The sequence below is a fragment of the Shewanella putrefaciens genome (assembly GCF_016406305.1).
GTDB classification, from domain to species: Bacteria; Pseudomonadota; Gammaproteobacteria; order Enterobacterales; family Shewanellaceae; genus Shewanella; species Shewanella putrefaciens_C.
Genome location: NZ_CP066369.1, coordinates 3278401 through 3336071, shown reverse-complemented (window position 1 = coordinate 3336071; position 57671 = coordinate 3278401). Strand labels below are relative to the sequence as shown.

Below are 57671 nucleotides of genomic sequence, written 5' to 3'. Positions count from 1 at the left end.
TCTTTATCTAAACTTATTTAGAATGCTGGGCAGTGAGTTTATATAAAGGTTTGTGTTTTTCTCGCGCTAAAACGGATTTTTCGCGGAAAAGTAGGAACAAGGTCTTACTCGTATCCTCTCTTCCGGTCTTCAAGGATTCAAGTCGTGATCACTTATAGTCAATTTAAGTGTCAGGATGCGTATGTGTTATGCATAGGCAAGATTGAATACCTAATAACAAAGTAATTTACCTAAGTAAGTTACTCGGCATCGCCTGAAGGCCCGGCCATATAAAAATAATCAAAAATAATGCCACCTCTAAGCCTTGCTTTTAAGAGACTGATTTATATTTATTTAATTTTTCTTTTGGAGAGCTATTATGACTGATTTAAAAAAAGCAGCACAACGCGCCATCGAGTTAATGGACTTAACCACATTGAATGATGACGACACAGATCAGAAAGTGATCGATCTGTGCCATAAGGCGAAAACCGCCGCAGGTAATACCGCCGCTATCTGTATTTATCCGCGTTTTATCCCTATCGCACGTAAAACCTTAGATGAAATTGGCGCCGAAGATATTCAAATCGCTACTGTGACTAACTTCCCCCACGGCAATGATGATATTGCGATTGCTGTGCTCGAAACCCGCGCCGCAGTCGCCTATGGCGCCGATGAAGTTGATGTAGTTTTCCCATACAGAGCTCTGATGGAAGGTAACGAAACCATAGGTTTTGAATTAGTTAAAGCCTGTAAAGAGGCCTGTGGTGAAGTCTTACTGAAGGTGATTATCGAATCTGGCGTGTTAGCCGATCCTGCACTGATTCGCCGTGCATCTGAACTTTCAATCGATGCTGGTGCTGATTTTATCAAAACCTCTACGGGTAAAGTGCCTGTTAACGCCACCCTAGAAGCCGCCGAAATTATGCTGACTGTGATCAGCGAGAAGAATCCTAAGGTCGGCTTTAAGCCTGCTGGCGGTGTGCGTGATGCTGCCCAAGCCGCAGAGTTCTTAGGGGTTGCCGAACGTATTCTGGGTGCTGACTGGGTGTCTCCACGTACCTTTAGATTTGGGGCTTCAAGCTTACTCAACAGCTTGTTACACACCTTAGAATTAGCCGATGCGCCTAAGCCTACTCAAGGCTATTAATCACAGATTAATACAAAAATGGTATATCGAATCTAATTAAGTGTGACCTAAATCTAGTTGAAAACATCAGAACTTCGATAGCATGTGTTTGTAATATTGCTACAGTTTTGATGTTTCATTGCAAAGATAACTGCCAGACTTTGGATTTGGCTTTTATCTTGGAGGCAGTATCATGTTTCTAGCTCAAGAAATTATTCGTAAGAAACGTAATGGTTTAGCGTTAAGTTCCGAAGAGATACAGTTCTTTGTTAAGGGCATAACCACCAATGCCGTGTCTGAAGGTCAGATTGCCGCATTAGGCATGGCTGTGTACTTTAATGACATGAATATGGATGAAAGAATCGCGTTAACGATTGCAATGCGCGACTCGGGCACTGTGCTTAACTGGCAATCTTTAGGCCTTAACGGACCCGTAATCGACAAGCACAGTACGGGCGGTGTCGGTGATGTTATCAGCCTGATGCTTGGCCCTATGGCCGCCGCCTGTGGTGGTTACGTGCCGATGATTTCAGGCCGTGGCCTAGGCCATACCGGCGGAACCTTAGATAAGTTTGATGCCATTCCGGGTTATCAAACTGAGCCTTCAAGCGAACTGTTCCGTAAAGTCGTTAAAGATGTCGGTGTGGCCATTATCGGTCAAACGGGCGATCTGGTTCCCGCCGATAAACGTTTCTATTCCATCCGTGACAATACCGCGACCGTCGAATCCATCTCCCTTATAACCGCCTCTATTCTTTCTAAGAAATTAGCTTGTAGCTTAGATGCGCTGGCGATGGACGTAAAAGTCGGTAGCGGCGCCTTTATGCCAACCTATGAAGCCTCCGAAGAATTAGCTCGCAGTATCGCGGCGGTGGCTAATGGTGCTGGCACTAAAACCACAGCCTTGCTCACCGATATGAACCAAGTGCTCGCATCCTGTGCGGGTAACGCGGTTGAGGTGAAAGAAGCCATCGATTTCTTAACCGGTGCTTACCGTAATCCTCGCCTCTACGCAGTGACTATGGGGCTATGTGCCGAGATGTTGCTCCTAGGTGGTCTGGCGACCGATGAAGCCGATGCCCGTGCGAAATTGAACCGCGTGCTAGACAACGGCCGTGCTGCCGAGATCTTTGGCAAGATGGTTTCTGGCCTAGGTGGTCCTGTCGATTTTGTTGAAAACTACAGTAAATATCTGCCGCAGTCGCAAATTATTCGTCCAGTGTTTGCCGATACGCAAGGGTTTGCCCACAGCATGGATACACGTGAGCTAGGTTTAGCCGTGGTGACATTAGGTGGCGGCCGCCGTAAGCCCGGCGATGCACTAGACTATAGTGTTGGCCTGACTCAAGTATGCGCCCTGGGCGACAAAATTGACTCATCAACACCGATTGCCGTGATCCATGCGCAATCTGAAGCTGCCTTTGCGGAAGCGGAAAATGCCGTTAAAAAAGCGATTCACATTGGTGAAACCGCCCCTGAAAAAACACCTGAGATCTATGCTTACATTCGTGCATCGGATCTTTAAGGAAGTATTATGAAACGTACAATTATTATGATGTTGGACTCCTTTGGTATTGGCGCAGCAGCCGATGCCGCCAAGTTTGGGGATACAGGATCTGACACTTTTGGTCATATCGCGAAGGCTTGCGCCGAAGGCAAAGCCGACATCGGCCGTGAAGGCCCACTTAAGTTACCTAATTTAGCTCGTCTCGGCCTAGGCCATGCGGCGATGGAAAGCACGGGTGCCTTTGCACCGGGGTTTGGTGAAAACGTTCAACTGATTGGCGCCTATGGTCATGCCCAAGAATTAAGTTCGGGTAAAGATACCCCGAGCGGTCACTGGGAAATGGCGGGTGTGCCCGTATTATTCGAATGGGGCTATTTCAGCGAGCATCAGAATTCATTCCCTAAAGAATTGACGGATAAGATTTTAGCCCGTGCGGGACTCGATGGCTTTTTAGGGAATTGTCATGCCTCTGGCACTACGATTCTGGAGGAATTGGGCGAAGAACATATGCGTTCTGGCAAGCCTATTTTCTATACCTCGGCTGACTCAGTGTTTCAAATCGCCTGCCACGAAGGCACTTTTGGTTTAGAAAACCTCTATCGTCTTTGCGAAATTGCCCGTGAAGAGTTAGAGCCTTACAACATAGGTCGGGTGATTGCCCGTCCATTTGATGGTACAGGCCCAAGTGACTTTGCCCGTACTGGCAACCGTAAGGATTACTCCCTTGAGCCGCCAGCAAAAACCGTGTTAGATAAGCTGAAGGAAGCCGGTGGCGAAGTGGTGAGTGTAGGTAAGATTGCCGACATTTACGCTTACTGCGGTATCACTAAAAAAGTGAAGGCGAACGGCCTTGAAGCCTTATTCGATGCGACCTTAGCCGAAGTTAAATCCGCTGGCGATAACACTATAGTGTTTACTAACTTCGTCGATTTTGACTCCCACTATGGCCACCGCCGTGACGTGGCGGGCTATGCTAAGGGGCTGGAGTATTTTGATGCCCGCTTGCCTGAAATGCTGGCCTTACTGGGTGAAGACGATCTGCTGATTTTAACCGCGGATCACGGCTGTGACCCAACGTGGCAAGGCACAGATCATACCCGTGAGTATGTGCCTGTACTTGCCTATGGCGCAGGCTTAAAAGCCGGAACGCTTGGCCGCCGCAATAGTTTTGCCGATATAGGTCAATCAATTGCGAGCCACTTTAAGCTCGAGCCAATGGCCTATGGCGAGTCGTTTATTTAATTAAACGCGCTGGATATCAATTTGGCGGCTGAAATTGGGCCGCCAGTAAACAAAGACTTAAGTCTTAATAAAATAAACAGGGGTTATTTCGATGGCAACACCACACATTAATGCTGTAGAGGGCGCATTCGCTGAGACGGTTCTGTTTCCTGGCGATCCATTACGTGCAAAATATATTGCTGAAACATTCTTAGAAAATGTTGAGCAAGTGACTGATGTTCGAAACATGCTAGGTTTTACCGGTACTTATAAAGGTAAACGTATTTCTGTGATGGGTTCAGGCATGGGTATTCCTTCATGCTCAATCTATGCAACTGAATTAATTAAAGATTACGGCGTTAAGAACCTGATCCGTGTAGGTACTTGCGGCGCGATCAGCACAGACGTTAAAGTGCGCGATGTGATCATCGGCATGGGCGCTTGTACCGATTCTCAAGTAAACCGTTTACGTTTTAAAGGCCAAGATTTCGCTGCAATCGCGAACTATGAGCTGATGAATGCCGTGATTGAATCTGCCAAAGTTAAAGGCACTAAGATCCGCGTGGGTAACGTATTCTCTGCCGATTTATTCTACACTCCCGATCCACAAATGTTTGACGTGATGGAAAAAATGGGTGTGTTAGGGGTAGAAATGGAAGCCGCCGGTTTATACGGTGTTGCCCATGAGTTTGGTGCCCGCGCCCTGTGCGTTGTGACCGTATCTGATCATATCCGCACCGGTGAAAAAACCACTGCTGAAGAACGTCAAACGACCTTCAATGACATGATTATTATGACATTAGAAGCGGCGATTACCCTGTAATTCATTGTAATTGTTGCTTGGGTTAAAAAGGGTTCGCACTGCGAACCCTTTTTTATGGGTCATGTCCCGTCGCCGAGATTGCGAAGCTTGATGGATTTAGCCCGTGGAGTCCGTATCGAGATCGCTGGGTTGGGCAGGGCTTTTCTCTGCACTGGTTTTTGCTTGATTTTTAACGCGGCGGATCGTTTTTACTTTGGGTTTTAATTCTGATTTAGTGGGCTTAATAGCGTTTTTAGAAAGATTAATCTCTTGTTCTGGCTTTATTTTGTCGCCACTCTTTTCCTCTGGCTTGGGTTGATCTTCAGTCTTAGGTTGAGGATTATTCAAGTTTATCTCTGTATTAGTCTTAGCACCCTCTGCGACTTTGTCCTCTATATTTTTAGAGGCATCTAATACGGTTAATTCTGCCTCGGCCGCTTCACTCTGTTTGGTCTGGTTATTTTTCTTGGGATTTTGACGTAATTTAACCCGGGTACGACGGCGGTCAAAATCGGCACGTTTAAAGGAAAGGGCTCGGGATAACAGCATGCCAATTAAGCCCGCGACCAGCAGCATGATTTGCTGTTGCTCCATATTCAGGTTGTGGGCTTCTTTAATTTCATTAAAAAACAGTTTGGTATCGAGTCTGACCTCAACATAACCTAGGTTCTTACCCTCTTGGATAACAGGTTCAACATAGGGCGGATATTTGCTGAGTAGCAGGTTCATTTCTTCGGAGTCGGGATCTGCTCCTTCTTTGGAAATACTTTGGGCAAATGAGAGTCGAATACCTTGATCACTGAATATGGCCGCTGATATCACCTTAGGATCTTCGACTAGCGCACTGGCTAACCATTGCAACTGCTCATCGTTTTGCAACTGCAGCGCGGGCGCCGCACTATAGGCGGTTTGCTGTACCAGTAATCTTGCCATCTTTTGCGTTTGGGACTTTAGAAGCAGTTGACCTTGTAGTAGGCTTGTTTCCCACAATTGCACTAAGCCCACCATCAAGGTCAAAGCGATGGCGATTTGGAGCAGTCTACTGATTTTATGGCTTTTCTTAAGCCCTTTAAGATATAACACTTCGACCCTTAACATTTAACACGCTTGCCTAATCATAATTGATTATGCGTGAGCCCGATAGTTGGAGAACACTCGTCCTATGGAAAGCTTGAACCAAGATGCCTTATTTGTATGGTTAGCTGCTAGCCCCACGCCACGGTTTGAATACCAAGGGCATGCCTTTGAAGCTTACCAAGAGTCAGCGGGTATGCCTGCGGGTTCTCTCTTTCGTATGCGACTCATTTATGACGATCTTAGGGTTGAAAGTGCACTCTCGGCTTGGATGTTTTCCCTCGCTAAAACACTTGGGCTGGACGTCATTTATATCGCGCCCATTCGCCGCCAAGTGGCCTTGCACTGCATCGAGCTGGCCCTGCCACTTGAGCCTAGCCGTGAGCTGCTAGCGACTTTCCCCAGTGATTTAGCCGAGTGTCATCTGATTAGGCAGGCATTGCCTAAGCTGAGTGAACCTGGGTTATTGGTCATGGATATGGATTCAACCGCGATTCAAATTGAATGTATTGATGAATTAGCGGCGATGGCGGGGGTTGGTGAGCAGGTGGCTGCGATTACTGAGCGTGCCATGTTGGGGGAGTTGGATTTTGAGCAGAGTTTACGCCAACGCGTTGCCCAACTTAAGGGGGCCGACGCCGGTATTATCGAGAACCTATGTGAGCGCCTGCCTTTGATGTCTGGCCTTGAGCCTATGCTTGCCGAGCTTAAGTCGCACCAGTGGCGCTTAGTGGTTGCTTCGGGTGGCTTCACGCCTTTTGTCGGCCATTTGAAGCAGTTATTAAACTTAGATGCGGCCTTTGCCAATGAGTTAGTGATTACTGACGGACGCCTCGTCGGTGAGGTCACGGGAAAGGTTGTCGATGCCCAATTTAAGGCCGATGTGATAGCAGCCTGTAGTGCCGATTGGCAAATTCCACCGGGACAAAGAGTGGCCATTGGCGATGGTGCCAATGATATTCCTATGGTTCAAGTGGCGGATTTTGGCATTGCCTTTCATGCTAAACCTAAGTTAGCCGCTGCGGCTGATGCGAATATTCGTCGACTCGATTTACGGGTCCTGCCTTATTTACTGCAGTATTAGACGGTTTTTCAAGGTGATAAACCGCTTAGACGAAAACCAGAGTTAGAGTAATGGCTCTTGTTTTTTGAATCCGAGCTGGTAGTTTAGTCTTACTTGATGAACTACCAGTGACTTATTTTGACTCAGCAGGCCTCGGTTTCGACCATTTCACAGTCTTCGCTTTACTTACCCTACCGTGACGGGCATTTGCACCTGCGTCAGCTACTGCCTGCTAACCCAGATTTTTCTAAAACGCCGATATTGATGCTCCACGGCGCTATGTCTAACGGACGGGTGTTTTATAGTCAAAGCGGGCGGGGCCTTGGCTGCTTCCTCGCTCGGGCTGGGTTTATTGTTTATGTGCTCGATACCGCAGGCCGTGGCTTGAGCCTGCCTAAGATCACCCGGGATTTCACCCTAGGGCAGGGAGAAGTTATTCGTGAGCAGCTCCCCTTAGTGCAGCAATTTATTCTGGATTTACATCAACAAACTTGCCAAGTGACTAACACCGTCGCACCGTCTCAGGTGCATTGGTGTGCCCATTCCTGGGGCGGCGTGCTCATGGCGAGCAGCCTAGCGCGCTATCCTCAATTGCAGCAGAGTGTTCGCTCACTATTGACCTTCGGCAGTAAGCGCACTATCCGAGTTAAATCCTTCAAAAAGTGGCTGATGGTCGATCTATTTTGGAATCGACTCGCGCCTGGTTTAGCCATAGGGCAAGGATATCTCGCTGCCGATAAATTGCGCTTAGGTATGGATAACGAGAGCCGCGCGTCCTTGAACCAAAGCATAGATTGGGTGCGGGGTGAGTGGCGCGATCACGACGACGGGTTCGATTATGCAAAGGCGGCTAAAACGGCTCAATGGCCAGCGGCTTGGTTTTTTGCTGGTCAAAACGATACAGTGCTCGGCCATCCCGAAGATGTCGCCGATATGGTGCACGAATGTGGATTCGAGCAAGTGAAATTGACTTTACTCTCTAAGGCTAATGGCTTTAAACACGATTATGGACATGGAGATATGCTGACCCACTTGGATGCGGCAGCTGATCATTTTTTGCAGATCCTTGACTGGTATTTAGCCTTTGATCTGTGCGTGCTCAGGGATTAGGCCTGCGGATTTTCAGCTGTGCTGGCTAGGCCTGTATTGGATGTAATGCGGGATACCTAAGTTCCACTTCTTGGGTGATATCGAGTAGCTCACCGACACCTATGATCCGCCAAAGCTGCTCTTCTAACTGCTTTGCTCTATGGTTGGCGTGGACATTAATGTATTCAAGTTCGCGGCGCAGATAACTGATATCGGGTTTTTCCGTTGCCCCGCGGTAAATGCGCAGGGCGATAAAACGGCCCGCCATTTTACTCTGAGTAATAAATGCCACTTGGGCTTTTGCATTTCCAATATCACTCGCGGGGACACACTTCAAATGGATCTGCCCACGGGATTGACGGGTCAGCTGAATAAAGACCTCGATAAAATCCATATCCTGCTGGGGTTTCATTTGGCGTATGGGCTCAAGGATCTCCCGTTTGAAGAAACCATCCTTAAGTAGCGGCGCTAAATTGTATTGCAGCGCATCAGAGGTGCCTGCCGCAAAAATATCACTGATATCATCCCGTTGGGTGCCGACGCCAAGGCAGGCAACCTGGGCTGATTTTGCTGTTTTCTCGACAAAGTAGGGCACAGAATGGAGATCCCGCAGCAAAATATTTTTTAAGCCGTCGGCAAGCTCTTTGACTTCACTATTATTTTCAGTCAATTGCTCTAACTTTTCTTTATTATGGGCAATCAGTTTATTTAAAAACTCGACCCCAACATGGGGGGTATGACCCATCACAGCGGTTAAGTGTAAGGTCACGCCATTTTTCCGGGTGCGCACTAGACGATAGGGTAGATGGTCGAGTTGCGTTTTACCTGCGATGGTTTGTAGCTTTGGCAAACTGAGCATTAAAGGCTTGTTGGATGAAAATGCCGTTGGATTATCTAAGGTTAACTGCATCCCTCGGCTAGAAATATCTAAGGTGATTCCGCTGGCTTTCAGTTCGCACTGGGAGAGATTTACTAAGGTTTTAAAGGCGAAACGCGCCTCTTGTCTGCGCTCACTAAACTGCATTGAAACGGGTTTAATTTTATGTGCCGTCAGCCGTTGTTGACCAAAGGCTTTCAGGGCGTTTGCATTGCTGTTATCCTGCCAAGCTTTGTAGGTTAGTCTCGCATCTTCATTTGTTATATCAATCAGTTGCATTACATGGCTAAACTGAGACAATTGCTGCTCGACCAGTGGGCTGTATTTAGTTTCATCCCCCGGTAACGTGGCGCGGCGGTATCCCTTTTCATGATAGATTTTATCTTGGATAAGTTTGAAAATGCGCCAGCTGGGTTTAGTGGATGCAAAACCTAAAAATAACGGCATTAACCCTTTCGCTTTGAGCTCGGCTAAGGTGGCGGAGTAAAAATACAAACAGCCCTGCGCGTTATAGGTAAAACTAAAAAAAAGTCCATGGTCTGGATTGTTTGGTTGGGCGAGCAGCGCCGATAAACGTGCCTGAGTGAGCATAGCGGGAAGCTGGCTGACATCATTTTCATCCTGAAAATAATGCACTATTTGCTGATTATCGCGGCTCAGCAGCATATGGCTTACCGTCTGCGTCTGCTGGTTTAGATATAAGGGCAAGTGTGGCAAATGTGGTAGATAGTGGCGCTCAAATCCTAGGCCCGATGCTGTGACTAACACATCGTTGACATCTAACTTGTAACGTAATTTGTAGCCACGAATTAAATTGCCAAGCATATCGCCTAGGGCATCGGTGCCACTAATGCGTTTAAGTCTTAGCCAAATATATTCCCCATTGAGTTGGCTATCGACGATTTCGTAGTCGACCCCCTGTTGAAGATCCGGGTAATAATATTCTTCACTGAGCTCAAGGAGCTTCACTTTGAGCGGTTTATCGAGGTCGAAGGGATGATTAGCCGCGAGTCGAATGCGGGCGCCGCCAATGGACATATCGACCGTGATCCCAGGGGTTTCCCCTCGGCCCATTTGTGAAGCCGTAATACGGATGCTGTAATTCATCCTTTCTTCGGCGCGATTAAAATAACTGCCAAGGACGACTCCCGGCACCATAAAAGGTTCGGATTCGATACTGTCGGCCTGTGGCGTTCCTTGGCGTAATTTTTGTCTACGCTGTTGATGGGCTGTAAGCACGTATTCATACACGCCTAAAGTGTACTGATTACGGTATAAGGACATAGCCTCAAACAAGCTGCGTTTAGCGGGCTCATCTAAAAAGTGGCGCTGTTGGCCGAGCATGACTTCAGTGCAGGGGAGTTCAGATTTATCCCTAAGATCGATAACCCGCGTGCAGGGCGAGGCCAAGCGATTCAATTCCATTTTCAGTAGAAAACGGGTCGAATTGCTTTCATCAATCGTCAGCTGCTGGAAAATCTCTTGGAAGTTAGGTTCCATGAGCAGCGGCTTGAGCTGTTCTATGAGTGCACTGTGGTTATCTAAACTCATGCAGGGCTCTTTTTAATGCTTATTTTGTTTTGGACTGTTAGTCTAATGTCGGCAGTATTCACAGTTACTTAAACGAGTTACTTAAATTTATTTTATACAGATTTTAATGAGTTATGGCAAAGAATAAAACCGCGTACGTATGTAATGAGTGTGGGCAAGACTTTCCCCGGTGGCAAGGGCAGTGTAGTGCTTGTCAGGAGTGGAATACGATAACTGAGGTCAGGCTCGGTGCGGCTTCTCCTGGGCGCAGCGCTAAGTTCGTCGGCTATGCTGGCGCAGGTAGCAGTGAAGTTAAAACCTTAGATCAAATTGATCTCAATGCGCTGCCGCGGATCTTGAGCCATTTTGGTGAGCTAGACCGCGTGCTCGGTGGCGGTATTGTGCCGGGTTCTGCCATTCTGATTGGCGGTCACCCTGGCGCGGGTAAGAGTACGCTTTTATTGCAAACCCTATGTCATCTGGCGGAGCAAATGCCTGCGCTGTATGTCACGGGGGAGGAGTCGTTGCAGCAGGTGGCTATGCGTGCCCATCGCCTTGGTTTGCCGACTAATAAACTGCGCATGTTATCAGAAACCAGCGTTGAACAAATCTGCGAAGTGGCCCTTAAAGAATTACCTAAGGTGATAGTGGTCGATTCGATTCAAGTGATGCATATGAGCGATGTCGCCTCGAGCCCTGGCAGTGTGTCACAGGTGCGTGAATCCGCCTCTTATCTAACCCGTTTTGCCAAAGAAAATGGCATTGCCGTGATTATGGTCGGCCATGTGACTAAGGATGGTAGCCTCGCCGGACCTAAGGTGCTGGAGCATTGCATCGACTGCTCGGTGATGTTTGAAGGAGATAGCGATAGCCGCTACCGTACCTTGCGCTCCCATAAGAACCGTTTCGGCGCGATCAATGAGTTAGGTGTCTTCGCCATGACCGAACGCGGCCTTAAAGAAGTCGCCAATCCCTCTGCCATTTTTTTATCCCGCGGTGAAGAGGAGTCTTCAGGCTCCTTGGTGATGGTGGTGTGGGAGGGCACTCGGCCATTACTGGTTGAATTGCAAGTGCTGGTGGATAACTCGGCCATGTCTAACCCGCGCCGCGTGGCTGTAGGTATGGATGCTAACCGTTTAGCCATGTTGCTTGCGGTTATGCATCGCCACGGCGGCTTACAGATGTCGGACCAAGATGTGTTTGTTAACGTCGTGGGGGGCGTAAAAGTCACTGAGACCAGCGCCGACCTCACCCTATTGCTGGCGATGGTGTCGAGTTTCCGTGGTGATATCTTACCCAGCGATTTAGTCGCCTTTGGGGAAGTGGGTTTATCCGGTGAAATTCGCCCTGTGCCCAATGGCCAAGAGCGATTAGTCGAAGCCGCTAAACATGGCTTTAAGCGGGCAATCGTACCTAAAGCAAACGTCCCGAAAAAGCCACCCTTGGGCATGGAAGTCATTGGCGTGTCAAAATTATCCGAAGCCCTAGAGGCGATTTAGCTTAGAGGTGATTTAGTTTGTAGGCGCTAGCAAAAATTAGACGCTAATAAGCGGGATGAACGCCATAAATCAAAACAGCGCCATTAGGCGCTGTTTGTGTTTGTGAGCGAGTGTTTTAATCAGCGGTGTTATGTTTTTCGATAAACAACATGAGCTCGCGATTCAGCAGGGAAGCATCACCTAAGTTAAGCTCCACCATACGTTTTAGGTGGCTGATGCTGTCAACATCGATAAAGCTGCATTTTAGGCCTAATTGGCCATTCCTATGGTGGACTAACTCAGTTTCCATTTTTAGCTCGATATCGGATCCTGGGAGAATACAACTCAGGGTAATAGGTTGATCTGTGCTGGTGAAATGCTCAGGTTCTTCAACTAATGCGCCATTAAGACTGAGGTCGAGGATGGTTGTTTGCCACTGCTCGTTACCTTGTTGCAAAGATGCGCTAGCAGCGAATAAAATCCGCGAAAACTTGCGTCTCTCGTCCATAACCGATCCTTTTTCTTTCATAGTCTGCCAACATGAGCCTCATTCGTAGTGGTAAGCATAAGTCATATTCATATGTCTGTAAAAGCTCGGCAAATTTATCTGTGATGCTGTGTATCATTGCACTGCATGGAGGGCGTTTTTTGAACAACTGATTTCGCGTTTTTTTGCTAATGATTTATCAAAGTGTTGGTGATGTCTTAGCTATCTTGGGGCGTTTACAGTATTATCCGCGGCCAACAACGGCTGCGTTTGCATGGTTGAAGATAGTTTAACTAGGCAAAGCATCACTGCTTGCAGATCATGGATTTTTCCCGCAGTAGGAAAATGATGTGGATCTCTCACCTAAATCCCGTGGATTTGGGGCTCTAATCTGCCGCAGCCAGCGTCGCCATTCTGCTTAGTGTGGATGGTATCGACCCTATTTTAAGAGATCACAAGGTATAACAATATTATGTCTGAGCAATTGAGTTCAACTGCCGTACCCTCAGGTTCATTTCTGGACCAGTATTTTTCAATAAAGCAACGTGGTAGCACGGTTCGCCAAGAAGTGATTGCGGGATTAACCACCTTCCTCGCTATGGTGTATTCGGTGATTGTGGTGCCCAATATGTTAGGTCAGGCGGGATTCGACCCCGCAGCCGTATTTATCGCGACCTGTTTAATTGCCGCTTTTGGGTCTTTGCTTATGGGTTTGTGGGCAAACTTACCTATGGCAATTGGCTGCGCCATTTCACTCACCGCCTTTACGGCCTTTAGCTTAGTGCTAGGTCAAGGCATGTCGATTCCTGTCACGTTAGGCGCCATCTTCCTGATGGGCGTGACCTTTACACTCGTGAGTGTGACGGGTATTCGTCAATGGGTGCTGGCTAATTTACCTAAGGGGATTGCCCACGGTACTGGCATTGGTATTGGCTTGTTTTTACTCTTGATTGCGACTAACAGCGTGCAGTTGATTGTGGCGAATGATGCCGGTCTACCGGTGAAGTTGGGCGACATTAACAGCTTACCCGTTATCGCAACTGTTATCGGTTTAGCGGCGACAATCGGTTTAGAGCGCCGTGGTGTTCCTGGTGGGATTTTGCTGGTGATTATCGCGCTATCGGTATTTGGTTTAGTGTTCGATCCGAGTGTGAAATATCAAGGTTTGTTTGCCTTCCCCGATTTGACTTCAGAGCATTCGCTCATAGGCCAACTCGATATTATGGGCGCCTTAAATCCCGTGGTATTGCCTATCGTTTTAGCCCTCGTTATGACGGCGATTTTCGATGCGACCGGCACCATCCGTGCCGTGGCTGGTCAGGCTAATCTGCTCGATAAGGATGACAATATTGTTGGCGGCGGTAAAGCCTTAACCTCAGACTCTGTCAGCAGCATGTTTGCAGGTTTAGTGGGCGGCGCTCCTGCGGCGGTATATATCGAATCGGCGGCGGGCACAGCGGCGGGCGGTAAGACAGGGTTAACGGCGACTATCGTTGGCGTACTGTTTTTATTGATGATGTTCCTCGCGCCGCTGAGTTATTTAGTGCCAGCCTATGCCACTGCACCAGCATTAATGTATGTCGGCCTATTGATGCTAAGCAATGTGGCAAAACTCGATTTTAACGATAAAGTCGATGCCATGGCGGGCCTAACCTGCGCCGTATTTATTATCTTAAGTTGTAATATTGTCACAGGTATTATGCTCGGCTTTGTGACTCTGGTCGTTGGCCGTATTTGCAGCGGCGAATGGCGTAAACTTAAGGTTGGCGTGCTGGCCATTACCTTAGGTTTAGTGGTGTTTTATATGGGCGGCTGGGCGATCTAGTTCCAAGCCTTCTGGTATAAAAAGCAAAAGCGAGTGCAAACTTAAGGTTAGCACTCGCTGTCTTCTATCGCGCGGTGTTCGCAGTAGGCGCGCAATAGATCCTTCCAAGTCACTATACCGACTAATTCCCCCTGTTCTAAAACGGGTAAACAGCCAATATTATGCTCGAGCAAAATACGGGTCGCCGTATCTAAATTGATGTGGGACGCTATGGTGACGGGATTACGCGTCATCACTTGATGCACACGTTTTTGCAGGGTTTCGAGATCTTTTACCGTTTCAGCACTGCTGCCGAGGTTAGGGCTGATGGCGCGCAGTAAATCTCGCTCCGATAGCACGCCTTCTAGCTTGCGTTCATCCACGACAAGTAAGTGGTGAAAGTTCGCCTGCTCAAAGATTTCCTTAGCGACAGAGAGGCGATCGTCCATTTCGACAGTGACCACACGGGTACTCATAATATCGGCGATAATGATCGTCATGATACTCTCCCTGTTATTGCAACATGTTCTGTTAATACGCTGTATTACAGTTACTTATAACAGAGTGATGTTTAATTAGCCAATTCATTATCATAAAGTATTAGCTTAAACGGGTTTAAGGTCGAGCCGAAGGGTTTTTGGTTAATCCGGTTCGTTGTCATCCTCTTCCTGCGCTATTGGTCTGCACTCATCGGGTAAGTGTGTGCCAATATAACGTTGGTACTTTTTCCCTTTCAATTTGTGGGTATCGACTAAGACTAAGCCATCGATACAATCGCCAAAATCGGCGTCGATACCAAAGGCGAGAAACTTCACTCCATCTGTTTTACAGAGTTCTCCATATTGCTTGTAGAGCGTGGGTACTGCCGCCCCCATACTGGCAAGCATTTGTTTTAGCTGCTTGAAATTACTCTGATAATCCTCACTCGAATAGAGGTCATTGAGCTGCTTGGTGCGCTGTGGTGATAACCCAAAGGGGGACATAGAAACCGCCATGCTTCGCTCGGGGGCAAATTCCTTCGCGTAAAAATGCACTAGCATTTCCCGTGCGCTGCCGGGGAGTTGATTACTGATGGACACAGGGCCAAAGAGGTAGCGGTATTCAGGGTGTTTGGCGAGAAAGGCACCTATGCCAAACCAGAGGTAATCTAAGCTGCGTTTACCCCAATATTTGGGCTGGACAAAACTGCGGCCGAGTTCTAAGCCTTGTTTCACAAAGGGCATAAAGCTGTCGGTGTATTGAAACAGCGATTGGCTGTAGAGGGCGTTATCGCCGTATTTCGCTAACACTTGGTCGCCACTGGCAAATCGATAGGCGCCAACAATTTCAAACTGCGCTTTATCCCACAAGACTAAATGCTGGTAGTAGGAATCGTATTTGTCGATATCGCGGCGTTTGCCAGTGCCTTCGCCGACGGCGCGAAAGGCGATTTCCCGCAGGCGACCAATTTCCCGCATGATGGGGTTACTGTCGTGGTGCTGATATAGGTAAATCAACTTGTTATCTTGTGTTTCCCCCAGGAGTTCACACTGCTGAAGTGCGGCCTGCAGTTCACGGCGCGACTCGGGATGGGCGATGGCACTCTGGGTGATAAACAGCGGTTCTTTATCTTTCCCTATGCGATATAAATGATTTTTAAGCAGTTTAATCTTGGTCTTGAGGGGGAAATCCATCGAGCGCACGGCTTCGTTCGGGATCAGCTCGCCAATACGGATTGGCATATTGCGTTTGGCCTGTTTGAACATTTCCTTCACTAACAGTAGCGTGGCGAGTGGCTTGTAAATCATAGAGGCGCCGTAGAAGGCCGCGGAGTTTTTGGCATCTAAAAATATCGGTAAGAGTGGCGCATTGCAGGATATCGCCATCTTTAAAAAACCCGAGTGCCACTGGGTATCGCGCACGCCATTAGGGCGCAGGCGCGAGACTTCCCCCGAGGGGAAAATTAGCACTGCGCCTTCATTACGCAGGTGCTGGTGGATTTTCTCTAAATGCTGTTTTGGTGTGCCGCCGGTCATATTGCGCACCGGCAGTAGGATAGAATGCAGCGGTTCCAGTGCCATTAAGAGTTCATTGGCGACGACTTTGATATCGGGGCGAATTTCGCTGATAAGTTTGATGAGCGCTAACCCATCGAGTGAACCTATGGGATGGTTGGCGAATATCACCACTCGGCCCTCGCAGGGAATATTTTCTATCTCGTTGGCGGGCACGGTAAAGCTAAAGTCAAAACTCGCCAGCACTTGCTCGACAAAGTCCACGCCCTGTAAATAGGCATATTGATTGGCGATATCATTGCATTGTTTTTCATTGAGTAGATAACGCAGCATGGCCTTGGCGGGTTTTGCGAGCCAAGGTTTGTCATTGATGGCAGGCAGATTTTGTTCAACCACATTGTCGACGGTAAAAATCATGGAATTCACCTTAATCGCAGGTGGCTGCGCGGTATGGGTGTTATCACTAAGGTGGCTTAGCATCTGTTCATTGTGCTTTATAGCGTTATCTATCTTATTCATAGCGTTATCTAATTGATTCATAGTGTTAGGCAACATCCCTTGGGCGAGTTTCGCCGCTATTTGTGTTTGGCATTGGCTGCGCTGCCGCCGCTGGTCGTTTGTTTTCATGTGTCTCAGGTTTCTGTTGCACTAACGCTATGCTGCTGAGAATGTCGAGCTTGAGCGTCTGTTCGTTCCAGCGGCACAGTTGTAATTCACCGCTTAAGGTTTCTGTGATTAAGCTGCAGTTTTCGACCCAATCACCGTCGTTGGCGTAGATGATCTGCCGCTGCTCAGGACTACTCTGGGGCGTGCAGTATTGTGCTGCTTTGGGGTGGGTTGAGAGTTCAGGCTGATGGATATGGCCGCAGATCACGCCGTCAACATCGAAATGCTGGGCATAGTTGAGCACCGCTTGGCGATAATGCCCGATAGCGGCTTGAGCCTTGCCCACTTTAGATTTGACGAAACTTGCCAGTGACCAATAGGGATAACCTAAGCGCTCCCGCAGGCTATGGAGATTACGATTGAGGAACAGCAGTAAATCATATAAATGATCGCCCAAAAGGGCGTAGAAGCGGCCGACACAGACATCGGCATCAAACTGATCCCCATGGAGCATCAAGAGTTTATGGCCGCCAACACCTTGATGAATATGTTGGCGGGCAATTTTGATGTTCCACAGACTAAGCTCGGCATAGGGTTTTAACAGTTCGTCGTGGTTACCCGGCAGATAAATCACTTGGGTGCCGTTTTGTGCTAGTTCTATAATCTTTTGCAGCACCTTATTGTGGCTATCGGGCCAGTGCAGCTTACGTTTCAATGCCCATAAATCGATGATATCACCAACTAAATACAGATACTGGCAGCGCACAGTGTCAAGCAGACTGAGCAGATAATCGGCCTTGCAATCCTTGCAACCTAAATGGATATCTGACAACCAGAGGGCGTTAACTGTGGTGGTTTGGCTATTAGCCACATTGATTAAGCTGGAAATGGTTGGCGTTGAGAAGGAAGTAGCGTTAACACTGGATGGAGCATTGTCTGAAGAGTTGTAAGGAGAGTTGCGGGGATGGTTGAGTGCGTCGATAAGCGTGCGCTCAAGCCCTCTGTAGTTGGCTCCAGTCATCTGATATTCACCCTATGCGGCTGTTGACTGCCTTAGAGAGTAGCCACGTGCTTTGACTGAATGATGAAGCTTAAGTGACATGCAGATGACAACAAGGTGGGGGACTTAGCTTACTTCAGCCCGAAAGCTAGATAAGTTTGTCGTCAGGTGTGCAGGATGAATTGTCATTGTTGCCCCTGTGACACGCCATAAACTCGTCCCTGAGGGCTCGACGGCGGCATCCATGCCGCCAACGGTCACAGTTGCAACAATGCCAATCTTAATTAACACTTCTGCTGTTCGTTTAGCTAAAAAGCTATTGCCCCAATGCAAGACTGTTGAGTTATGCGTATTACGCATTAATTGTCATTGCTTCCCCAGTGACACGCCGCCTATTTATTTCACAAGAAGTGTCCATATAGGCTCGACGGCGACATCTGCTGTATATTGCTCTTGATTACAAGAATCGAATGTTGCGATCACATAGTCAATAATGTTCCAGACATCATAGTGACATTCCCCATATCCCTATGGGTCAGATGTGAATGAGCAACCATGCCGCCAACGGTCACTGGTGCAACAATGCCAATCTTAACTAACCCCCTCGCTGCTCGTTTAGCTAAAAAGATATTGCCCCAAAGTGTGTTTCGTAGTTTGAATGCTTTAATCAAAATCAAAGTCGTGGTGCTTCACCCCACACCCGACCAAGGAGAACTGCTCGTCCTATCAAAAACGTCCATGTTAAATAGCCAGCTCGATATCCCTATCTCGCGCTCAAAGCGGCCGTGGACCTTCGCCCTTGGATGCTCCAAGACGCCCCAACGGAGTTGAAAGCCTCTTGTGCTCATTGCTCATTAGTTTTATTGGGTGGGTTAGCAGGTCTTAAATACACCATTTTTAATGAGTTAGCTCATTTTTATACATCAGCTTTAACCCTTCAACTTTTGATGACTCTCATTTAAGCAATTTTAGCTCGTACAAGTTGTAGACAAACCGAAAGTGCATTATGTTGTTGATCTAAAATGGATGGCCAGATTTTTTGCTCGGAGATTTATGGACAACTTAGGCCTATACAGTAAAGATAAAACTGAATATCGAGCTTTTAAGGTTTCTTATACTGAAATTACAAAGAGTTTAGAGCTCAAAAATATTTTGAGTAAAGCACTAGATTTAGAAATTATTTATGACCAAATAATTGAAGCTTACTGGGACTACAAGAACAAAGTGAGTTATTGGAATTTGAGGTCTTTTTCATCTCTAGATGTAGACTATATTCTAAATCATGAAATTCGTAGTTCATTGAATAGGCTGGCTTTTAATTTATTTAATTTGAGCAAACTATATCTTGACTGGCACTACAATCAAAATAAGAAGCGTTGCTTTTCTTTCGAATTAACAAACGAAGAAAGCTCAAGGGAAGCAGTAATAGCTCAGCGCAGTGAAATTTATACTACGAACTTGAATTATGTAGTCGGCTGTAATCTACGTGGCCATAGCCAGCACAGTACATTACCAGTCAGAAGTTTCACTACAGGTGTACGCCACGATAAAGGTAATTCGAATCCGACGGCTCATTTTAGTATCTATTATTATTACGAAGATTTGGAAAAGGCTGGTGTACCTAAAGAGATGCTAACCCAAGACATTAAGCTTGATCTTACCGATATAATAGATGGCTTTGTGTATGCTATTTCTCAAAAGCATATGTTAAATCGTAAACTAACAGCGGCGATGATTAATGACGCTCGAACCTCGATAACAACAATGTGGCAAAGCTATGCAACTATTGCAGGTTTCGAAAATTATAGCGTTGAATTAATATTAAAAAATAAAAAAAGAGTAGGCTTATGTCTGGACTGGTTTGAAGTTTTCGACCACTTGAAAGCAAAGCATTTCTGTGCAATTAACTATTCGAATATAACTTTTGAGAAGTAATACATACCCTTTAAGAGTAATTCACAACGCTTGCCATTTTCGCTTGGCTGAAGTTTAGGCAAGCGCCGCTCATACCTTAACGCGACATTACCGCATATCCAGTGCCATACCTTCCCTAATGGCAATCATTATTCCAGAACTTTGACCCTAACAAGCTTTTGTCCAAAGGTATGTTGCATATGTCTTTTAAATCTACAGGTTACGTGAATGCACGAAAGGTGAGCCATGGGGATTTGCGAGACGACCGTCCGCCCCATGGACGGGGCGGTCGAGCATCCAGGGATGATGAGATGGACACCTCTTGTAAAGTAGGCGTCATTAACGCCATATTGAATCTGCAAGCTCAATATCAACAAAGGTGTCCACTATGAAAATTACTCTAATTGGTATCGATTTGGCAAAAAATGTTCTCCAGGTTTGTGGTGTTAATCAAGCAGGGAAAGCCGTATTTAATCGCACAATTAAACGCACCCAACTATTAAAAACGCTTGTTCAATATCCCGATGCTGTCATTGCTATGGAAGCCTGCAGTGGCTCAAATTATTGGGGCAGAGAACTTATCTCTCAGGGTTTTGAGGTCAGATTAATTCCACCACAACATGTGAAACCATTCGTGAAAGGGAATAAAAATGACCGCAATGATGCTTTTGCTATATGTGAAGCGGCTCAACGTCCTAACATCATCTTTGTTAAACCAAGATCTTTAGAGCAGGTCGATGTGATCATAAGCCATCGGATCCGAGAGCGCCGTATTAGGGTCAGAACGGCATTAACTAATCAGATCCGTGGTTTATTAAGTGAATATGGCATCGTTATCCCTAAAGGTCGTGATCCACTTAACCTAGCACTTCCTGAGTTACTCGAAGATGCAAGTAACTCGCTTACCACTATCGCTCGTCGGTACATCAGGGAATTGCTCGATGAGCTTTATGCCGTAAATGCTTCGATTAAGTCATTAGAAAAAGATATTCGGATACAAGCAATGAATCATCCAGATACCAAACGGTTAACCGCAATACGAGGTGTCGCTGAGATTATTGCCACAGCAGCGGTATCCTTTGCTGGAGATGGCTCCAGTTATCAAAATGGTCGACATTTTTCTGCCAATTTAGGGCTCGTTCCAAAAGAGTTTTCAAGTGGTGGAAAACAGAAATTAGGTGGCATAACCAAGCGTGGTAACAGCTATCTAAGGCGTCAGTTAATTCAAGGTGCATGGTCTGTCATACGCTACGCAACAAACAACGATGATAGGCTGTCTGTATGGGCGAGAAATATCATTGAACGAAGAGGCAAGCAAAAAGCAGCCGTGGCAGTTGCAAATAAACTGGCGAGGATAATTTGGGCGATGCTCTACTATAAAACAGAGTACAGACCCTGTTAACTAAATGAAGCAATAACATACCCTAAAAAACCGAACGCAATTAATGAAGTAACAGGTAATACCGGCCTTTGCAAATGCTGAGAGAGTATAAGGAGTTATAACTCCGAAGGGACGATAAGCAGCAAAGGCGCGGTTCTCATTAAGGCCAGAGAGCAAAGATTCTCACGAACAGGTCGGATATACGTACGCAGTATTACTTTCTGTTACTCAAAAAGTGGTTGATCTATTCGAGGTGTCCATATAGGGACTTGCTGCGTGTCGGTGAGCGAGCACCATGGCAAGCCTGCGTTAGTGGATATCAGCCAACGTGCGGGATCAGTGTAAACTAATCTGGTTGCCATAACTTTGCTAATGCTATTACTCACCTTTAGCGCATTAAATCTAGCGCGCTTCTGTCCCAAAACGAGTCAGATCTCTGCTTTAAAACAAACAGGCTACACCGATGCTAAACAGGTGAGCCATGGTGATTAGCGAGACGACCGTCCGCCCCATGGACGGGGCGGTCGAGCATCCAAGGATGGACTTGCTGCGTGTCGGTGAGTGAGCATCATGGCAAGCCTGTGTGAGTGGATATCAGCAAACGTTAAACTGCTAACAACTAAAATTACAGGTCCCCAAAAACTAGTCTACAGCACATATATGTCCCTAAACGTGAGTTGTGTGGTTACGAGTGGAGTTTGTACGCTTAAGCCACACTAAATAATCAAAACTACCTGTTCGTGTATGAGCGCGTGTATGAGTTAGTACAAAAAAGGGGAGCCAGTTAACCTGACTCCCCTTTATATTTCAAAGGTTTTTGCGTTTAGAATAGCAAGTGAGCAACACCCGCAATCACTGGCAAAGTCACTAAGGTACGCAGGATAAACACCACAAAGAGCTCAACAAAGTTCACCGGAATTTTACTGCCAATCAGCAGTGCACCTACTTCACTCATATAAATTAGCTGAGTCACAGACAATGCCGCAATCACAAAACGGGTCATATCTGACTCAATTGAGCTAGCTAAAATCGACGGAATAAACATATCGGCAAACCCCACCACGATAGTTTTAGAAGCTTCGGTGGCTTCGGGGATATGCAGCAATTCGAGTAACGGGATAAACGGCATCCCCAGATAATTAAAGATAGGCGTATGTTCGGCAATGATCAGTGCCGTGGTACCAATTGCCATCACCACTGGGATAATGCCAAATACCATATCGATCACGTTTTTAACGCCTTCATTCAATACGGCTTTTATGCCTCCGGCGCTGGCGGCTTTTTCTAGGGCCTTATCAAAACCCCAGGAGAAAGCGCCGTGTCCCGCGGGAATGATTTCATCATCGGGTAAACGTGGCGTATCGTCGATATAGTTGTCTTTCTTCCATGATAAGGGTGGCAACTTAGGCACAATCACCGCGGCGGCAAAGCCCGCAAGGCATACTGTCAAATAGAAGGGCACAAACATATGCTCTAACTTCACCTGCGAGATCACCACTAAGCTAAAAGTGATGGATACCGCAGAGAACGTCGTGCCGATAACAGCCGCTTCTCTTTGGGTATAAAAACGCGCTTCGTATTGTTTGCTGGTCAGTAAAATACCGACGCTACCATCGCCCAACCAAGAGGCCATACAGTCGATAGCACTGCGACCCGGTAAGTTGAACACTGGGCGCATGATCTTAGTTAAAAGTGTGCCAAAGAGTTCGAGTAGGCCGAAGTTCAGCAGCAGTGGCAATAACATGCCCGCGAAAATAAACACCGAGAACAACACAGGCAGTAAGTCGTTTAAGACTAAGGCGCCCGTACTGGAGGAGTGAATCGCTTCGGGGCCAACGGCAAAATAGGTCAGCACAATAAAGACTGCGCCGACAACCCGAGTCGTTAACCACATGGGGCTGATATTGAGTAAGCCATTGAGAAAGTGGTTATTGAGAACAAACTTAGGCTTGAGCATTTTGGTGAGCAGTGAGGCGAGTGCCATAGCCACCACAATCGCCGTGACGATTAAGGTGAGAACTCCACTCAACGCACTTTGCAGCGCCTTAGAGATGATTGCGATGGGAATAGTGATCGCATCGTTATAGCTGATCGGGGTCATAAACAGCAGCAGACCTATCAGCGAAGGGACGATAAAGGTGAGTATCGTCTTTATGTTGCGGTTTTTATGTTCAGTAGCCAATGGTGTACACCTTAAAGTACGAGTCGCACAAAATAAACTTGAATAAGCAGCCATCCAAAACCGTTTTTTAGGGCCAGTTAAGGTGCATTTTCATTCAGCTCAAAATCGAGAAGGGGGAAGATTACTCGCTTAGTCCCGCTATGTAAAACGATTCGCTAGTTAGTTTGATATAAGCAACAAAACAGCATAGTTATTTCGGCGCCAGTATCAAGGGGTTGTTGCAGTGTCTAACGGAGTACTTTAAGGTTAGTTCTTTTTAAATCAATTGTTTACAATTTTATATTGCGTCAACCTTACTAAGGTGCGCAGTTTTATCATTTATGGTGGTTCGTATTTGTATTCGACTAAAAAATACCAGCCACAGAGGATTTAGCCATGTTTAGCCAACTTTTAACCCCAATCGAGTATGACTAAAAAGTCGATAAAGATGCGGAAAGTAAAAATTTTCCGATAAAGCGGATGTGCGCCGCTTTAAATCTTTTTATTTCCATGTAAGGTATTACTACCTCTATTTGGCTAAATTACTCATGACTGTTACACGATCAAGTATCACGATAAAGAAGGGGTCAGTGCTCGCCACTAAATTTGGCTTTCTTGGTCTCTTTGGGTTATTGCTAGGGATTGTTGTGTCTATCGTCGGATTTAACTATTCCGAGCGAGAAACCTTTAACTTTTTAAACTACACCCTAAGTGAACTCGGTACTTATGGGCATTCAGCCTATGCAGTGGTCCTCAATGGCGGATTATTTTTTGGCAGTTTAAGCATTGTTTTTTATTGCTTATCCTCGCTGCAAAACGTGACTTCCTTCTGGGAGTATCCTTTTTTTATCTGCCTAGCCTTCACTTTTTTAGCCTTAGCCTGTGTTGGGCTGTTTCCGGTCAATGTGTACCATTTACACATTTTAGGCCTGAAATGGTTTTTCTATTTTGGCAGCCTTAGCGCAATATTTTATTTGGTTTTAGTGGTAGTGAGCCGCGCGGCCTTTGGCCGTTTAACGGTATTACTGGCGCTGATGGTATTCGCCAGCATGATGACATTCCTCTATGCCCCGCAGTTATCCTTGGGGCTCACCGAAGGGGGCAGGCCTTTTTATCAGGAAATGGTTCTGCAGTTTCCACGCCCAAGCTTATGGTGGCCAGCCCTATTAGAGTGGCTAGGGCTGGGGAGCTTATTGGGGTGGGTGGGCACACTGTTACTGAGCCAGCTCAGTTTTACCAAAGTGCCAGTGACTGAAAAACTGCCTAGCTAATATGAATGGCGACACCCGCCTCACCAAACCAGTAGCCATTGCATTGCTCTGCACTCATAGGGAAATTGGGCAACGATTCAGGGGCGTTGAGCGTATCGACTAAGGCATCGGCCATAGTTATGCATTCCATACTGCTGGGGGATACCCTAAAAATATCGACTCCCATCTTAGCCATAATGGCCATTTCACCGCGTAAATCTAAACAATGGGCCGACTGGGTTTGAATACCATTAAGCCTAAGCAGGGGTTGCTGTTCCTGGGTTTGGGCGAGCAGCCCTTTGCTGTACTGCCGGCAAACCGTTTCGCAGCTGTCCTTAGTGAGTTGTTTGTGCCTTGCGGTAAAGCAGCGCGCCGAATGGGCGAGTGGCAAATAGCCATGGCCTAACACTTCAACTTCAAATGCGGGTTTTTCTTGGATCACTTGGCTAAGCCAGGCCTTAGATAACTCCACTGGCATCACAAACCTTTTCATACCAATGCGTTGCAGGATATCTAAACTGGCGCGGTTGTAGTTATTGATACTCGCCCCGCAGACAAAGGGCAGTTTATGTTCTTGGGCAAGATACACTGCCGCCATATCGTTCGCTTCGACGATAAATTCACCATTATCAACTTGGCGTTTTAGCTCCGCATATTCTGAGGGCGCCTCGATTAATGCCAGCGTTGATATCACCACCTCTTTACCCGCCTGTTTGAGCATCTGCGCTAGAGCCAGATAATCGCCCCATTTGAGTTCGCGTCTACGGCTGCAAACGGCTTCGCCTAAATACACTAAGGGAATGCGACTGGTAGAAACTTGTTGGTAAAAATCAATGACCTGTTGTTTTTGCCAGCAATATAGCAACGGCCCTAGGGAAATATTCATCACTCCTCCTTTATTCATTTTTGTTATCTGTTATTGACCGTTTATTGCCAATTGCGCTCATAGGCACCCAGAGTGGTAATTTGCCCTTCGGACACCTTTGCAAGTGCCTGTTCCCAATGGGATTGGCTTTGGAATTGTTCGGGATTATTGAGGTAGGTATCTATGGCTTGCCGCCATACCTTAGTCACTTGCTCAACATAGGCAGGGCTGCGTTGGCGGCCTTCAATTTTGAGCGACACTATGCCGGCTTTGGCGAGTTCAGGCAGTAAGCTTAGGGTGTTTAAACTGGTCGGGGACTCGAGTAAATACTGTGGCGAGTCCTGATCTTCGGTGAGATAACGGCCTTTACACACCACGGGATAACCCATTTGCTCATCGAGCCCCGACTTGTCAATCAGCACCTCATTGAGGCGAGTGAGTCTGTCCTGACCTTGTTCTTCCCAGCGCACATGCTTAGCGGGCGAGCAGGAGCCCCCAGTATTGGGCGATTGACCAGTCACATAGGAGGATAAATGGCAACGCCCCTCGGCCATAATGCACAGGCTGCCGAAGGCGAACACTTCTAAATCCACTGGGCTGACCTTGGCCAAGTCGCGCACTTGCTTCATGGATAACACCCGCGGCAGCACGACTCGGGCGATATTGAAGGTTTCCTTATAAAAATTGAGCGCCCCTAGGTTAGTGGCACTGGCCTGCACCGATAAATGCAGCGGCAGCTTGGGATAGTGCCTATGGGCATAGTCGAGTAAAGAAAGATCGGCAACGATTAGGGCATCCATATCAAGCTTTGCTGCTAAATCAATAGCTTGATACCAACGGTGTTCTTCACCTGGCTTAGGGAAGGTATTTAAGGTTAAAAAGATTTTTTTACCTTGCTTGTGCGTAAGTTCCGCCGCTTCCTGTAATTTTGCTGGGGTGAAGTTTAACCCTGCAAATGAACGTGCATTGGTATCATCTTTTAGTCCTAGGTATACCGCGTCGGCTCCGGCCTGCAGTGCCGCCTTTAACGAGGCCAGATTTCCCGCTGGACACAATAACTCCATAATGGTGCTCCCGATAAAATAATAGCCGCAGAGTGTAGGCAAGATTGAATGACGGTGAATTGATTTAAAACAGGTTTAAGATCATAAAATCTCGGTAAACTGAGATATATCGTGTTTTTTTCCGTAGGAATTTGCGTATGTCCGCTGTTTTTTCAGCAAATGTTGCTAAGCAACTGTTAACCTTTACCCCTAAATTAATGCGTTTTCCCCTTGGGAAAGTCCCCTTCAGCTTGAAAGCAAAAGCCATTAGTCAATTATTAGGGCTGCTGTTAGCCCAACAAATGGCGGACGATGAGCTAACATTTTTAGTCGATAAATGGGTGGCTATCCGGGTTGAGGACTTAGACCTCGACTTCGAGGTGAGTTTTAATGGCCAATGGCAAGTGAGAAAGTTGACCGACGCTCAGGTGACCTTTAGTGCCAATTCGGCAGAACTCCTGTTAGTGGCGGCGGCAAAGGAAGATCCCGATACGTTATTCTTCCAGCGTAAGCTGAGTATTCAAGGCGATACAGAACTTGGGCTCGAAGTGAAAAACCTGCTACTCAGTATCGAATTTGCCAGTATGCCGACCCCGATTCGCCTCAGCGTTGAAAAACTCGCCGCAATGATTGAGCGTCTGCAAATTGCCGCTAAACCGACGGTTATCCTTGGTAAGACCCCAAGCCTTAGCTAAATATGAAAGCTAAATGCAAAAGTTAAATACGTATTTTTGAACTTTATAAAAAAGCCCCGGAGATGTCTCTCCGGGGCTTTTTTATCATTTTAATGCTGAATGAGTACTACAACGGCTTTTGTGTTAGCAGGGCAAATTTCACTAACAATTCATCGTTGGACTCGATACGGTTTGGATCGGGGTCGATACAATCAATAGGGCAGACGGACACGCAGGTCGGTTTATCGTAATGCCCCACGCATTCGGTGCAGCGGTCTGGGTCGATTTCATAGATCTCCTCGCCCATAGTGATCGCCTGATTAGGACACTCAGGCTCACACATGTCGCAGTTGATGCAGCTATCGTCGATCAGTAATGCCATACCTTAACCTAGTTCATGTGGGTTGCGGGTGTCCTGACCTTGGGGCAGGTTACGCAGCAAAATACCGTGGCTTAAATCGACTTCCTGAGGCACGGGCAGATACACAGTGTGCCCCGAACCTAGGCCCGCTTCAACCGCTTCAGCTTTGCGATTTTCGAGGTGCTCAATCGTCAGGTTCATATTACCCTGCGGCGTCATCAGCTCGACACTGTCACCCACGGAAAACTTGTTTTTCACTTCAATTTCAGCAAGGCCAGCCAGATTGCGTTTGCCCGTCAGTTCTCCCACAAACTGTTGGGTGTCGCTAACTGAGTAGCCATAGTCGTAATTTTGATATTCATCATGCACATGGCGACGTAAAAAGCCTTCGGTATAGCCGCGGTGGGCCAGACCTTCTAATTGATTCATTAGGCTGCGATCGAAATCTTTACCCGATGACGCATCTTCAATCGCACGGCGATACAGCTGCGCGGTGCGAGCCACGTAATAGAAAGATTTAGTACGGCCTTCAATTTTGAGCGAGTCTATGCCCATTTTGGTTAGGCGCTCAACGTGCTGGATGGCCCGTAAGTCTTTGGAGTTCATGATATAAGTACCATGTTCATCTTCAAAGGCTGGCATGTATTCGCCGGGACGATTGGCTTCCTGTAGCAGGAAGATTTGATCCGTTGGCGCGCCAGCACCTAAGGTCGTCGGAGTTTCGATTTGCACCGCATTGGGCATGGCAATGATGTCGCCACTGTCGTTTTGCTGCGCTTCGTGCACATCGTATTTCCAGCGGCAAGCATTAGTGCAAGTGCCTTGGTTAGGATCGCGTTTGTTGATATAACCCGAGAGTAAACAACGGCCAGAATAGGCCATACACAGGGCGCCATGGACAAACACTTCGAGCTCAATATCAGGGCAGCGTTGACGAATTTCTTCGATTTCATCTAAGGACAGCTCGCGGGACAGGATCACGCGTTTGATCCCTTGGGTTTGCCAAAACTTGACCGAGGCCCAGTTGATGGCATTTGCCTGCACGGATAAATGCACCACTTGATCGGGAAAGGCCTCACGCACCATCATGATTAAACCCGGATCGGACATGATCAGCGCATCTGGCTTCATCGCCACTACGGGCTCCATATCCTTGATATAGGTTTTAAGTTTGGCATTGTGGGGCGCGATATTGCTCACCACATAGAGCTTTTTACCCAGCGCATGGGCTTCTTCAATCCCTGTGGCAAGGTTTTCCATCTTAAAGTCGTTATTACGTACCCTTAAGCTATATCTTGGCTGACCGGCATACACAGCATCTGCACCATAGGCAAAAGCATAGCGCATGTTTTTCAGCGTCCCTGCGGGAGATAGTAGCTCTGGTTTAAACATAATGACTCTCGAATTGGTTGGTAGAATAGAGGCGCAGTGCGCGGGGGCGGCATTTTACACAATGGAAGTAGGGTTATGCAAATGGCGACGCCTAACTTTAGCTGTACTTCACACTTTGCGAATATAAGCGTTTTAATCCCTCGGGAATGGATGGGGAAACGGCTCTATGGTCGAAATTGATAACGCAATCATACAAATTATTAACGTCTGCTGTTTTTTCTACCCATCTCACCACAGCCAACTGATATACTCCAACTATCCAATGTTCATGTTGATAGATTGATGGGAGCTAAGATGTCTACCGAACATCTACTGTTAGTCGGCTTATTAAAAAAACTAAAAGACGATGCCTTAGTATTGCCAACCTTACCCGAAGTCGCAATGCGGGTGCAGGAAGTTGTGGGACGTTCCGATGCTAGCCTTAAACAAGTGGCCGAAGTAATAGGCCAAGATGCGGCGATTTCGGCTCGGATCATCAAAGTGGCCAACAGTGCTTTATATAGTCGTGGTATTCCCGCCGAGAGCATTAGCAGTGCTGTTTCACGTATTGGATTAATTCAGATCAAAAGCATTGCCACGTCCGTTGCGATGGAACAATTATTTATCTCCACCAATGAAATGGTATGGGAAGTGATGGATGAAGTGTGGCGTACCTCCATCGATGTTACCGCGGCGGCTTGCGCTATGTTGCAGATGTACAATAAGCGTCGTCCTGGCAGTGGGTTAAATTTCGATACCTTAACCCTGGCGGGGTTAGTGCATAACATCGGGGCTTTACCCGTACTAACCGAGGCCGAAGCGCATCCAGAGTTGTTTACTAGCATTGATCAATTACGCTCGCTGGTGCGTAAAATGCAGGGTCCGTTAGGACGGGCCGTATTAAAGAGTTGGGATTTTGCCCCCGAAGTGATGGAAGTAGTTGAGCGCTGGGCGGATCTTCCTTATTTGCCCGAGCATGTAACTTACTTAGATTTTATCCGCGCCGCGGCATTTTATTCGGGCGAATTGCGTGCAGGCACAGAGTTAGAGCAGCGTTTAGACGTATTTGTTGCACGGGGATTGCCTGTATCGGCTGGCGACCTCGCCAGTGATGAATTTATGGATAAATTCCATTCTATTAGAGAAAGTTACCAATAGTCGGCCTAAATGGAACTCAAATGGTGACTCAGCGACAAACGCTGAGTCCCATTGGAAATAAGCTTACGCGGTAAGATTGAGGCCTAGGTATGATTATGTTGGGATTTATTGGGGTAGCACTGTTTATCATCTTGATAGGTGTGCTGTACATTTTGTTAGAAAAATACCGCTCTTTGCGACAACAACAACGATTTTTAGCGCAACTTTGCCCGCAGCTTGACCAACAAAAGATTGAACGTCAGCCCCTCAATATCCCCATAGTGCCGCAGGAATTTGCCCCGCTCTATCACTCTTTAAATGAGATGTTAGCCGCCTTACCCGCGGGAACAGGTAAGGATAGACTGACCGGGCTCAGCAACCGCCTCGGGTTGAAACGCACCTTAGCCTCCATGATGCCGATCACTCAAGGTACTATGGTGTTGCTTGATATCTATCGGTTTCGCTATGTAAATGATCTTTTCGGCTTTGTGTTTGGCGATATCTTACTGCAGCAGTTTGCTGAGCGATTAACCAGTCTCTGTGTCGCCCCAAGACTGATTGCGCGTTTAAATGGCGATGAGTTTTTTCTGTACTATGAGCAGAGCCTATCTGAGGAGCAATTACAGCAACTGCGCGGCCGCCTACAGGTGCCCTTTAGGATTAAAGAGACGCCTGTCAGTGTGCGGGTTCAGGTGGGGTGCGTACAGCTAGAGCAGCACCATGCCGATGCCAGTAATATGCTGCGCAGACTCGATCTTGCCCTTAACAAAGCGCGTGTGACACGCAGTGCCATTGCCTATTACAGTGAGAATGATGATATTAGGCAACTGCGGGAACTGCAGATTATTGACAGTTTACCCAAAGGCTTACAGCGTAATCACTTGTATATGGTGTATCAGCCTAAGCTGGATGTAAAAACGGGGCAGTGCACCCAAGTTGAAGCGTTAATACGTTGGGAGCACGAAACCTTGGGATTCATTTCCCCCGGGGAATTTATCCCCTTGGCAGAATACGCCGGGATGATTGATTTAGTGAGCCGCTGGGCGTTGGAGCAAGTGTTAGCTCAGCAGGTGAAATGGCGGGCCATGGGGATGAAGCTGTGTGTGGCGGTCAATCTATCGACCCGGGATCTTGACAGTGAAACCTTGCCCCAGGAGTTGGCGGCGCGTCTTGCCCATTACCAATTGCCCCCAGAATGTTTAATGATCGAAATTACCGAAAGTACCTTGATGGCGGATCTCAACAAGGCAGTGGAAACCTTAGGGGAAATTCGCAAACTGGGGATCAAACTCGCTATCGATGACTTTGGTACTGGCCATTCGTCCCTCGCGTACTTAAAGCATTTGCCCGCCAATGAGGTCAAAATCGATAAGGCTTTTTTAAGGGATCTTGAGCAGAATAAATCGGCGGAATACATTCTCGAGGCCAGTATCACTATCGCGAAAAAGCTCGGCTATGATGTCACTGTCGAAGGGGTTGAAACCCCTGAAATACGTGAAATCTTAGTGGAAATGGGCGCAGATACACTGCAGGGGATGCATTATGCTAAACCCATGAGAGCCGCAGAACTGGAAATGAACTGGGCTCAATTACAGCGTTTTTAGGTTTATGCAGATGCTTATTGGTTCAGTTCAAATCCGCTACTGAGGACGGCAATTAACTCCGCTGGCATTGGGGCGAGCTGGCGAGCTTGATTCATGCACACCATTTCAATTGTGGCCGTGACCGCAGGTTTTTTGCCCTGTGGTCGCCATATTTCCTGCTGCCATACGGTGCGATATTTACTCTCAAAATAAAACCGGGTGCGCACATCGATAATATCGGCAAACTCTACCCCCTCATGGCACAGCATATCGCTACGATACACGGCAAAACCCAGTTGGTTTTGTTGCCATAGGGCACTTAAGCGCTCGGCACCAATCACATGCTCACGGGCACGTTCGAAATATTTCAAAAAGTTAGGGTGATAAACCACGCCAGAAAAATCGGTATCTTCGTAGTAAATTTGTACCGGGAAAGAATAGGTTGGGCTAAATTGTGGCATGGGATATTAGCAAGTTTTTGTGTTTATCGTTGGGCGCAGTCTAGCGGTTTATGGCGTTAAACAAAACTATAAAAAGCAAAAAGCCATATTCACCGCAGTGAATATGGCTTAGGGTAAACGTCGCTATTAGCGGATGATCATTTGATCGCGCTCAGGTCCAACGGACACCATGCTGACGCGCACACCCATTAACTCTTCGATACGTTCAACATATTGCTGCGCTGCCACTGGCAGGCTGTCGAAAGTGCGACAACCGGTAATATCTTCGCTCCAACTTGGCATTTGCTCATACACTGGGCTCAATGCGGCGGTTTGTGGCCAAATCGGGTTCTCAGTGTGCTCACCGGCATAGGCAACACAGATTTTCAGATCTTTCATGCCCGATAGGCAATCAATCTTAGTCAGGGCAATTTCAGTTGCCGCTTGCAGCTCAACACCATTACGGGTGGCAACGGCGTCGAAGTAACCCATGTCACGTGGACGACCTGTGGTTGCACCAAATTCGTTGGCGTTTTCACGGAAGGCATCTTGCTCTTCCATTGCGGTCACTAAGGTACCAGTGCCCACTGATGAGCTAAAGGCTTTCGCTACCGCAATCACGCGCTCTGGGCGCAGTGCGGGTAAACCGCTGCCGATACCTGCGTAAGCGGCGGTCACGTTTGAAGACGTGGTATAAGGATACTCGCCATAGACTAAGTCGCGGCCAGCGCCTAATTGGGCTTCAAACAATAGGTTTGCATCTTGTTTTTGCAATGCTTTTAATGGCTCGGTCACATTACAAATAAACGGACGCCAAGGCGCAGTCACTTCTAATAACCATGCGGTCATTTCGGCGGCGGTTTGATTAAAATCGCAGCTTGGATAAAGTGCTTTTAACTGCGGCAATTTCCAGTCGAGCATAAATTGAATGCGCTCTTGCAGCACTTCGGGTTGGTTTAACCAGCCGACTAAAATGCCTTTTTTCATCACGCGATCGCCATAGGCAGGTGCAATCCCTTGACGGGTTGAACCATAGGCCAGGTCGCCAAGACGTTGTTCTTCTAAGGTATCTTCTAATGCATGTAGCGGTAAGCACAGGGTCGCGCGGTCAGAAATGCATAATTTGACCTCAACACCTGTCGCTTCAACTTCAGCAATTTCAACGCTGAGTTTTTCTGGGCTGATCACCATGCCTGGGCCCAATACTGCAATGCAGTTAGGGTTGAAAATGCCACTCGGTAATTGGTGTAATTTAAAGGTGCCATAGTCGTTGACTACGGTATGTCCGGCGTTGTTACCGCCTTGAAAGCGAATACTGGCAGCGGCATCCGCGGCTAAATAATCTACGATGCGGCCTTTGCCTTCATCACCCCAATTTGCACCCACAACCACGATAGACGGCATAACATCATCTCCACATTGATTAAGCGGTTATGCTAGACCTCCAATATAAATAAGAGAAATTAATTATAGTTATCGTGCTGATAAGAATTTCATATATCATTGTCCCATGATTAATGCATTTTTATTGTCTTGGGGTGCACTATGCTCGATCTCCACTGGCTAAAAACCTTTGTCGTCCTCGCTGAACATAAGCATTTTGGTAAGGCTGCGGCGGCATTGCATATGACACAGCCTAATGTGAGCTTACACATTAAGCAGTTAGAACAAACGACTCGGGTGAAGTTGATTGAACGTAATCCCTTTCGATTGACGCAGGCGGGATTTCGTCTGTTAGAGAGCAGCCAAAAGACCCTGATGGAATTGCAAATTTGTCAGGCGGATCTGAATGCAATTAACGATCTTAGCCAAGGCACTCTCACCATTGCGGCGAGTGATATTATTTCGCGGTTGCTGTTGATCCAGCCGTTTCAGCTCTTTAAGGCGGAGTTTCCGGGAATTGACTTTTCACTGCTTAATACCACATCTTCGCAGGCCTCGGAGTTAGTGACCAATGCCGAAGCCGATTTAGGTTTTGTGATCGCGCAAAAGGAGAGTCAACCGCTGCATTTTACTGAGTTACAACAAATTAAATGGTGTGCCCTTGGGGATAATCTGGAGCTTTGGCAACAGGCAAAATTGTCAGCGGATACGCCACTTGCCGAGCAACCGACATTGATTTTACTCGGCCACGATACGCGTACCCGTGAGTTATTGGATCCCGCACTCCCATCCTTAAATCTGCCCAGTTACAGGATCATGGAGGTGGGCAGTGTTGATGCGCAAATTGATTGGGCTGAAGCCGGATTCGGGGTGGCGATTGTGCCTGAGTTTTCGATTTACACTAAGGCTAATTTGACGACTAAAGTCACGCCGCTGGCACAATTTCCAAGCACGAGCTTGGGCTATATAGTGCGGCAAAATCAGATTCTTTCTAAGGCGATAAAACAGCTTTTATACTGGGTAAATCAAGAGATTATTCGCTCGCAGCAGTCTTAATATACTATTGCTCTGTGGCGAAGAGTTGTTGATATTGACCATCACTTTTAAGTTGTAATAATCCTTTATCCAGTGCCTGAGCGAGCAGAACTGACTTGGGATTTGCCTTGGAAAATGCGAGGTAAATATTGCTGCTGTGATTGTTAAAGGCAGGGATCACCTCATCACCCACCCCCATCTTCTGTAAATTATCTTTAGCGACGAGGTCGAACATTAACGCCGTATCTATGCGTCCTATCAGCAATAAATTAATTAACTGCTGCTGTGTGGCAACTTGCACTAGGTTGAGCTGTCTTTGTTTGACTAATAGGGGGAACTCATCACCATATTCGTAGCTTTTTATCACCCCAACGACAGTGCCCTTAGGCAGATCCCATTTATTGCCCGCTTTTATAGCCTGTCCTTTTTTATGGTAAAAAGAGGCTGTAGCAATAAATAAGGGCGTAGTACCAAACACAAATCGCTGCTCAGTGCTCGCCTCTCTAGTCACATTAAAGACACCGTCTACAGCGCCTTTTTCCGCCATCATTAAGGCACGGGAATAGGGGACGACTAGGCTATTGACTTCGATATTAGATTGCCTAAATGCGGCGGTAATTAAGCGGTGGGAAATACCTTGTCCGAACTGATTCGCAAAGGGAGGCCAACTATCCTCCGCCGCCAGAGTGATCGCCTGTTGGGGAGTTGTGCTTGCCAGAGGAGAGCTTTCTTCGGCGAAGACGAGGGAGCTTGCCGCCGAAAGGAATAACAAAGTGAAACCAAGCAAAAATGGCAGGGGCAAATAAAATTGTCGGGGTATTTTTATGCTTGCTTGAGTCCCTACACGCATTTGGCGTCCATTTATACCTACTTTGATATAAGGCGTTTATAGCATAAGTCTTTATCCCTAGGCCAATGATTTTATGGGAACTTGAATGTGCTTGATAGCATTATGAAATCGACTAATAGCATCGGATTGTGATCTTTCTCCGTGATTTTTGCTAAATCAATCATTAGAATAATCTGATTGAAAAAAAACTAATGGAGTATTATTCAATGGCTGAAAAAGTTGTCGAAGTCACCACCCATATGGCAAGTGGTTGGAAAGTGACTGCGCAGGTTAGAGAGCATCTTTTAGTGATAGACCAACCGAGTGCCAGCAACGAAGGGGCTAACCCCTTGGAGACATTCTTATTTTCGCTGGGTGGTTGTATTTCTGCCATTGCGAAAATGGTCGCAAGGGAACGGCATATTGAGCTACGCCAGTTTGATGTGCATGTTCGTGCCGTGATGAATTCCGCTGGATTATTGGGTCAGCCTTCCGATGATCCCGTCGGCTTTAAGCACATTGCCCTTAACGCCAGTATCGATGCCGAATTGACTGAGGAGCAGAAGCGCGAATTTTTAGATACTGTGTGCAATCGTTGTCCAGTACATGACAATCTTTTACAACCGACACTCGTGACCCATAGGGTTATTAACGATTAATGGTGAATCTCCCCCAAATAGTCTCCCCAAAAAATAACCCCCCGTTAGGCGATGCCTTAACAGGGGGTATTCAATTAAGTCGTTAAATTAGCGATTACTTTTTGGAAAATTCGCTAACACCAACTCAGCCACTTGATGCAGTTCCTGCGAACAGATCCCATTGGTTGCTTGAACGGCCATACCTTGTAAAACAGTGCCGATATAACGGGCGAGCAATAGGGGATCGGCAGTCTCGGGTAAATCCCCTTCGTCTTTGGCGCGTTGTAGTCGTTCACACAGGGCCAGTTCTCCGTCTCGGCGGCGATTGATCAAGGTTTCTTTAATGGCTTCACCCGCTTCGCTGCAGGTAAGAGCCCCTTGGACAATCAAACAACCTTGCGGATGACTCGTATCGGCAAGCGAGCTGGCGGCACCTAAGAGCATGGACTCTACAACTTGATAGGCGGTTTTCTGTTCAAGTGCTGGGTAGAAAAACGCGCAGGGGCGCTGTTCATATAATTCTATCGCCTTGAGAAATAACTGTTCTTTATTACCGAAGGCGGCATAGAGGCTAGGTTTATTAATGCCCATTGCTTGGGTGAGATCGGTTAATGACGTCCCTTCAAAACCTTTGCGCCAGAAGACTTCTAAGGCTTTCGCTAATGCATCATTAGTGTCGAAGGCTCGCGGGCGACCTACGCAGGGCATCTGGGTGGCGGTTGACATCAATAGGCTCCTCAATTCTCAATTGCCCCTAGGATAGACATGGGTTTAGTCCATGTCCAGCCACACTTGCTACGGCTGATAGCACGGGCGAGTGACTCATCAATTGTATTTCCCAATCCTTCAATGAAAAACCCGCCTTTCAAATTTATACCGAGTGGTACATAAATTTGTTGACAGCGTCATTTTACGCTATATATTACCGTTCAGTACAGAATATTTTTTACCAGTCGGTATTTTATTCGAACTGCACAGAATGCCCACCACTTTGAGGACACGAATATGATGAGTCACAAACCTTTACGAATAATGATGTTAACGGCCATTGCCGCTGTCGTCCTTTCTGCTTGTGGTGAGCAAACCGCGCAGCAGGGCCCCGCGCCCAGTGCGCCTAAGGTCGATGTTGCCCAAGTATTGCACGAGCGAGTCACCGAATGGGACGAGTTTACCGGCCGTTTACAGGCGCCCGAAAGTGTCACTTTAGTGCCACGGGTTTCAGGTTATATAGAGTCGGTGAATTTTAAAGAAGGCGCCTTAGTGAAAAAAGGCGAGGTGTTATTCCGTATCGATCCCAGCGTGTTTGCTGCGGAAGTAGCCCGGTTAAAAGCAGATCTTGCTAGCGCACTCTCTGCAGAGCAACTGGCCACTAACGACCTAGAACGTGCCCGTAAGTTATTTGAACAAAAAGCAGTTTCTGCCGAATTACTCGACACCCGTGAGTCGAATAAACGTCAAACTGCGGCGGCCGTAGCTTCGGTTAAAGCGGCATTGCTGCGGGCCGAACTCGATTTGGATTATACCCAAGTGCGTGCGCCGATTGATGGTCGCGTCTCCTACGCCAATGTCACTGCGGGTAACTATGTGACGGCAGGGCAGAGTGTGCTGACCAGCTTAGTCTCTACCGCCAGCATGTATGCCTATTTCGATGTGGATGAGCAAACCTACCTTAAATACGTGAAGTTAACCGCAGAGAAAAAACGTAACGATCCCCGCGCTGGCGATAATCCTGTGTATATGGCCTTAGCCAATGAGCGTGATTATCAACGTGTTGGTATGGTCGACTTTGTCGATAACGCCATGGATAAACAGACGGGCACTATTAGAGTTAGAGCCACTTTTGACAATGAAGACAATAGCTTATTGCCAGGATTGTTTGCCCGCCTTCGCACCGCAGGTAGCGGCGCCTATGAAAGTATCTTGATAGACGATAAAGCCGTTGGCACAGATCTGAATAATAAGTTTGTGCTAGTTGTAGCCAATGATGGCACGGTCGAATATCGCGGCGTGACCTTAGGTGAGAAAGTGCAAGGGCTTCGCATAGTGACCCAAGGTTTAGAAGCCGAAGATAAGATCGTAGTCAACGGTATGCAGCGCGTACGCCCTAAGATGCAAATTGAGCCAAACATGGTGGACATGGTCGACAGCGACAAGCTAGAAGCATTGCGCCAAGCCCAGTTAATGCTCGATAAAAACCAAGATCATTTGACGGCGCAAGCGGTCGAATCGACGCGTCGCGGTTAAGGAATAACACATTATGTTGTCGCAGTTTTTCATTAAAAGACCGATATTTGCAGCCGTATTGTCACTGCTGTTTTTCATCACTGGGGCGATTGCCGTTTGGCAGTTGCCTATTACCGAATATCCTGAAGTTGTACCGCCGACTGTGGTCGTGACCGCTAACTACCCAGGCGCGAACCCAAAAGTGATTGCCGAAACCGTGGCTTCACCGCTGGAGCAGGAGATCAACGGCGTCGAAGACATGTTGTATATGTCATCCCAGGCGACGTCCGATGGACGCATGACCTTGACCATCACCTTTGCCATTGGCACCGATGTAGACAGGGCACAAACCCAAGTGCAGAGCCGAGTGGATAGGGCTATGCCGCGTCTGCCGCAGGAGGTACAACGCCTAGGGATAGTCACCGAAAAGTCCTCGCCAGACTTGACCATGGTGGTGCATTTGTTATCGCCGGATAACCGTTATGACATGCTGTATCTGTCTAACTATGCGGCGCTGAACGTCAAAGACGAACTCGCGCGGATTAACGGTGTGGGCGCGGTACGCTTGTTTGGTGCCGGCGAATATAGCCTGCGGATTTGGCTCGACCCCAATAAAGTCTCGGCGCTGGGTTTATCACCCGCGGACATTATTGCCGCCGTGCGAGAGCAAAATCAGCAAGCCGCAGCGGGCAGTTTAGGTGCCCAGCCCAGTGGCAATGCCGATTTTCAACTCTTGATCAACGTGAAAGGCCGTTTAACTGAACTGTCTGAATTTGAAGATATCATCATCAAAGTTGGCCAGAATGCTGAGGTGATCCGCCTTAAGGATGTCGCGCGGGTCGAACTCGGTGCGACCAGTTATGCGCTGCGCTCACTGCTGGATAATAAGGATGCGGTCGCTATTCCTGTGTTCCAAGCATCGGGTTCTAACGCGATTCAGATTTCCGACGATGTGCGCGCCAAAATGGCAGAGTTATCGAAATCCTTCCCTGAAGGGCTCGAGTACGAAATCGTTTACGATCCGACCGTGTTCGTGCGTGGCTCGATTGAAGCTGTGGTAAAAACCCTGCTCGAAGCCGTATTGCTGGTGGTGTTAGTGGTGGTGCTATTCCTGCAAACTTGGCGCGCATCGATTATTCCGCTGGTGGCCGTGCCTGTGTCTTTGGTCGGTACCTTTGCCTTTATGCATCTGCTCGGTTTCTCGTTAAACGCCTTGTCGCTATTTGGGCTGGTGCTCGCCATCGGTATCGTGGTTGACGATGCCATCGTCGTGGTCGAAAACGTCGAACGTAATATTGCCGCAGGGTTAAGCCCTGTTGCGGCAACGCAAAAGGCGATGAAGGAAGTGACGGGCCCGATTGTGGCAACCACCTTAGTGCTGGCGGCTGTGTTTATTCCAACGGCCTTTATGAGCGGTTTAACTGGGCAGTTCTATAAACAGTTTGCCTTGACTATTACTATCTCGACCTTTATCTCGGCGATTAACTCACTGACCTTAAGTCCGGCATTATCGGCGCTGTTACTCAAGAGCCATGATGCACCTAAGGATGGCTTAACGCGTCTAATGGATAAGTTGTTTGGTGCTTGGTTATTTGTGCCTTTTAATCGTTTATTTAACCGTGCATCCGATGGTTATGGTTGGTTAGTGCGTAAGGTTATCCGTTTTGGCGGCATTATCGGCCTAGTGTATTTAGGCATGGTGGCGTTAACGGGTGTGCAATTTGCCAATACACCAACGGGTTATGTGCCCGGCCAAGATAAACAGTATTTAGTGGCCTTTGCCCAGTTGCCCGATGCGGCATCCCTTGAACGTACGGATAGTGTGATCAAGAAGATGTCTGAGATTGCGCTAAATCACCCCGGAGTCGCGCACTCGATTGCCTTCCCTGGCCTTAGCATCAACGGTTTTACCAATAGTCCTAACTCAGGCGTGGTGTTTGTTGCGCTCGATGATTTTGACTCGCGTACCAGTCCTGAACTGTCGGCGAATGCCATTGCAGGACAATTGAATCAGCAATTTGCTGCTATTCAAGACGCGTTTATTGCCATCTTCCCGCCGCCACCTGTGCAAGGCCTCGGCACTATAGGAGGGTTCCGTCTGCAAATTCAAGACAGAGCCAACCTTGGTTATGAGGCCTTGTATCAGGTGACCCAACAAGTGATGTACAAGGCGTGGGCCGATCCTCAGTTAGCTGGCGTTTTCTCTAGCTATCAGGTGAACGTGCCACAACTTGAACTGGATATCGATCGGACTAAAGCGAAACAGCAGGCAGTGTCGCTCGATCAAATTTTCCAGACATTACAAACCTATATGGGCTCGACCTATGTCAACGACTTCAATCGTTTCGGTCGAACCTATCAGGTGAATATGCAAGCCGACGAGGCGTTCCGCCAAAGTCCGCAGCAGATAAGTCAGCTAAAGGTGCCGAATCTGAATGGTGACATGATCCCGCTGGGTTCGTTCATCAACGTCAGCCAAAGCTCAGGCCCAGACAGAGTGATGCACTATAACGGCTTCACGACCGCTGAAATTAACGGTGGCCCAGCTGCAGGTGTGAGCACTGGCCAAGCGCAGGCGGCGATTGAGAAAATTTTGGCTGAAACGCTGCCAAACGGAATGACCTATGAGTGGACCGAGCTGACCTATCAGCAAATTCTTGCGGGCAATACGGGTCTTTTGGTTTTCCCGCTGGTGATCATCTTAGTGTTTATGGTGCTCGCCGCCCAGTATGAGAGCTTAAGCTTGCCATTGGCGATTATCTTAATCATCCCAATGACCTTACTTTCAGCCCTCAGTGGGGTGCTGATTTACGGTGGCGATAATAATATCTTCACCCAAATTGGCCTGATAGTACTGGTGGGGCTGGCGACTAAGAACGCGATTTTGATTGTCGAGTTTGCCAAGGAGAAACAAGACCATGGTATGGCACCTATGGAGGCGATATTAGAGGCAGCAAGATTACGTTTACGTCCTATCTTGATGACATCTATCGCCTTTATTATGGGAGTGGTACCTATGGTGTTCTCCACTGGCGCGGGCGCCGAGATGCGCCAAGCCATGGGTGTGGCAGTGTTCGCCGGTATGATAGGAGTTACCCTGTTTGGGCTTATCCTTACGCCGCTGTTCTACTATGCCTTAGCAAAGCGGGGCGCTGGTAACGTGGATAGTAAAAAAACCGATGAGCATAAAGAGCTAACCGTCGGTTAAGCTTATTTCCCTGCTAAAAAACAAATGGAAGGCCTACATAGAGTAGGCCTTTTTTACTTGCGACAAAAAGAATAGATCTGACTAACTTTAATTGGGATTGGGATAGCTTGAGAGTAGATGGCCTGCCAAGTTAACGCTAAAAATGGAGGATGTGAGAAATATATAGTGTTGTTTATTAATTATTTGTGGTTACTTTCGTGCGTAATGGCGATGGGGCGATTAGAATTGTAACTGTTTTAGGCCGTACTCAGCTAAGGTACTTGTTGACCTTGAATCAATATCCCCGAGGTAACTGATGATCTTAAATCGCGTTGTATTTGCGCTAGGATTTAGTGTTTCAACCTGTTTGCTGCCTCAAGTCATGGCCTCAGAGCTCAATATTACCCTAGTGGATCTGCAGCAACAGGCGATTGCCGATACTGTGGTTGAGTTGATCCCTGCAGTGGTGCCAGATAGGGCTATGCCTATCGAGCATTATGAAATATCCCAAAAGAATCGGACCTTTATCCCTTTTGTGTTGGCGATTCCTAAGGGGGCGAAGGTGGATTTTCCTAACCTAGATCGTACGCGCCACCATGTGTATTCGTTTTCCGAGGCTAAGCCCTTCGAACTTAAATTGTATGTGGGCCAAGCCGAAGCGCCGATCCTGTTCGATAAGCCCGGCTTAGTGGCGTTAGGTTGTAATATTCACGATTATATGCAGGCATTTATTTATGTGGCAGATAGCCCAATTGTCGCGGTGACGGATGAAAGAGGTGAGATTGCGTTTAAGGATCTTGCCGCTGGTCAATATCAAGTCAAGCTCTGGCACCCTTGGCTGAAGGCGGCCTCAGAGCCAAGGGATTTACTGATCGCTAATGGGGCTAATCAACTCAGTTTGTCCCTAGATATCGAGCGCCAAGCAAAGCCATCAGCCCCGCCGTCGGGATTTGGTCACTTCGACGCACAAGGCAAGCCATTACATGCTAAATAGTTTTCGTGCTCGGCTGATTTTAGTGTTCTTTATTGTGCTGACGTTAGTGCAATTTGCCACGGCTTTTTCCGTGTTGACTGCGACCGAAAGGGATAACTTTTTGCAGCAGCAGAAAAGCCTCGATATTGGCGCTAATGTGTTTCTCGAAGTGCTCTCTAATCGCGGTATTCAGCTTAGCCAAAGTTTGTCCGTGCTCAGTGCCGACTTTGGTTTTAAGCGCGCGATTGCAACGGGTGAGCAAGAAACCATTGAGTCGGTGCTGTCCAATCACGGCTCTCGTATCGGTGCGGATGCCGCCGTGTTGTTATCACCAAAAGGGGAGCTTTTGACCTCGAGTCTGCCTGGGCTCACTCAGGATGATATTCAATCCTTATTCGATATGACCGCCAGTAATAACAATGCTTTAGCTATCCTCAACTTTGATCATGCCAGCTATCAATTTGTATTGCAGCCCGTGAAGGCGCCGACCTTGATTGCCTGGGTTGGCATGGGTTTTCTATTGGATGAAAAAGTCGCCCAACAAGCTAAAGCCATTACCGGTATCGACGTGAGCTTTGTCAATCAAGCTACGGGTCGGACTGAAATCGCTTCTACTTTATCCGAGGATGAAAAACGCAGTGTGCTTGAGCAGGCGAGCCTATTACCCAGCCTGCTGAGCATGCCTAGTGAGCATCTTCCCCTGGACTATCTGTCCATGGCGCTCAAACTTTATGATCATAACGGCAGTCAATTAGCCCTGCTGCATCAGTCAAACCTTAAGTGGCAGCAAAGTTACCAGCATTTACGCAATAATATGCTGCTGATTTTTGCCTTGACCTCAGCACTCGCGATTGTGATTGCCATTTGGTTGTCGGGCAGTTTGACCGAACCTGTGCATCAACTGGTGAATTATGCTCGCACAATTGGCCAAGGTAAGCAGCCTGCGAGTATTCAAGGTGCGCCAGCAGAACTGCGGGTGTTGGCCAATAGTTTGTCTTTGATGCGTGACGATATTGAGGCGCGGGAAAAGGATTTAGTCTATCAATCCCGCCACGACAGTTTGACTGGGCTACTCAATCGTTTTGCGGCAAAACAGCATTTAGCCGATCTTAAAAATGAGCTCTCCGGAGCTATGGTGTTGTTGGATATTAAACATTTTCGCCATATCAACGATATTATCGGTTTTGCCAACGCCGATACTTTACTGGTACTTTTTGCCCGCCGCTTAGAGCAATTAGCCCCGACTCCAGATTTACTCGCGCGGTTAGACGGCGACTCCTTTTTACTGCTATATAGCCAAGGTATTCGTCCCGAGCACCTGCTGAAATCATTGGATATGTTGGAGTCCCCCTTTCCTATTCAAGGCTCAAACATTTCTCTTACCGTGCGGGCGGGATTATTGGAAATCGATGGCAATGGCGCCGATATCGATGTGTTAGTGCGCCGCGCCGAAATTGCCCTCAATCAAGCCTGTTTCGAAGAGCAACGTATCGTCAGTTATCGACAGGGCGCCGATGAAAAATACCAGCGCGAGCTTATGCTTATTCGCGATTTGCCCATAGGTTTAGCACAAAACCAACTGTATTTAGTGTTCCAACCTAAGGTGGATTTGCATCTAAATCAGTGTACTGGCGCCGAGGCATTGATCCGCTGGCAGCATCCAAGCTTAGGGTTTATTCCTCCCGATGAATTTATTCAACTCGCTGAAAACTCTGGCAACATTGATATCGTCAGCCAATGGGTGTTGCAGCAGGCGATTCAGCAATTAGTGGCATGGCAGCAGCAAGGTATGGGGCTAAAACTGGCCATTAACCTGTCGGCCCATGATTTAGTTGATACCCGCTTGCCCAATCAAATTGCCAGTTTATTAAAAGATAATAATCTGCCAAGCGGCGCACTCTGCATCGAAGTGACCGAAGGCGCGGTGATGAAAGATGCGCAGACTGTGGTGAGTGTATTACAACGCTTCCGTGATATGGGCGTGTCCGTCGCCATCGACGACTTCGGTACAGGCCATTCATCCTTAGCCTATTTGAAAATGTTGCCCGTCAATGAAGTAAAAATTGATCGTAGTTTTATCAAAGACATGCTCACAAATAGCCAAGATGTGATGATAGTAAACACCAGCATTCAATTGATCCACGGCCTAGGTTTTACCGTAGTGGCCGAAGGGGTTGAGGAACCAGAAGGCGTTGAAATTCTGCGTAACCTCAATTGCGATATCATCCAAGGCTACGTGTTTTCAAAACCCTTAAAAGCGGCTGAGTTTGATCTGTGGTTTGAGGCGTTTAACCAAGAAAAAACTCAGTGATATAAGTGAATTGCCTAACAAGGCTAAAAAGCGCATTAGACTTAGCCGTTGTCTTTCACAGAATAAAAGCGGAGTTTCGAATGACTATTCCCATGCATGCATTGCCGCTGAATTTATTCCTTTGGCGTTATATCAAGGCGTTACTTTGCCTGTTGTTATTACTGGGCATTGTTCCTGCATTTGCAGAAGGTAGCCGTGTGGTTGCTACTGGCGGCGGTACTATGATTGAAGGCAGTGCGGGCGGTGGCATAGTGCCGTGGGCGGTGATCAACGGTTATGGCAGTAGCGATGAATGGTCGGCAACGGCGATGGCGACGGGCGTTTATGTCGATGATTTTACGCTGAAAGTGATTGGCGCTTCCTTGAGTTTTGATAATCGATTTGAGCTCAGCGCCGCTCGTCAAACCTTTGATTTAGAGACTATGGGCGGCGAATTAGGCCAAGATATCTTTGGGGTAAAGTATAAGCTTGCCGGAGAGTTGCTTTATACGGCTATGCCGCAAATCACCCTTGGCGCCCAGTATAAAAGGGTCGATGACTTTGCGATTTCTCAGGCAGTTGGGGCGCGCTCTGATTGGGGCTTAGATGTGTATGTTGCTGCCAGCAAAGTCTTTTTTGATGCGGTGGCGGGGCGTAACTTATTACTTAATGGCACAGTGCGTGCAACTAAAGCGAATCAAACGGGTTTATTGGGTTTTGGTACTCAAGCCAGCAGTGATTATCAGTTTGTGCTCGAAGCCTCTGCGGCGGTATTGCTGACGGATAATGTGGCACTAGGTATCGAATATCGCCAAAAACCCAATGAGTTAGCTTTTGCCCGTGAGGATGATTGGCAGGATGTATTTTTAGCTTGGTTTATCAATAAGCACCTTTCTGTGGTCACGGCCTATGCAAATTTAGGCAGTATTGCGGGTTTTGACGATCAGCAGGGTTGGTATGTGTCGGTGGAGGGCGCGCTATGAGTCGTTTATTGCTGAAGCTATTACCTTTCGCCGCCTTGTTTTTTTTCACTGGTTGCGCGGTGCAAACGGCAGAAACGTCGGCGCCAGATGTTAGCTCAAATAGTCATACCGCAAGCCAGCAAAGCTTATACCAAGATTTAGGCGGTGAAGTTGGCGTCTCTGCGATAGTCGATGGCTTATTGGCCCGTATCGCAACCGATAGTCGCATAGTGCATCATTTCCAAGAGACGGATATTGCTGTATTTCGTGAACGTGTTATTGAGCATTTTTGTTTGGTTACTGATGGGGGCTGCGATTACCGAGGTGACACTATGGCAAATACCCATAAGGGGTTGAATATTACCCAGGCGGATTTTGATGCCTTAGTCGGCCATTTGATTGAATCGATGAAGGAGTTACAGATCCCATTATCGACCCGCAATGCCTTCCTAAAACGTCTTGCACCTATGTATTCGGACATCACCTATCAGTAGCCAGTAGGCGTGTTTGAGTAGGCGTGTGTTAACGTCGATGACCCCAATTGCTGTTTTAAAAGCGGTTATCGTGATTGATAGCCGCATTTGGGACACTAGAGTAAGAGCGCCTCATCTATGGGATGAAATTGGGACGCTGCATCCCTTAAGGATTTCGCCGTCAGGGTAGGGACGCCATAGACTTGGGTTTCAACGCCATATTTTTGATGGATTTTTTGCAGTAATAAATCGAAATCACCATCCCCAGACAATAAGATCACAGTATCGACTTCGCTCGCCGCTTCCATAATATCGATAGTGATCCCTACATCCCAGTCGCCCTTGGCCGAGCCATCGCTGCGCTGGATAAAAGGTTTTAACTTCACCTCAAAACCTATGTGTTTTAGTGCGTCTTGGAATTTTAACTGCCCATCGTCACCCCTGTGGATGGCATAGGCCACGGCCAGCACTATGTCCCCCTCATAACCTAAGTGTTGCCATAATTTGCGGTAATTAAATTGGCGGCCATAGGCTTCGCGGCAGGTGTAATAGATGTTTTGCACATCGACAAATAAAGCGATTTTTTTCAATACTATGTCCAGCCTAGGGAAGGAAAAACACTATAGCATAAAAGATGGCCCCGAATGTAAAGGGGCTGATGCTAGGTTGGGGTACCCATTCACAGGCTGTTGTTTGAGTTCAGCCAAAAGCAAAAAAGCCAAGGTGTTTTGCACCTTGGCTTTTTGTCTAAGCGTCGAGCTTAAGCTTTAGGCACGAGTTCCTGCTGTTTTGCCGCAGCTTCTTGTGCCGCTAACTCTTGTGCTTTAATCGCCGCTTCGAGTTTAGCTTCGACATAACCCGGTGAATGGGTCGCTGCCGAGATTAAGCGGTACATGGCGGGGATCACAAATAGCGTCACGAAAGTTGCAAACGCCATACCGAAGAACACCACAGTGCCCACTGCGATACGGCTTTCCGCCCCCGCGCCCGTCGAGAATATTAACGGTACTGCACCGATTAAGGTGGTGAAGGCCGTCATTAGGATCGGTCGTAAACGCCGGGATGAGGCGTCGATAATGGCCCTATCGAGTTCAAGCCCGCGGTCACGTAATTGGTTGGCAAATTCGACAATCAAGATCCCGTTTTTAGTCACCATGCCAATCAACATGATCATGCCTATTTGGCTATAGATGTTGATCCCTTGGCTAGTGATAAGCAAACCGAGGAAGCCACCAAATACCCCCATAGGTACAGTGAACATCACCACCATAGGGTTGATAAAGCTCTCAAACTGAGCCGCTAACACTAAGTAAGCCACCAGCAAGGCTAAACCAAAGACAATAAGGATACTGCTTTGATTTTCTTTGAAGTCTTTAGATTCACCGGTGTAACCAATCGAAATATCCTTAGGTAATAGCTCAATGGATTTATTATCCAGAAACTTAAGTGCTTCACCTAAGGTATAACCCTCGCTGAGGTTTGCTTTAAGGGTGATCGATTTTTGCTTATTGGTATGGCTGAGTTTTTGTGCCGAGGCGACTTCTTCAATATGGGTCACAGTGTCTAGGGTGACTAACTCCCCCTTGGCTGAGCGCATATAGATCTGGCTTAAGTCTCCGACGTTGTTAAAGCTGTTTTCGTCACCCCGTAGATACACATCGTATTCTTCGCCGCGATCGACATAGGTGGTTTCCTTACGTCCGCCGAGCATCACCTCTAAGGTTTCTGATACTTCATTGACACTGATGCCAAGCTCCGCAGCCCGCTCTTTATCGACGCTGACGATAAGCTCTGGAGTGGTTTCGGCATAGTCTAAGTCGGCACCTTCCATGAGCGGGCTGGCGTTGGCTTCCTCTTTTAATATCTGTGCCCATTTAAACAGTTCGGCGTAATCTGAGCCGCCAAGCACAAATTGTACGGGTTCACTCGATTGCCCCCTAAAACCTGGCATCATAGGGCGAACCATCACATCGGGGATATCTTTTAAGGCTTTGCTGATCATGCCAAGGGCCTGCTGCGCCGTGACATTTCTGTTGCCCCAATCCTCTAACTGCATGATCACAAAGCCAGTTTGATCGCCAGCACGGCCACCGAAGGCGGGGGCTTGCACGCTAAAGGATCGCAGCACGCCCTTACCCAACAAAGGCATCAGCCTGTCTTCGACTATGTCCATGTTCGCCGTCATACGGTTGTAACTCGTGCCTTCGGCGCCTTTAACAAAGGCGTAGAGCACGCCGCGGTCCTCCTGTGGCGCAAGCTGCGAAGGTACTTGTTGCATTAACCATCCACTGCCGCCCACGCAGGCGATGATCACTATCGGGGCAATTAATCGAAAACGGATCGCCTTAGTCACCGCGGTGCGATAAACCTTTTCCATCGCCGCAAAGCCAGCATCAACCCACAGATTGAAACGATTAGGTTTCACATTGGCCTTCAGTAATTTACTACTGAGCACTGGTGTAAGCGTTAGGGCGACTAAGGATGAAAACAGCACAGACACAGCTAACATTACCGAAAACTCGGTAAATAACAGGCCAACCATACCATCCATAAAGGAAATGGGCAGGAATACCATGACTAATACGGCGGTGGTGGCCACTACCGCAAAGCCCACTTCCCGTGTGCCTTTATAGGCGGCGAGTAAGGGTTCTTCCCCTTTTTCGATATGGTGGAATATGTTCTCGACGACCACAATCGCATCGTCAACGACTAGGCCAATGGATAGAATTAATGCCATTAAGGTCAATAGGTTAATCGAATAACCGAACATATTGGCGGCGATAAATGCCGAGATCAGAGACACAGGAACTGTGACTGCGGGAATTAAGGTCGCCCGAGCTTGGCCAATAAAGATATAGAGCACTAATACGACGAGCGCCCCAGTGACATAGAGGGTGTTATACACCTCATCGATAGAGCGATCGATAAACACGGTGGAATCGAAGTCGACCACAAGGCTAGTGCCTTCTGGCAGGAAGTTTTGAATGCGATCGACCTCTTTATGTACTTCCTGCGCGACCACTAAGGGGTTGGCATCGGATTGGGTGATCACCCCTAAACTTAAGTTAACAATGCCGTCGCTCTTAAAGGTGGAGTTTTCGTTCTGTGCACCGACGGCCACATCGGCCACATCTTTTAAATAGATGGGTGTGCCATCGCTAGCGGTGCGTACCACTAAGTAGTCAAAATCCTGCGGCGTGTAGTAAAGCCGTTTGGTTCGTACCGACATGACGGTCGTATCGTTGCGCACTTGGCCGCCGGGGGTTTCGACGTTTTCCTTACGCAATGCATTGGTGATATCCGTGACTGTGACGTTACGCCCAGCCATTTGCTCAGGCCTAAGCTTGACATACATCACCTTGTATAGGCCGCCTGAGATACTGATTGAACTCACGCCGCTGATAAGACTAAATCTGTCCTCTAATACCCGCTGGGCATAATCTGTGAGTTGAGTTCGGTCCATCACGGTAGAGCTTAAATTGACATAGACCGAAGGCTCGCCCGAACCATTATCCTTAGAAACGACAGGGTCATCCGCATCTTCGGGTAAACGGCGTTGACCACGGGCAACGGCGTCGCGCACATCACTGACCCCTTCGGTTAAGTCCCAGCCGAGGAGAAATTTGACCGTGATGCGCGAGCTTCCGTTGCGGGTGGTGGAGGTGATTTCATCGATACCACTGATCCCCGTCAGTTCATCTTCGAGGGTTTTAGTGATTTGACTCTCCATAATAGCCGCGGAGGCACCGGAATAACTGGTGCTGACGGTGACCACTGGGCTCTCGACATCGGGCATTTCCCTTACCGAGAGTTTAGTAAAAGACACTAAACCAAAGACGCACAGCAGTAAGCTTAAAACGATAGCAACGACGGGGCGTTTAACTGAAACATCCGATAGCCACATTATTTGGTCTCCGTCGTTTTCGTCTCGGCAGCCTCGGCGGAGCTGGTGCCCGTTTGCTTAGTATCGAGGGTCACTTCATTGATTTTTAAACCATCGCGCATATTCACTAATCCCTGCACGACGACTTTATCGCCAATCTTTAAACCGCTATCGATAAGCACTTGATCACCCACGCGGGCACCTAGGATCACTTCGGTACGCTGGGCGATATGATCTGGGCTGACCACATAGACATAGCGTTTAGTGCCCGAATATTCGAGGGCTTGTACTGGCACAATCGGCGCAATAATTGGCGGGAAGGTGATGGTGGATGACATCATCATCCCCGGTTTTAAGCGGTTTTTAGGGTTCTCAAACTGAACGCGGATCTTAAGGTTTAGGGTTTCTTCGTTTACGCGGGGATCGATGGCGACCACTTTACCGGTAAAAAGCTCCCCCGGCCAAGCGCGGCTGCTGGCGGACACTGGCATGCCGATACTCAGTTGTGACAGATAATGCTCCGGTACTTGAAGGTCCAGTCTCATACTGGACAAATCATCCAAGGTCATCAGCTCTGTGCCCATGCTGACCATTTTACCTTCACTAAAATTGATTAACCCTGTCTTACCTGCAAAGGGGGCGATGAGTGAATGGTAATGTAACTCCGCCTGGGCAGAAGCTAAGCGCGCCTGAGCGATATCGACACTGGCCTTTTGGGCGTCAATCTCGGTTTGGGTGATAGCATTACGGCTGATCAGTTTTTCAAATTCTTTTAGTTTACGTCTTTCATCGTTTAAGAAGGCATTGGCCTCGGCAACGGCGGCTTGGGCCTTCATATCATCGAGTTCGATCAGTAATTGACCTTTTTTAACCGCTTGGTTGGAGGTCACTGCGATTTGTTTGATTTTGCCCGTGACCTGCGGTGCAATCACCACGGCGCGTTCGGCCGCGAGTTTACCAATTAAGGAAATAGATTGCGTCAGTGGGTGCTCTACTACAGTCCCTGTAACCACGGGAACGGTGCGCATCAGGTGCGGGGCATTTTCGGGTTTAGCCGCTTGAAGGACATCACTAAAGCTTACGGCTGTGGCAATCACCGCAATTAAGGCAATGGCAATAATGGTTTTTTTCATTGGAATGATTATCTCGCACAAAAGGCTGTTAATAGGGCGATACTGCTAATGGCGCTATTCTAGTGAACAACCAATGCCAATAGGGTAAAAATTTGTAAAGTTAAGCTCACGAAAGTGAAAGAAATTGTGTTTTGCACCTTAGAGCACAGGGATTGTGCACTAAGTGGCCTCTAAATCGCAGCGTAGAGCGGCTGAAAGGTGAAAATATTCTGCGATGTAGCATATTTAGGCGCAATGATTTAAGGCGGGATATTAGGGATGCACCTCGGCGTGGGTTTTCTCTGTGGGTGCCTGTGCCAGCTCTATCTGTGGAAATTGGCTCAAAATAGTGGATAAACGGCCGTCGTTTTTCATGCTCATCAGACCCTGATTAAAATCGGCCACTAACTGTTGATGATCTGCTATGGCTAAGGATACACCTAAGTGGAAGACCTCAGTCGCTATGGGCTGGCCTACTGGCTCGAAAGCATCTGCATACTCAGGAGGGCCTTTTTTGATTAAGTATCTTGCTAAGTTATTGCCTATCAAGATTAAATCAATACGTTTTAGAAATAACTTTTTGAGATTCATTTCATCGGAATTGCTTTCTTCGGTCGTGAGGCCAGCCGCGAAGATCTCCGGTGGGTTAGCATAACCACGGCCAATGCCGATGGTGTAGGGTTTGAGATCGGACAGTTGGCTAAAACTGAGGGAATGATCTTTACGTTTATAAAACACGATTTGTACGGGTTGGATGGGCTCAGAATACTGCGCCCATTGTTCGCGCTCTTTACGATACCAGAGCCCCACTATGGCATCGGCTTGGCCAGTTTTGACTAGGAGCGCCGCGCGGGCGAAGGGATAAAACTTAAGGCTAACATCGTAACCTTGGCGTTTAAAGGCCTCCTTCACCACTTGGGCAACGCCCCCTTGTTCGGGTAGGTTATCGGCATAAAAAGGCGGGTAATTCGTGGCGACTAAATGAAGTTCACGGCCCGCAAGTGCGTCAGGAGTATAGCTCGATAGCAGTAGCATTAAGCTCGCTATCAGAGATAAGGTTTTCTCCATATACAGTCCAGCACGTTAGTGAGTCATATTTGGTTTGAGTATAGCCCAGTAAATGGTGTTTTAAGGTAGCTTATCCACTGCTCTGGCTGGCCATAGTAGCGGTTGATATTGATGGCGATTATTGCGCCATTATCAGCTTCTATCGCTATCGAAGGAAAACCTTGGGCACCTATCCGGTTGAGCAGAGCCCGTGATTCGATTATATGCTCATCGAGTTTGTCTTCAGCTTGCGCATATTGTGCTACGAAGTCGTTTGAGCTAAATCCCTGCGCTGTGGCTAATCTTGTGAGATTGCCTTCATCACTAGCACTGTGACCATTGCGGTAGTGGGCGAGTTGCACTGAGTGTAGATAGGCCAAACTGTCGCCACCCATAGCATCGACTGCGAGCATGGCTTTAATGGGGGGCGCCGAGTCGAGTACGATTGTGGTATCGCGCAGCAGACCGTTAAAGTAGTTTTCCCCGAAGGGTTGGCCGGTTAGTTCGCTAATACGCAGATCGTGGGGCATCACATAGTCGCGCCAGTTGGCATCGATTTGTTTGCACCTAGATCCTGTGAGCATACCGCCGCCGTGGAGCTTAATGGTAAAACCTGCTTTTGCGGCGGCATCGAGTAAAGGCGCTGCGGCATAACACCAACCGCATAAAGGGTCGATAATGGCGTGCAGAGTACGCTCTTTGGCCGTTGCTGTGCTGCTGGTTGTACTAGTTGGATGAGTTGTTGGCTGAGTCATAGTGTTAAACCTTTTGGCTTAAGTTCCTGGCTACATTAGCGACTTAAGCCCTTTGAGAACATTGATTAAAATAGTTAGATTGGTACCGTTATTTAGGTGCAGTTATTTAGCTAAAAAATGGCACGCAATCGCTCACGTGCCCGTCTTTAACTATTTGCACTTAAATGCTTGTATCTAATCGCCTAGATAAATATGGCTGGGCTTACATAGGCCAGGTCATTTCGCCCATGATGACTTTGGCGCTGATCTCAAGCCCTGCATCGGCTGGTATTTTTGGGTATAGCGCCAGCATCTTCTGGATTAATTCGGCTGAATCTTTTGAGGATTTTGCTGCGACTTCAAAGGCTTTTACATATTCACGGGTAAAAGTAATGGCGCTAGTATCAAACTGCGTCTTGCCTAAGTAATGCCCTGGGATTACGGTCGTCGGCAGCAGTTTTTCCATTGCATCTAAATGGGTTAACCATTCCTGACGCTCAGAGGTAGTTTGAGTGTCAGCCATCCAAACGTGCGTGTTATCAAATACTTCTACGCCACCTGTAATGGTTTTTACCGAGGGCACCCACAGGAAAGTGTGTTTAGGGTGTTTATCATTAAAACCTTTAATAATCACTTGCTCACCGTCGATAGTGAAAGTGTCACTGTGAATCACCTTAGGTAACACTAATTCCCTTGGCGCATTGTCCTTTAAAATCGGCCCCCAGTAGGCGAGTTTGCCTTCCATTGAGGCTTTAATGGCATCGACAGTGGTTTGAGTCGCGACGATTTGTGCATCGGGGAAATTCTTTTTAATCACGGCTAAGCCGAAATAGAAATCAGGATCGCTATGGCTGATATACACCTGAGTCAGCTTTTTACCGCTGGCCTTGATGGTATCGACCAAGGTTTGGGCATCGTTATTTTGAAATTGTGCATCGACTAACATCATTTCACGCTCGCCGCTGATAAAGCTTGATGACACGGCAAAGATACTGTTTTCGCCCGGATTAAAATGGCTCACTTGCAATGGCGCAGCATTGACGGCACTCATCCCCGCAAGTAATAACGTGGCAGCTAGGCCGATGTTAGACGAAGCCTTAAAGGTAGCTTTCAGTATGTTATGTATTGCATAGGTCGATGTGTTCATTTTGGGCTCACTTATATTCAAGGTTTAAGTCGTTGATTTGCAGTTGTTGCAAAAGTGAGTAAAGTATAAGTTGCAAAAATCACTAGATAAAGGCGTTAAAATGCCCAAGTTTGTTGCATAAATCGGATGAATTGTCGAATGATCTTGAACCTGTAAATGAGCCTTTGAGTCTGTGTGCCCTTGAGTGATTGAAAGAGGTTGATTGAAATTGAGTGAACGTGAGTGGAGATAGGTAATGGACAGACTCGAAGCGGCTAAGGTGTTTGTGGCGATTGTTGAGCGTGGCAGCATGATCAGCGCCGCCAATGCTTTAGATATGTCCCGTTCTATGGTGACCCGTTACCTGAGTGAAATGGAAGACTGGTCTGGCGCTCGGCTATTGCATCGCTCGACACGTAGCCTCAGCTTGACGCCAGCGGGTGAGCAAGTGTTGGATTATTGCCATAGGTTGCTCGAGCTGGCTAACGAAGTGCCGGCGGTCAGTCATGCTGGTGTGGCGATCCCGCGGGGATTGCTTCGCATTAGCTGCTCACAATTTATGGCGCATCAGATTTTAGCGCCCGTGGTTCGGCAATATTTAGCCAGTTATCCGCAGGCGAGCGTGAATTTTCACGTGAGTAGCCAAACCGTCGATCTGGTTGCCGAGCGGATTGATCTGGCGATTCGCATCACCAATGAACTCGATCCTAATCTTATCGCGAGGCGCTTAGGTGAATGTGAGTCTGTGGTGTGCGCCGCGCCGCGTTATCTCGCCTCCCGCAGAGCCATTACTCATCCAGAGGATTTGACCCAGCATAATTGTTTAACCTATTCCTATTTTGGCGATGTGATGTGGCGATTTACCAAACTCGGCACAATATCGAACACTATGCCGGACTATCAGTTAAACCAGAGTCAGTTAAACCAGAGTCAGTTGAATCAGAGTCAGTTGAATCAGAATCAGTTGAACCAGAGTGAGTTAGGCCAGGCCTTTAATATTCCCGTTAAGGGAAATTTCAGCGCCAATGATTCTATGGTAGTGCTGAATGCCACGCTGGCGGGTGAGGGGATTGCCATGCAGCCCGTTTGGGCGGCGAAACCCTACTTAGACTCGGGTCAGCTAGTGCCTTTATTAACTGAATTTAAGCCGCAGTCACTGGGCGTTTATGGTGTATATCAATCCCGCAAACATATGCAACCTGCACTTAGGGTGATGATGGATATGCTGGTGGCCTACTTTGCTAGCTTGAAATAGTGTCAGTTTGAAATAGTGTAAAAGTCAGCTCCTCGTAATCGAATGCCATAAAAAAGGAGCTTAACCCTTTCGGGCTAAACTCCTCTATTTCGATACCACAAAACATCTGCTGAAACAATATGTAGGTGTCGATTTCAAGCTAAAGAAAATTGTTGAAATAACTCTGGATTCAAACTGAAATTCTACATACATTGTTAAAATTGTAATTTTTTTGCTATGTTTGGCATTCGGTTAACGGTGTGTATTGTTAATTTTTAACAAGTAGGATGAAAGGTAAGATGAAAAGGAAATTTTTGTTGGCGGTAGTTAACGTTTTTTTGTGTACAGTATGCTTGATAAATTTATTTGTCGTAACAAAAGTATTGGCTTTTGACTCTGATGTGAGCGGGGTTCTTGTTGATATAAATAAAAATTATAAAGAGTTGATTGCGGAAGATTTGACATCGAAAATTAAATATCCAAACTTAATTGAGACTTTAAATTCATTCGTGTTTACATATCATATAGGAAATCATTTGATTTATAGTGATATAGATGGTTCAAATGATCTTGGACTGTATTCATACAATCTAAAAACGGAAAAAAGTGAAAATCTGTTAAATAATATTAAAGATATACATGGTAATTCAGCAGTAATTAATGTTGTTAACGTTAAGCCATATAGTAAGGATAAGATTTTAGTTAAGCTGTCGGTAGCTGAAAATAACATTGTAGAGATGTATGTCGTTACGGATGGGACATTATCTGGAACATCAGAATGGAATGACAAGTTTGGCGTTGAAAGTGAGGGGTATACTAAAGCCTCCCTGTTCAACAGTTTTAAATGGAAATCTAGTATTGGGATATATTATTCTATTGGTAATGAGTTATTATTAAAAGGAAGTTCCAGTGAGGGAGTGATATCTGATAATTTTACATACTCTGAAATTATGTATTACGAAGTTGACGGAATTCTTTATTTTTTGCCTGACTCGTATCCTGGGCATAAAGACATTGCACTTGATAAAAATATCTATAGTAACGTAATTACAAAAAAAGAACATTTTTTTATTAATGGAACTGAACAACAACTTAGTTCATTCTCGTTAGATTTAGGATATCAAGATCACTTTCTAACAAAAGATATACCTGTCTGTACAGATAATGATTCGTCTGTACTTTTATCATCTACTACAAATATTACTCGAAATGGTGATGAACTTTTTTTCTTGTCTGGTAATTATGATAATGTTTGTATTTATGCATTTAATACAAAAACAAAAGAATTTAGAGTCTCAAATTTAAATCATATCAATGATGCACCTATTCTTGATTTGAAAATTTTGGGGGTGGGTAAGACTGGGGTTGTTATTCAATCCTTCAAAGATAAATACTATAAACCATTTCCTGAAATATTTAAAGTAGACTTTTCATTACAAAAAAAAACCTCCTTATACGAGCGGGAAGACCCATTTGAACTAAGCATTATGCCGATTATGAATGATGGTGAAACATATTATTACTATCAATATAACGAAGTTTTTGAAAACAATAAGCTTGTTAAATTAAATATCAATGATTTTACTTATGAAATCCTTGGTCATCGATTAGGTGTAGCTGATGAGCATACTTCTAATGAATTTAGTCTTGATTATGTAAACTCCAGATTCACACCAAAAAGGATTATTGGTGGTGAGCTTTACTTTGTATATAGTTTGCCCTATCCAGGCTTATATCGATTTAATTCAAAATCAAAGCGTGTTGAAAAAATAACTTTTGCAGATGGGTTTGGGTTCAATGAATCTGCAGATGTCTTAAGTGCAAATGCTGTTAATAATGGCTGGTTAATATTACAGAAAAACAATAATCATTTAAACTCGCAGATGGGGCAATATAATTATGAAGTCAATTTTGTAGATTACAATGGTATTGTTAAGCATATATCGCCTATCGATATTGCTTCAGTAGTGGATAATCCTTTAGTGTTTAAAGATAATAATAAATTATATGTTACTTCTGGGTTTGATTTGTATAGAATAGATTTGGAAGTGTTTAAATTAATTAAGGTTGCCACGGGTGAACGTAATAAAAGAATATATAAATTTAGGGCGGTTAAGGATTCGTATGCTTTTGCTGAGAGCGATAGTGATCCTAAGGAATTTATTAAAATATCAATTGTCAATGATCAAACAGTTAGTGTGAACAGTGGTGAGGAAGGTGTTTTAAAGTCTTGTGGTAATACTTTTGTTTTGTACGACAATAGTAATCTTAAAGTAATTAAAGATAACTCGTTTGAAGTAATTGTTAGTGAATTACCTTTTAATATTTCTTTCGATGCAGCATCAATAGGCTTTATATATTATATCAAAGATAATGCTGTCTATAGATATGACTGTAATAAGAATAGTGAACCTAAATTAATACACCCTAACCAAGGGGGACGAAATTTTAGATTTTTTAGTAATTCATTTAACAATAAAACAAATGAGTTTCATTATAGTCTAGATGCGCCCAATGGTGATTGGTATCAGGAGGTGTATACGGTTTCATTAGCTGATGAGGTGTCACTTATACCTGCTAAAAATATATCAACTCCGATGCTTGATTTTAATAAGGCCTATGGTATTAATTCTTTATATATTATCGATAATTTGACTATTGGTTCATTGCGATCTGGTTACTACAGTGAGATTGATACAAGTAAACTTGATGAGATCTCAAA

General features: G+C 46.8%; 46 protein-coding genes (1 of these 46 running past the window's edge). 24 read left to right on the top strand and 22 right to left on the bottom strand.

Annotated features, from left to right (window positions below):
• Positions 1-358: 358 nt before the first annotated feature.
• From deoC to deoD, 4 genes are all read left to right on the top strand, one after another.
• A complete protein-coding gene (gene deoC, locus JFT56_RS14540; protein ID WP_007646060.1) occupies positions 359-1129 on the top strand; it encodes a deoxyribose-phosphate aldolase in 771 nt (256 codons plus the stop codon).
• 172 nt (positions 1130-1301) lie between these two features.
• Positions 1302-2633, top strand: coding sequence for a thymidine phosphorylase (gene deoA / locus JFT56_RS14535; RefSeq protein ID WP_198780755.1), 1332 nt, complete (start codon positions 1302-1304; stop codon positions 2631-2633).
• Between the two features lie 9 nt (positions 2634-2642).
• Positions 2643-3857: a phosphopentomutase gene (locus JFT56_RS14530; RefSeq protein ID WP_198780754.1), complete on the top strand. Its 1215-nt coding sequence runs from the start codon at positions 2643-2645 to the stop codon at positions 3855-3857.
• A gap of 91 nt (positions 3858-3948) precedes the next feature.
• Positions 3949-4659 (top strand): purine-nucleoside phosphorylase, encoded by a 711-nt coding sequence (gene deoD / locus JFT56_RS14525; protein ID WP_198780753.1) that lies wholly within the window; start codon positions 3949-3951, stop codon positions 4657-4659.
• A 96-nt stretch (positions 4660-4755) separates the two neighbouring features.
• Here the strand turns inward: deoD and JFT56_RS14520 are convergent, their stop codons facing one another.
• Positions 4756-5736, bottom strand: coding sequence for a YtjB family periplasmic protein (locus JFT56_RS14520; protein ID WP_233095524.1), 981 nt, complete (start codon positions 5734-5736; stop codon positions 4756-4758).
• A gap of 64 nt (positions 5737-5800) precedes the next feature.
• Between JFT56_RS14520 and serB the strand changes: the two genes are divergently transcribed.
• Together serB and JFT56_RS14510 are read left to right on the top strand one after the other, a co-directional pair.
• A complete protein-coding gene (gene serB, locus JFT56_RS14515) occupies positions 5801-6796 on the top strand; it encodes a phosphoserine phosphatase SerB (RefSeq protein WP_198780752.1) in 996 nt (331 codons plus the stop codon).
• Between the two features lie 117 nt (positions 6797-6913).
• Positions 6914-7885 carry an alpha/beta fold hydrolase gene (locus JFT56_RS14510; RefSeq protein ID WP_198780751.1) on the top strand — a complete coding sequence of 324 codons (972 nt, stop codon included), beginning with the start codon at positions 6914-6916 and terminating at the stop codon, positions 7883-7885.
• Between the two features lie 25 nt (positions 7886-7910).
• Here the strand turns inward: JFT56_RS14510 and JFT56_RS14505 are convergent, their stop codons facing one another.
• Positions 7911-10292 carry a PilZ domain-containing protein gene (locus JFT56_RS14505; RefSeq protein WP_198780750.1) on the bottom strand — a complete coding sequence of 794 codons (2382 nt, stop codon included), beginning with the start codon at positions 10290-10292 and terminating at the stop codon, positions 7911-7913.
• A gap of 113 nt (positions 10293-10405) precedes the next feature.
• Here JFT56_RS14505 and radA point away from each other — a divergent pair, with 113 nt between their 5' ends.
• Positions 10406-11770 (top strand): DNA repair protein RadA, encoded by a 1365-nt coding sequence (gene radA, locus JFT56_RS14500; protein ID WP_198780749.1) that lies wholly within the window; start codon positions 10406-10408, stop codon positions 11768-11770.
• 115 nt (positions 11771-11885) lie between these two features.
• Here radA and JFT56_RS14495 read toward each other — a convergent pair whose 3' ends face one another.
• The gene (locus JFT56_RS14495; protein WP_198780748.1) at positions 11886-12257 is read right to left on the bottom strand and encodes a PilZ domain-containing protein; all 372 of its coding nucleotides are present in this window, start codon (positions 12255-12257) and stop codon (positions 11886-11888) included.
• Positions 12258-12708: 451 nt separating this feature from the next.
• Here JFT56_RS14495 and JFT56_RS14490 point away from each other — a divergent pair, with 451 nt between their 5' ends.
• On the top strand, positions 12709-14061 hold the full coding sequence (locus JFT56_RS14490) for an NCS2 family permease (RefSeq protein WP_198780747.1): 1353 nt from the start codon (positions 12709-12711) through the stop codon (positions 14059-14061).
• A gap of 47 nt (positions 14062-14108) precedes the next feature.
• On the opposite strand, the gene JFT56_RS14485 is transcribed toward JFT56_RS14490, so the two are convergent.
• The 4 genes from JFT56_RS14485 to JFT56_RS14470 form a co-directional block, all read right to left on the bottom strand.
• The gene (locus JFT56_RS14485) at positions 14109-14540 is read right to left on the bottom strand and encodes a CBS domain-containing protein (RefSeq protein ID WP_198780746.1); all 432 of its coding nucleotides are present in this window, start codon (positions 14538-14540) and stop codon (positions 14109-14111) included.
• 141 nt (positions 14541-14681) lie between these two features.
• Complete coding sequence (locus JFT56_RS14480) at positions 14682-16589, bottom strand: GNAT family N-acyltransferase (RefSeq protein ID WP_420136027.1); 1908 nt, start codon at positions 16587-16589, stop codon at positions 14682-14684.
• The gene (locus JFT56_RS14475; protein WP_198780745.1) at positions 16579-17661 is read right to left on the bottom strand and encodes a UDP-2,3-diacylglucosamine diphosphatase; all 1083 of its coding nucleotides are present in this window, start codon (positions 17659-17661) and stop codon (positions 16579-16581) included. Before JFT56_RS14475 ends, JFT56_RS14480 begins: the two co-directional genes overlap by 11 nt.
• Before the next feature lie 105 nt (positions 17662-17766).
• Positions 17767-18000, bottom strand: a complete 234-nt coding sequence (locus tag JFT56_RS14470) for a hypothetical protein (RefSeq protein WP_198783657.1) — start codon at positions 17998-18000, stop codon at positions 17767-17769.
• Between the two features lie 693 nt (positions 18001-18693).
• On the opposite strand from JFT56_RS14470, the gene JFT56_RS14465 reads away from it, so the two are divergent.
• Together JFT56_RS14465 and JFT56_RS14460 are read left to right on the top strand one after the other, a co-directional pair.
• Positions 18694-19575 carry a hypothetical protein gene (locus JFT56_RS14465; protein WP_198780744.1) on the top strand — a complete coding sequence of 294 codons (882 nt, stop codon included), beginning with the start codon at positions 18694-18696 and terminating at the stop codon, positions 19573-19575.
• A gap of 367 nt (positions 19576-19942) precedes the next feature.
• On the top strand, positions 19943-20956 hold the full coding sequence (locus tag JFT56_RS14460) for an IS110 family transposase (RefSeq protein ID WP_198780376.1): 1014 nt from the start codon (positions 19943-19945) through the stop codon (positions 20954-20956).
• Positions 20957-21758: 802 nt separating this feature from the next.
• On the opposite strand, the gene JFT56_RS14455 is transcribed toward JFT56_RS14460, so the two are convergent.
• Positions 21759-23117 carry a YjiH family protein gene (locus JFT56_RS14455; RefSeq protein WP_198780743.1) on the bottom strand — a complete coding sequence of 453 codons (1359 nt, stop codon included), beginning with the start codon at positions 23115-23117 and terminating at the stop codon, positions 21759-21761.
• Positions 23118-23644: 527 nt separating this feature from the next.
• Between JFT56_RS14455 and JFT56_RS14450 the strand changes: the two genes are divergently transcribed.
• Entirely contained in the window at positions 23645-24367 is a 723-nt protein-coding gene (locus tag JFT56_RS14450; RefSeq protein ID WP_198780742.1) for a hypothetical protein, read from the top strand.
• On the opposite strand, the gene JFT56_RS14445 is transcribed toward JFT56_RS14450, so the two are convergent.
• Positions 24360-25232 carry a U32 family peptidase gene (locus JFT56_RS14445; protein WP_198780741.1) on the bottom strand — a complete coding sequence of 291 codons (873 nt, stop codon included), beginning with the start codon at positions 25230-25232 and terminating at the stop codon, positions 24360-24362. The genes JFT56_RS14450 and JFT56_RS14445 overlap by 8 nt on opposite strands.
• Before the next feature lie 41 nt (positions 25233-25273).
• On the bottom strand, positions 25274-26275 hold the full coding sequence (gene ubiU / locus JFT56_RS14440) for a ubiquinone anaerobic biosynthesis protein UbiU (RefSeq protein ID WP_198780740.1): 1002 nt from the start codon (positions 26273-26275) through the stop codon (positions 25274-25276).
• Positions 26276-26412: 137 nt separating this feature from the next.
• Here ubiU and ubiT point away from each other — a divergent pair, with 137 nt between their 5' ends.
• Positions 26413-26949, top strand: coding sequence for a ubiquinone anaerobic biosynthesis accessory factor UbiT (gene ubiT / locus JFT56_RS14435; protein ID WP_198780739.1), 537 nt, complete (start codon positions 26413-26415; stop codon positions 26947-26949).
• A 106-nt stretch (positions 26950-27055) separates the two neighbouring features.
• Here ubiT and JFT56_RS14430 read toward each other — a convergent pair whose 3' ends face one another.
• Complete coding sequence (locus JFT56_RS14430) at positions 27056-27310, bottom strand: YfhL family 4Fe-4S dicluster ferredoxin (protein ID WP_198780738.1); 255 nt, start codon at positions 27308-27310, stop codon at positions 27056-27058.
• Positions 27311-27313: 3 nt separating this feature from the next.
• A complete protein-coding gene (gene yegQ / locus JFT56_RS14425; RefSeq protein WP_198780737.1) occupies positions 27314-28681 on the bottom strand; it encodes a tRNA 5-hydroxyuridine modification protein YegQ in 1368 nt (455 codons plus the stop codon).
• A gap of 294 nt (positions 28682-28975) precedes the next feature.
• Between yegQ and JFT56_RS14420 the strand changes: the two genes are divergently transcribed.
• Positions 28976-29818, top strand: a complete 843-nt coding sequence (locus JFT56_RS14420; RefSeq protein WP_198780736.1) for an HDOD domain-containing protein — start codon at positions 28976-28978, stop codon at positions 29816-29818.
• Between the two features lie 89 nt (positions 29819-29907).
• Positions 29908-31401: a putative bifunctional diguanylate cyclase/phosphodiesterase gene (locus JFT56_RS14415; RefSeq protein WP_198780735.1), complete on the top strand. Its 1494-nt coding sequence runs from the start codon at positions 29908-29910 to the stop codon at positions 31399-31401.
• A gap of 14 nt (positions 31402-31415) precedes the next feature.
• On the opposite strand, the gene JFT56_RS14410 is transcribed toward JFT56_RS14415, so the two are convergent.
• Together JFT56_RS14410 and JFT56_RS14405 are read right to left on the bottom strand one after the other, a co-directional pair.
• Positions 31416-31841 (bottom strand): thioesterase family protein, encoded by a 426-nt coding sequence (locus tag JFT56_RS14410; protein ID WP_198780734.1) that lies wholly within the window; start codon positions 31839-31841, stop codon positions 31416-31418.
• Positions 31842-31967: 126 nt separating this feature from the next.
• A complete protein-coding gene (locus JFT56_RS14405; protein ID WP_198780733.1) occupies positions 31968-33224 on the bottom strand; it encodes an adenylosuccinate synthase in 1257 nt (418 codons plus the stop codon).
• 141 nt (positions 33225-33365) lie between these two features.
• On the opposite strand from JFT56_RS14405, the gene JFT56_RS14400 reads away from it, so the two are divergent.
• Entirely contained in the window at positions 33366-34259 is an 894-nt protein-coding gene (locus tag JFT56_RS14400; RefSeq protein ID WP_198780732.1) for a LysR family transcriptional regulator, read from the top strand.
• Positions 34260-34263: 4 nt separating this feature from the next.
• On the opposite strand, the gene JFT56_RS14395 is transcribed toward JFT56_RS14400, so the two are convergent.
• Positions 34264-35088 (bottom strand): substrate-binding periplasmic protein, encoded by an 825-nt coding sequence (locus JFT56_RS14395; RefSeq protein ID WP_198780731.1) that lies wholly within the window; start codon positions 35086-35088, stop codon positions 34264-34266.
• Between the two features lie 206 nt (positions 35089-35294).
• Between JFT56_RS14395 and JFT56_RS14390 the strand changes: the two genes are divergently transcribed.
• Complete coding sequence (locus JFT56_RS14390) at positions 35295-35726, top strand: OsmC family protein (protein ID WP_198780730.1); 432 nt, start codon at positions 35295-35297, stop codon at positions 35724-35726.
• 87 nt (positions 35727-35813) lie between these two features.
• Here the strand turns inward: JFT56_RS14390 and JFT56_RS14385 are convergent, their stop codons facing one another.
• Positions 35814-36431 carry a TetR/AcrR family transcriptional regulator gene (locus JFT56_RS14385; protein WP_198780729.1) on the bottom strand — a complete coding sequence of 206 codons (618 nt, stop codon included), beginning with the start codon at positions 36429-36431 and terminating at the stop codon, positions 35814-35816.
• Between the two features lie 279 nt (positions 36432-36710).
• On the opposite strand from JFT56_RS14385, the gene JFT56_RS14380 reads away from it, so the two are divergent.
• The 6 genes from JFT56_RS14380 to JFT56_RS14355 all read left to right on the top strand — a co-directional run bounded on the left by JFT56_RS14380 (position 36711) and on the right by JFT56_RS14355 (position 45834).
• Positions 36711-37949 carry an efflux RND transporter periplasmic adaptor subunit gene (locus JFT56_RS14380; protein ID WP_198780728.1) on the top strand — a complete coding sequence of 413 codons (1239 nt, stop codon included), beginning with the start codon at positions 36711-36713 and terminating at the stop codon, positions 37947-37949.
• A gap of 10 nt (positions 37950-37959) precedes the next feature.
• The gene (locus tag JFT56_RS14375; protein WP_198783588.1) at positions 37960-41136 is read left to right on the top strand and encodes a multidrug efflux RND transporter permease subunit; all 3177 of its coding nucleotides are present in this window, start codon (positions 37960-37962) and stop codon (positions 41134-41136) included.
• Between the two features lie 295 nt (positions 41137-41431).
• Complete coding sequence (locus tag JFT56_RS14370; RefSeq protein ID WP_198780727.1) at positions 41432-42109, top strand: methylamine utilization protein; 678 nt, start codon at positions 41432-41434, stop codon at positions 42107-42109.
• Positions 42099-44399: an EAL domain-containing protein gene (locus tag JFT56_RS14365; RefSeq protein ID WP_198780726.1), complete on the top strand. Its 2301-nt coding sequence runs from the start codon at positions 42099-42101 to the stop codon at positions 44397-44399. The genes JFT56_RS14370 and JFT56_RS14365 overlap by 11 nt, the downstream gene beginning before the upstream one ends.
• Before the next feature lie 80 nt (positions 44400-44479).
• Positions 44480-45361, top strand: coding sequence for a DUF3034 family protein (locus JFT56_RS14360; RefSeq protein ID WP_198780725.1), 882 nt, complete (start codon positions 44480-44482; stop codon positions 45359-45361).
• Positions 45358-45834, top strand: a complete 477-nt coding sequence (locus JFT56_RS14355; RefSeq protein ID WP_198780724.1) for a group I truncated hemoglobin — start codon at positions 45358-45360, stop codon at positions 45832-45834. Before JFT56_RS14360 ends, JFT56_RS14355 begins: the two co-directional genes overlap by 4 nt.
• 95 nt (positions 45835-45929) lie before the next feature.
• On the opposite strand, the gene JFT56_RS14350 is transcribed toward JFT56_RS14355, so the two are convergent.
• The 6 genes from JFT56_RS14350 to JFT56_RS14325 all read right to left on the bottom strand — a co-directional run bounded on the left by JFT56_RS14350 (position 45930) and on the right by JFT56_RS14325 (position 53736).
• Positions 45930-46403 carry an NYN domain-containing protein gene (locus tag JFT56_RS14350; RefSeq protein ID WP_198780723.1) on the bottom strand — a complete coding sequence of 158 codons (474 nt, stop codon included), beginning with the start codon at positions 46401-46403 and terminating at the stop codon, positions 45930-45932.
• Positions 46404-46573: 170 nt separating this feature from the next.
• Complete coding sequence (locus tag JFT56_RS14345) at positions 46574-49717, bottom strand: multidrug efflux RND transporter permease subunit (protein WP_198780722.1); 3144 nt, start codon at positions 49715-49717, stop codon at positions 46574-46576.
• Positions 49717-50829: an efflux RND transporter periplasmic adaptor subunit gene (locus JFT56_RS14340; RefSeq protein WP_198780721.1), complete on the bottom strand. Its 1113-nt coding sequence runs from the start codon at positions 50827-50829 to the stop codon at positions 49717-49719. The genes JFT56_RS14345 and JFT56_RS14340 overlap by 1 nt, the downstream gene beginning before the upstream one ends.
• Before the next feature lie 252 nt (positions 50830-51081).
• Positions 51082-51843, bottom strand: a complete 762-nt coding sequence (locus tag JFT56_RS14335; protein ID WP_233095609.1) for a substrate-binding periplasmic protein — start codon at positions 51841-51843, stop codon at positions 51082-51084.
• Positions 51844-51899: 56 nt separating this feature from the next.
• On the bottom strand, positions 51900-52610 hold the full coding sequence (locus tag JFT56_RS14330) for a DsbA family protein (RefSeq protein ID WP_198780719.1): 711 nt from the start codon (positions 52608-52610) through the stop codon (positions 51900-51902).
• A 202-nt stretch (positions 52611-52812) separates the two neighbouring features.
• Positions 52813-53736, bottom strand: a complete 924-nt coding sequence (locus JFT56_RS14325) for an MBL fold metallo-hydrolase (RefSeq protein WP_198780718.1) — start codon at positions 53734-53736, stop codon at positions 52813-52815.
• Positions 53737-53971: 235 nt separating this feature from the next.
• Here JFT56_RS14325 and JFT56_RS14320 point away from each other — a divergent pair, with 235 nt between their 5' ends.
• Together JFT56_RS14320 and JFT56_RS14315 are read left to right on the top strand one after the other, a co-directional pair.
• The gene (locus tag JFT56_RS14320) at positions 53972-54970 is read left to right on the top strand and encodes a LysR family transcriptional regulator (protein WP_198780717.1); all 999 of its coding nucleotides are present in this window, start codon (positions 53972-53974) and stop codon (positions 54968-54970) included.
• Between the two features lie 278 nt (positions 54971-55248).
• Positions 55249-57671: the 5' portion of a hypothetical protein gene (locus JFT56_RS14315; protein WP_198780716.1), read on the top strand. It continues 997 nt past the right edge of the window; the window shows 2423 of its 3420 coding nt (coding positions 1-2423); the start codon lies at positions 55249-55251; its stop codon lies beyond the right edge, outside the window.

Coding starts and splice junctions, on each gene's coding strand:
- JFT56_RS14360 (WP_198780725.1), top strand. CDS start 44,480: ATGACTATTCCCATGCATGCATTGCCGCTGAATTTATTCCTTTGGCGT.
- JFT56_RS14505 (WP_198780750.1), bottom strand. CDS start 10,292: ATGAGTTTAGATAACCACAGTGCACTCATAGAACAGCTCAAGCCGCTG.
- JFT56_RS14355 (WP_198780724.1), top strand. CDS start 45,358: ATGAGTCGTTTATTGCTGAAGCTATTACCTTTCGCCGCCTTGTTTTTT.
- deoA (WP_198780755.1), top strand. CDS start 1,302: ATGTTTCTAGCTCAAGAAATTATTCGTAAGAAACGTAATGGTTTAGCG.
- JFT56_RS14405 (WP_198780733.1), bottom strand. CDS start 33,224: ATGCCGTCTATCGTGGTTGTGGGTGCAAATTGGGGTGATGAAGGCAAA.
- JFT56_RS14370 (WP_198780727.1), top strand. CDS start 41,432: ATGATCTTAAATCGCGTTGTATTTGCGCTAGGATTTAGTGTTTCAACC.
- JFT56_RS14410 (WP_198780734.1), bottom strand. CDS start 31,841: ATGCCACAATTTAGCCCAACCTATTCTTTCCCGGTACAAATTTACTAC.
- JFT56_RS14445 (WP_198780741.1), bottom strand. CDS start 25,232: ATGAATATTTCCCTAGGGCCGTTGCTATATTGCTGGCAAAAACAACAG.
- radA (WP_198780749.1), top strand. CDS start 10,406: ATGGCAAAGAATAAAACCGCGTACGTATGTAATGAGTGTGGGCAAGAC.
- ubiU (WP_198780740.1), bottom strand. CDS start 26,275: ATGGAGTTATTGTGTCCAGCGGGAAATCTGGCCTCGTTAAAGGCGGCA.
- JFT56_RS14395 (WP_198780731.1), bottom strand. CDS start 35,088: ATGCGTGTAGGGACTCAAGCAAGCATAAAAATACCCCGACAATTTTAT.
- JFT56_RS14530 (WP_198780754.1), top strand. CDS start 2,643: ATGAAACGTACAATTATTATGATGTTGGACTCCTTTGGTATTGGCGCA.
- JFT56_RS14430 (WP_198780738.1), bottom strand. CDS start 27,310: ATGGCATTACTGATCGACGATAGCTGCATCAACTGCGACATGTGTGAG.
- JFT56_RS14320 (WP_198780717.1), top strand. CDS start 53,972: ATGGACAGACTCGAAGCGGCTAAGGTGTTTGTGGCGATTGTTGAGCGT.
- yegQ (WP_198780737.1), bottom strand. CDS start 28,681: ATGTTTAAACCAGAGCTACTATCTCCCGCAGGGACGCTGAAAAACATG.
- JFT56_RS14420 (WP_198780736.1), top strand. CDS start 28,976: ATGTCTACCGAACATCTACTGTTAGTCGGCTTATTAAAAAAACTAAAA.
- JFT56_RS14365 (WP_198780726.1), top strand. CDS start 42,099: ATGCTAAATAGTTTTCGTGCTCGGCTGATTTTAGTGTTCTTTATTGTG.
- JFT56_RS14390 (WP_198780730.1), top strand. CDS start 35,295: ATGGCTGAAAAAGTTGTCGAAGTCACCACCCATATGGCAAGTGGTTGG.
- deoD (WP_198780753.1), top strand. CDS start 3,949: ATGGCAACACCACACATTAATGCTGTAGAGGGCGCATTCGCTGAGACG.
- JFT56_RS14330 (WP_198780719.1), bottom strand. CDS start 52,610: ATGACTCAGCCAACAACTCATCCAACTAGTACAACCAGCAGCACAGCA.
- JFT56_RS14415 (WP_198780735.1), top strand. CDS start 29,908: ATGATTATGTTGGGATTTATTGGGGTAGCACTGTTTATCATCTTGATA.
- JFT56_RS14340 (WP_198780721.1), bottom strand. CDS start 50,829: ATGAAAAAAACCATTATTGCCATTGCCTTAATTGCGGTGATTGCCACA.
- JFT56_RS14490 (WP_198780747.1), top strand. CDS start 12,709: ATGTCTGAGCAATTGAGTTCAACTGCCGTACCCTCAGGTTCATTTCTG.
- JFT56_RS14460 (WP_198780376.1), top strand. CDS start 19,943: ATGAAAATTACTCTAATTGGTATCGATTTGGCAAAAAATGTTCTCCAG.
- JFT56_RS14450 (WP_198780742.1), top strand. CDS start 23,645: ATGACTGTTACACGATCAAGTATCACGATAAAGAAGGGGTCAGTGCTC.
- JFT56_RS14470 (WP_198783657.1), bottom strand. CDS start 18,000: ATGCGTAATACGCATAACTCAACAGTCTTGCATTGGGGCAATAGCTTT.
- JFT56_RS14385 (WP_198780729.1), bottom strand. CDS start 36,431: ATGTCAACCGCCACCCAGATGCCCTGCGTAGGTCGCCCGCGAGCCTTC.
- JFT56_RS14325 (WP_198780718.1), bottom strand. CDS start 53,736: ATGAACACATCGACCTATGCAATACATAACATACTGAAAGCTACCTTT.
- JFT56_RS14400 (WP_198780732.1), top strand. CDS start 33,366: ATGCTCGATCTCCACTGGCTAAAAACCTTTGTCGTCCTCGCTGAACAT.
- ubiT (WP_198780739.1), top strand. CDS start 26,413: ATGTCCGCTGTTTTTTCAGCAAATGTTGCTAAGCAACTGTTAACCTTT.
- JFT56_RS14345 (WP_198780722.1), bottom strand. CDS start 49,717: ATGTGGCTATCGGATGTTTCAGTTAAACGCCCCGTCGTTGCTATCGTT.
- JFT56_RS14485 (WP_198780746.1), bottom strand. CDS start 14,540: ATGACGATCATTATCGCCGATATTATGAGTACCCGTGTGGTCACTGTC.
- serB (WP_198780752.1), top strand. CDS start 5,801: ATGGAAAGCTTGAACCAAGATGCCTTATTTGTATGGTTAGCTGCTAGC.
- deoC (WP_007646060.1), top strand. CDS start 359: ATGACTGATTTAAAAAAAGCAGCACAACGCGCCATCGAGTTAATGGAC.
- JFT56_RS14495 (WP_198780748.1), bottom strand. CDS start 12,257: ATGGACGAGAGACGCAAGTTTTCGCGGATTTTATTCGCTGCTAGCGCA.
- JFT56_RS14520 (WP_233095524.1), bottom strand. CDS start 5,736: ATGTTAAGGGTCGAAGTGTTATATCTTAAAGGGCTTAAGAAAAGCCAT.
- JFT56_RS14380 (WP_198780728.1), top strand. CDS start 36,711: ATGATGAGTCACAAACCTTTACGAATAATGATGTTAACGGCCATTGCC.
- JFT56_RS14475 (WP_198780745.1), bottom strand. CDS start 17,661: ATGACTGGAGCCAACTACAGAGGGCTTGAGCGCACGCTTATCGACGCA.
- JFT56_RS14480 (WP_420136027.1), bottom strand. CDS start 16,589: ATGTTGCCTAACACTATGAATCAATTAGATAACGCTATGAATAAGATA.
- JFT56_RS14465 (WP_198780744.1), top strand. CDS start 18,694: ATGGACAACTTAGGCCTATACAGTAAAGATAAAACTGAATATCGAGCT.
- JFT56_RS14335 (WP_233095609.1), bottom strand. CDS start 51,843: ATGCTACTGCTATCGAGCTATACTCCTGACGCACTTGCGGGCCGTGAA.